This window comes from Corynebacterium minutissimum, assembly GCF_000805675.1.
In the GTDB taxonomy this organism is placed as follows: Bacteria; Actinomycetota; Actinomycetes; order Mycobacteriales; family Mycobacteriaceae; genus Corynebacterium; species Corynebacterium minutissimum.
In genome coordinates this window covers 114,912-169,626 of record NZ_JSEF01000016.1, presented here as the reverse complement: position 1 = coordinate 169,626, position 54,715 = coordinate 114,912, and the positions used below count along the sequence as shown (strand labels likewise).

Here is a 54,715-nt window from a genome sequence, read left to right as displayed (position 1 = left end):
TAATGGAGCGTTATGGGCTTGAGGATGTTCGTCTCGTCTTTAGCCCTCGTGGTGATGAAGACACGCTTACAGAGGGCTTGGGGCGCGTCGGGGCCAAGATGCTCCATGAACTTGTCCATGATGGTATGAGTGTGGGAATTTCCTGGGGGAATACCATGCACTCAGTGGCGCGGCATATGCAGCCAAAAAGCGTGGCTGGAGTCGAGATTGTACAGCTCAAAGGCGGACATTCGCACTCTATCCGCGTGACGAATGACATGGACACGCTCAAGCGCATTAGTGCGGCGTTTGGAGCCGAGACTCTAAGCCTGCCTCTGCCGGTTATTTTCGACTCTGCGGAAGCAAAAGAAATCGTCGAAAAAGATAGACACATTTCTTCCATTTTGAATGCAGGGCGCCACGCTGATCTTGCTGTTTTCACTGTGGGAGCTGTCTCACGCGATAGCCTGTTGATGAACCTTGGATACCTCAGTGAAGAGGAGATCCATGTGCTTGAACGTCAGGCCGTTGGTGATGCATGCTCGCGTTTTTACACGGCCGATGGGGAGGTGGCCTCGCCAGCTATAGATGCGCGCACTATCGGCGTTTCACTTTCAGAGCTAAAGGCGATTCCGCAACGCTTCATGGTGGCCGGTGGGCTTCAAAAGATGGCAGCCATCGATACCGCGCTGCGCATGAAGCTGGCGACGCATGTCGTCATCGACAAAGAAACAGCGAACCGATTGCTTCAGCTTTAGGAGAAACAAACAAAAGAGCCCCTCGTGCTGAGAGGCTCTCCTTGGTGCGGGTTAAAGAACCATGGGGGCGACGATGACGCCCACAATGGCGGCGTTGAGCATATTGGTTAAGAAACCACCGAACAGGGCTTTAGGCCCGAGCTTCGCAATCTCGCCGCGGCGCTCCGGTACGAGGCCGCCGATCGCTCCAATTTGAATACCGATGGAGGAGATGTTGGCAAAGCCCGCCAGGGCAAAGGAAGAGAGCATGATGGCTTTGTCGCTGAGCTGGTCGATGTTTTCACCAAAGGCGGTGTAGCCAACGAACTCATTGAGGATTGTCTTTTGGCCAATGAAGTTGCCAACCTGCATAACGTCATCCCACGGAACACCGATGAGCCATGCCACCGGAGCGAAGAGGAGACCAAAGAGGCCCTCAAGAGACCAGTTGTCTTGGCCGAAGATAGAGCCTACACCGCCGAGGATGGCGGAGAGCATCGCGATCATAGCGATAAAGGCAATGAGGAGGCAGGCCACTGAAATAGCGATCTTGCCGCCGGCCATGGCGCCGTTACTGATGGCATCGATGATGTTCTTGGAATCATTGTCGCGCACGTCCTTGACTGTGGCATCCAAGCTAGATTCCTCGGTCTCTGGCATAAGGCCCTTGGCGATCAGAAGCGAACCTGGGGCGTTCATCAAAGACGCGGCTAGCAGATACTCCAACGGTGCGCCCAATAGGGAATACCCAATGAGCGTGGAGCCAGCGACCGAGGCGAAGCCACCGACCATGCAGGTATAAAGCTCCGAGCGAGTGAGCTTGGGTAGGTAGGGCTTGATGACGAGTGGGGCCTCAGATTGGCCGAGAAAAATAACTGTCGTGGCCCATACAGATTCCACCTTGGATGTGCCCATAAGCCATTTAATGCCCGAACCGACGTACTCGACAAAGTACTGGATGACTCGAAGATAGTAGAGCGCAGCAATAATTGCGCCCAAAAAGATGACCACCGGAAGAACATTGAGGGCGAAAATGAAGTTTTCCCCGAGTAAGCCACCGAATACGAAGGACGTGCCTTCGTTCGTGAAATCAGTGAGCTTGGTTAGGCCGTGGGAGACTGCTGCGAGAGCTTTGAACCCGGGCTCCCACGCCAGCACTAGGTAGCAGAAGGCAATCTGAAGGGCGAGGCCCACACCGATTGTGCGCCACTTAATGTCTTTGCGCGAACTTGAAAGAACATAAATGACCGCGAGGATCGCGAGGATTCCTAAAAGACCTTGTAGGCGTTCCATGTTTATCAAACCATTCTCTTAAAGGGCCTCGGGGCCAAAGGAATAGGGGAGGATTTCGCTGAAGTCGAAGCTGCGGGGTGCACCGTCGACGGACACAATGACTCGTTCGCAGTTGAACTCGCGCAGTACCTGGCGGCACGCGCCACACGGATAGCACGGTTCAGCCTTGAGGCCAACGATGGCAACAGCGCGAATCGTGGGCAGGCTGGGTAGGTGGCCGTCATCAGCGGTGGCCTCACCCGAGGTGATCATGTGAGCAGCGGCGTTGCGCTCGGCGCAGATGCCCAAGGGACTGGATGCATTTTCGACGTTGGAGCCGGTGATGACCCGGCCATCGTCGAGAAGCATGGCGGCGCCGACCGGGAACGAGGAGTACGGCGCCCATGCATGATGTGCGGCTTCCCTCGCCTTCTCCAAAAGCTCAACATCCGTTGGAATTGTTGTCGCATCCATAGCGATGGGTCCTTTCTTGCGGTGCGGGAGGAGGTGTGTTCCAGCGCTTCAGGAACAAAAATAAAACTCCTCATTGACATCTGTTCTATTAGCGATAATAATGGGCTGTGTTGCGATGCACAAGCCCGAATTTTCAGTGAGGTAAAGCACAGCGGGCTGCATTCCGCATCCCGGAGTAGGTAGGCCAAGAGTGAAGGAGTTGTCATGGCCGAAAAATTTGATGCAGTCGACGTTATTCGTACCAAGCGTGACAAAGGGGTGCTGAGCCCCGCCGAGATTGATTGGGTTATTGATGCCTACACGCGCGGAGTGGTGGGCGATGAGCAGATGGCCGCACTCAATATGGCCATTTTCCTCAATGGCATGAACCGTGAAGAGATTTCGCGTTGGACCCAGGCAATGATTGCTTCTGGCGAAACGATGAGCTTTGAATCCTTGTCGAAGAAGACCGCCGATAAACACTCCACCGGTGGCGTCGGTGACAAAATCACCTTGCCCCTCGCGCCGCTTGTTGCGGCCTTTGGTGTCGCAGTACCGCAGCTATCTGGTCGCGGCCTCGGACACACTGGAGGAACGCTGGATAAACTCGAGGCAATTCCGGGTTGGCAAGCCGATGTGAGTAATGAGCGCATGATGGAAATCCTGGAGGATCCAGGCTGCATCATCTGTGCTGCCGGTGCTGGCTTGGCTCCTGCGGATAAAAAGATTTACGCATTGCGTGACATCACCTCCACAGTGGAGGCAATCCCGCTGATTGCCTCCTCTATCATGTCCAAGAAAATCGCGGAAGGCACGTCTTCCTTGGTTCTCGACGTTAAGGTCGGCTCCGGTGCATTCATGAAGAACCAAGAGCAGGCTCGCGAGTTGGCGCAAACCATGGTTGATTTGGGCAAGGATGCTGGCACGAAGACGACTGCTTTGTTGACTGATATGTCGACCCCTCTGGGGCGCAAGGTAGGTAACGCACTTGAAGTTGAGGAATCTGTGGAGGTGCTCGCCGGCGGCGGTCCGGCGGACGTTGTCGAACTCACCGTTGCGCTGGCCCGCGAGATGCTCGAGGCGGCCGGCGTTCACGACGCCGACATTGAGGCAGCCCTCAAGGACGGCCGTGCTATGGACAAGTGGAAGCAAATGATCAAGGCACAGGGCGGTGACCCAGACGCCGCTCTGCCGGTAGCGAGCCACACCCACGATGTCATCGCAGAATCCGATGGCTACCTGACCGAACTAGATGCTCTCGCTGTCGGCGTGAGCTCGTGGCGCTTGGGTGCCGGTCGTGCTCGAAAGGAAGATCCGGTACAGGCCACCGCTGGTATTGAACTGCATGCCACGAAGGGCGAGAAGGTGACCAAGGGACAGAAACTGTTTACTCTCCACACGGAAACCCCAGACCGCTTCGAGCGCTCCTTGGAGGTTCTCAACAGCGGTTTCCAAATTACCGATGAGACGCTATCTGAAGAGCGCAAGATCATTCTTGACCGAATCAGCTAACACATATTCACCTCAATTAAGGAGACATTATGATTTCCCGTACTGACGTTGCTCAGATGATTGATCACACCCTGCTTAAACCGGAAGCGACCCCGGACCAGGTGGCCGCTTTGGCCAAGGAAGCAGGGGAGCTGGGCACCTATTCCATTTGCGTATCGCCGAACCAACTGCCTGTTGAGGTGCCTGCGGGTGTACACGTAGCCACCGTCGTTGGCTTTCCTTCTGGTGCTGTAAAGTCCGAGGTCAAGGCGGCTGAGACTGCACGTGCAGTGAAGGACGGAGCCGAAGAGATTGACATGGTAGTCAATCTTTCCCAGGTTAAGTCCCATGACTACGCCGCAGTGGAGGCTGACATCAAGGCCGTGCGCGATGCAGCACCGGCTCCAGTCATCGTGAAGGTCATCATTGAATCTGCTGCGCTTGACGATGAAGAAATCGTCGCCACGTGCCAAGCCGCCGAGCGCGCAGGCGCCGATTTTGTCAAGACCTCGACTGGCTTCCACCCGGCTGGTGGTGCTTCGGTCCATGCCGTGAAGCTTATGGCAGACACCGTCGAGGGCCGCCTCGGCGTAAAGGCCTCGGGTGGAATCCGTGATGCTGAGGCTGCTCAGGCCATGATTGATGCTGGCGCAACGCGCTTGGGTCTGTCTTCCTCTGCAGCCGTGCTCGAAGGATTCGAGGCTTAAAATGACATCCATACTGGAGACCGCCCGGCAGTGGGCCGACCACGACCCAGAGCCGGCAACGCGCGCCGAGGTAGAGTCCCTTGTCGAGGCGCAGGATGAGGAAACGCTCCGCACTCTGTTTGCAGGCCCGCTGTCTTTCGGCACTGCTGGTCTGCGCGGCACACTAGGCCCAGGTGAGTCGCAGATGAACCGAGCTGTCGTTATCCGGACGACAGCGGGGTTAATGGACGTGTTGAACAAGCAGGTGGACGTGCCGAAGGTTGTTGTCGGTTGCGACGCTCGTCATGGATCTGCCGCTTTCCATCGCGATGTTGCTGATGTGGTTGCCGCTGCGGGTGGACATGCCTTGGTTCTTCCACCGCAAAATCCCACTCCGCTTACTGCATTCACAGTTCGGGAACTAGGAGCTGATGCAGGGGTTATGGTTACGGCCTCACACAACCCGCCTCAGGACAATGGCTACAAGGTGTACTTGGGAGGTCGGGTAGTTGAAGGTGACGGTCAAGGCGTGCAAATCGTGCCGCCGTTCGATTCTGAGATCGCCGCCGCGATTGCTGCAGCTCCCCCTGCTGACCAAGTGCCCCGTGATGCAGCCAACGGCCCAGGGAAAGTAGAAGAGGTTGATACCCGCGAGCGTTACTTATCGCGCATTCAAGAGCGAGCAAGTGAAGGGCCGCGAGATCTTCGCATCACTCTCACACCGATGCACGGCGTGGGTGGTGACTTAGCACTCAAGGCTTTGGAAGCAGTGGGGTTCACTGAAGTTGAACTGGTGGCGGAGCAAGCACAGCCGGATCCCAATTTCCCCACCGTTACTTTTCCCAACCCCGAGGAACCAGGTGCACTCGACTGTGCCTTTGCAGCCGCTCAGGAAACGCGAAGTGACATCATCTTGGCTCTGGACCCCGATGCAGATCGCTGTGCTGTTGCCATCCCTACTGACAGTGGGTGGCGTCAGCTCACCGGTGATGAAACCGGTGCCCTGTTGGGTGACTACTTGGCTCGTGACGGCGGTGTGTTGGCCAATTCGGTGGTGTCGAGCCGCTTCCTCGGGCGCATTGCACAGGCACGCGGCGCCCAGTGGCGCACGACGCTCACTGGGTTTAAGTGGATTGCGCGCACACCTAACCTGACCTTTGGTTACGAAGAGGCCATCGGGTACTGCTGCGACCCCGAAGCCGTTGCGGACAAGGACGGTATTTCGGCCGCAGTGACCGTCGCGTGCTTGGCAGCCGAGTTGAAGTCGGCAGGCAAGAACCTGCAAGATAGACTCGACGAGCTCGCCTCTGAATTAGGCACGTACAAGACGAAGCCATTGACCTTCCGCTTCGACGACATCACGCAGATTGCTCCCACCTTGGAGCAGATCTTGCAATCCCCGCCGGAATCGCTGGCCGGTTCGCCCGTCCTGCGCGCGAGCGATATGTCGAAGGGCTACCAAGGCTTGGACCCGACCCCCGGATTGGTGCTGGAAACCGAGGCCAACGACCGCGTCATTATCCGCCCGTCGGGCACGGAACCGAAGCTCAAGTGTTACCTCGAGGTGGTGCGCGAAGGCGTTGTCGATTGGGCAGACGCCGAAGAACGCCTGGACCGCATCGCTGTGGAACTCAAGCGTGAGTTAGGCCTGTAACCAACACTTGCCACGTACTACCTTCCAAATCAGGTGGCATTATTCAGAAGGCATCTTCACTCCTGAAGATGCCTTTTGTGCTGTTCATATGGCATTTTTACTCGTGAAAACGCCTTCTAGCAGATGCCATACTCGTGTCGAAGCGTTGGCTTTGTACGAAGGAGTGTTCTGGGACGCAGAGCAATATACGCCCACCGTGTGGTGATGAGGCGCGACGCTGGTGTAAGGGGCAAAGGAACCAGATGAGTGGGACCTTTTGGAAGTGGCGCGTGATCGTGAGCTGGGCTTTTGTTGAGCTCGGCGCGCAGATGGTTCCTGTACTTTGGTGCCTTTGCTCGCGCGGTGCCCGGGGGACAAGGGAGCTCGCGCGGTGCCGGGGGACAAGGGAGCTCGCGCGGAGTCGGAAAAGAGACCCGGGCGAATACTGTGCGGTTAGAGCGGGGAACCGAGGGGCGGCGATGGCGCCGCCTGGGGGGGGAGAGCTACCCGTAGAGGCTCGTGGATGCGCCGCCCTCGTCCTCGGTGGAGTAGACGTCCAGGGGCGCTGACTCGGCCTCAAGTTCGGTCTCATTCTGGGAGAGGTAGGACTCGAAACCGATATCGGGGATATTCGCCGTAAGGAAGGCCAGCACGGCATCGACGGCCATGCGGTGTAAACCTTCAGTGTTGTTGTGGGTATGCATGTCGATGTTGAGCAGATTGCTCATCATCGCGTGATTCGTCACGCGATACATCGTCAGCGCCGAAATCAGCGTGAAAATGTCATTGGCTGAAATACCCGGGCGGAAAGCGCCGGAATCTTGGCCCAGCATGAGGAGTCTGTCGAGGTGGAGGGAGATCTCGGAGACGTCGATAATCGCTCGCGAGGACTCCAGCACACTGTGGGAGGATTCCATGGTCATCATCTTGATGGCCTCTGGGTGCTCCACGTGCTGTCGGAACATCCAGTCAACGAGAGTGCGCACGCCTTCCACAGGTACGGCCGAGTCAACGGCCAAGCTGCCCTCCGGTGGGTTCAGGCGTTTGGCGGCGGTGGCTAGGGCCTGCTGGTATAGCCCCTTCTTGTCCCCGAAGTGGTAGTGAATCATGCGCTTGGACATGCCAGAAAGCTTCGACAGAGTGTCGAGCTTGGTCTCGGCATAGCCATGGTCAGAGAACTCCGCGATCGCAACATCGATCACGTGCTCAACAGAGCCGGCGTTGACCGATGTGACCTCAGTGTTCATGAATGTTCCGTCCTTGTACGCGTTGAATTGGTGGCTGGTTATGCCCGCTTCTTACTACTATGCCGAAAAACTGTCTAGACGGAGTTCAAGTACACCAATCTTGGGTATTTCGGGGGTGAAATTGCACCCCATGGGGGAAAGAAACGGGACTAGGCTGGGACAGTGAGTATCGAGTCGAAAGGATGTCACACATGACCGCATCTCAACCCGTCAAAATCACTGTGACCGGCGCTGCCGGCAACATCGCCTACTCGCTGCTGTGGCGCATCGCTGCCGGTGATGTCTATGGCAAGGACACCCCAGTGGAGCTGGCCCTGCTGGAGATTCCGCAGGCCGTCAGCGCCGCTGAAGGCGTGGCCATGGAGCTCAATGACTCCGCCTTCCCGCTGGTGCGCGGCATCACCGTCACCGATGACCCGAACGTGGCCTTCAAGGACACCAAGGCCGCGTTCCTTGTGGGTTCCCGTCCGCGCACGAAAGGCATGGAGCGTGCCGATCTGCTCGAGGCCAACGGTGCCATCTTTACCGAGCAGGGCAAGGCGCTTAACGACGTCGCCGCGCGCGACGTCCGTGTTCTCGTCGTGGGCAACCCGGCCAACACCAACGCCTACATTGCCTCCCAGAGCGCCCCGGATTTGGATCCGAGCCAGTTCACCGCGCTTATGCGCTTGGACCACAACCGCACACAGAGCCAGGTGTCGCTCAAGACCGGTATGCCCACCGCGGAGCTGACCAAGGTGGCCGTGTGGGGTAACCACTCCGCGTCGCAGTTCCCAGACCTGACTTTCTCCAACGCTGAGGTGGATGAGGATTGGTACAAGGAGGAGATGATTCCGAAGGTGGCCAAGCGCGGCGCTGAAATCATCGCTGTGCGTGGTAAGTCCTCGGCAGCATCGGCAGCGTCTGCCGCGGTGGACCACATGCACGATTGGATTCACGGCACCGAGGATTGGCGCACCGCGGCCGTCGTCTCGGATGGCTCCTATGGCGTGGACGAGGGCCTCGTAGCGGGCTTCCCCACTGTGGCCCGCGATGGCAAGTGGGAAATCGTTCAGGGCCTCGAGCTCAACGATTTCCAGAAGGAGCGCATCGAGGCTTCTGTGCAGGAGCTGCGTGAGGAGCGCGAGGCTGTTGCCCATCTGCTGAAGGGCTAATCCTCCAGCACCAAGTTATCGATGAGTCGCACCGGCCCCACCTGCGCTGCCACCAGTGCTAGGGCGGGCCGGTGTTGTGCGTCAACGGGTTCGAGCGTGGCAGGGTCCACCACGGTGAGGTAGTCCACCGTGACCCCGGGGGAGGAAGCGAGCTGAGCGCCTGCCTGCTCGAGGGACGCACCATCACGCAGCGCGAAAAGCGCCTGGGACAGGGCCACGGCCTGCTCGCGCTCGGCAGGGCTCAAGCGAGCGTTGCGGCTGGACTCGGCCACGCCGTCCGCTGCGCGGACGATAGGCGCGCTGATGATGTCCACTGGCAGGTCGAGGTCACTCACCATGCGGCGCAGGATGGCCACCTGCTGGGCGTCTTTCTGGCCGAAATATGCGTGGTCGGGGCGCACTAGGTTCAAGAGTTTAGTGACTACCGTGGCCACACCATCGAAGTGGCCGGGGCGCGAAGCACCTTCGAGAACCGAGCCCATCTCGCCCGTGCGGACCCACACCCGGGGAGTGCCGCCGGGGTACATCTCTTCCACACTGGGAGCGAAGACGGCATCGACTCCGAGCGAATCCAGCAGCCCGGCATCGGCGTCAAGGTCGCGCGGATAGGCGCGGTAATCCTCGCAGTCGCCTAAATCAGTGAACTGCAGCGGGTTCACAAAGACCGAACAAATGACGTGGTCGTTCTCCTCGCGGGCGCGGCGCACGAGGGAACCGTGGCCGTCGTGAAGCGCGCCCATCGTAGGCACGAAACCGACAGATCCGGTAAGAGATGCGCGGAAATCCCGCAGCTCAGCTTTGGTACGAAGAATCTTCATGGCTAAAACCCTAGTCCTCGAAGGATTCCTCGGCGTTGGGGAAGGAGCGCTCGCTCACATCGGCCACGTACTCCTTCGCACCGCTGAGCAGCGCGCCGCGCAGATCCGCGTAGCGCCGTACAAAGCGCGGCACCTTTTGCCCACCTAAACCAAAGGCATCGGTCCACACCAGTATCTGTCCGTCGGTCTGCGCGCCGGCACCAATACCAATGGTGGGGATGGGCAGTTCCGCGGTTACCTGCTCGGCAAGAGCAGCGGGGACCATTTCGAGGACCACGGCGAAGGCGCCGGCGTCGACAAGCGCGCGGGCATCCTCGTGCAGCTTCTCTGCACCGGCGCCGCGGCCCTGGACCACGAAGCCGCCCAAGGCATGGACCTGCTGGGGCGTGAAACCGATGTGGGCGCAGACGGGAATTCCGGCGTCGACAAGCGCGGCAACAATCGGGGCACGCTCGGCGCCGCCCTCCAACTTCACGGCCTGCGCGCCGGTCTCCTTCATGACGCGTACGGCAGACTCCAGCGCCTGGGCAGGGCCGGCCTCATAAGTGCCGAAAGGCAGGTCAACCACCACGAAGGCGCGGGAGGTGGCCGTGACCACCGCGCGGGCCAACGGAATGATCTCATCGAGGGTGAGAGACAACGTGGTCTCGCGGCCCAGCACCACATTGGCCAGGGAATCGCCCACGAGGAGGAGGTCTATGCCTGCTTCATCGAAGATTTCGGCGGTCATGCAGTCATAACTGGTCATGCAGGCAAAAGCCGAAGATTCCTGCTTGGCGCGGGCAAAATGGCGGGTTCGAAGACGTGAAATGTGCGACATGTCTTTACTCTAGCCAGGGGTCAGGTGCCAGTTGACGCACAGGGTAGAGTTGACCAGGTGACTGATCAGAATAAAGAGCAACTCGTTGGCACCAACCGCGCGGACCAGCTTCCCAAGTCCTGGGAGCCGCAGGCAGTAGAGAAGGACCTCTACGAAGGCTGGGTAAGCGCCGGTTATTTCACCCCGGACGCCTCCTCCGAGGCGGAGCCCTACTCGATTGTCCTGCCGCCGCCGAACGTCACCGGCCAGCTGCACATGGGCCACGCCCTGGACCACACTCTGATCGACTCCATCATTCGCCGCAAGCGTATGCAGGGCTATGCCACCCTGTGGCTGCCGGGCGCTGACCACGCCGGTATCGCTACCCAGACCAAGGTGGAGGCCCGCCTGCGTGAGCAGGAAGGTAAGAAGCGCTGGGATTATGAGCGCGAGGACTTCATCAACAAGGTCTGGGAATGGAAGGAAGAGTTCGGCGGCACCATCCAGAACCAGATGCGCGCCATCGGTGACTCGGTGGACTGGTCGCGTGAGCGCTTTACGTTGGATGATGGCCTCTCCCGCGCCGTCCAGACCATCTTCAAAACCCTCTACGACGAGGGCATGATTTATCAGGCCAACCGACTGGTCAACTGGTCCCCGGTGCTGGAGACCGCCGTCTCCGATATTGAGGTCGTGTACAAGGACGTTGAGGGCGAGCTTGTGTCCATTCGCTATGGCTCGCTTAACGACGATGAACCGCACCTCATCGTGGCCACCACTCGTGTGGAAACGATGCTGGGTGACGTCGCCATTGCCGTCCACCCGGACGATGAGCGCTATGCCCACCTGGTGGGCCAAGAGCTGCCGCACCCCTTCCGCGATGATTTGAGCCTGAAGATCATCGCCGATGACTACGTGGACATGGAATTCGGTACCGGTGCGGTGAAGATCACCCCGGCGCACGACCCGAACGACTACGCCATGGGCCAGCGCCACAACCTGGACATGCCTACCATCATGGACACCACCGGGCACATCGCCAACACTGGCACGCAGTTCGATGGCCTTACCCGCGAGGAAGCCCGCGTGGAAATCCGTGAGGCGCTGCGCGAGCAGGGCCGCATTGTCAAGGAGATTCGCCCCTACGTCCACTCCGTGGGCCACTCGGAGCGCTCCGGCGAGCCGATTGAGCCGCGCCTGAGCCTGCAGTGGTTCGTGGCCGTGGAAAAGATGGCGAAGATGTCCGGTGACGCCGTCCGCGAGGGTGATACCACCATCCACCCGAAGGCGTTGGAACCGCGCTACTTCGAGTGGGTCGATGACATGCACGATTGGTGCATCTCCCGCCAGCTGTGGTGGGGCCACCGCATCCCGATTTGGTACGGGCCAGAGCGCACAAATGCGTCTGGCGAAATTGAACGAGACATCATCTGCCTCGGCCCCGACGAAGAGGCCCCGGAGGGCTACGTTCAGGATCCGGACGTCCTCGACACCTGGTTCTCCTCGGCCCTGTGGCCCTTCTCCACCATGGGCTGGCCGGAGAAGACCGCCGATCTGGAGAAGTTCTTCCCCACGAACGTGCTGGTTACCGCCTATGACATCCTCTTTTTCTGGGTGGCACGCATGATGATGTTCGGTACCTTTGCCGGTGCTCACACCCCGGAGCTGCTCGGTGAGGGCAAGGACGGCCGCCCGCAGGTGCCGTTCAAGGACATCTATCTCCACGGCTTGGTCCGCGATGAGCAGGGCCGCAAGATGTCGAAGTCTCTGGGCAACGGCATCGACCCGATGGATTGGGTACGCGACTATGGCGCGGATGCCCTGCGCTTCACCCTGGCCCGCGGCGCGAACCCGGGTGTGGACCTGCCGCTGGCAGTCGACGCCGCTGCCGCTGGCCGCAACTTTGCCACCAAGCTCTTCAACGCTACCAAGTTCGCGCTCATGAACGGCGCAGGCGTGGCGGAGCTTCCGGCACGCGAGGAGCTTTCCGACGCCGACCGCTGGATCCTCGACCGCGCCGAAGAAGTCCGCGTCAAGGTGGATGCCTACCTGGATGACTATCAGTTTGCCAAGGCCAACGAGCTGCTCTACCACTACGTGTGGGATGAGCTGTGTGACTGGTACTTGGAGATTGCCAAGACCCAGATCCCGCGCGACTTCGAAGAAGCGAGCGCCGAGGATCAGGCAACCGGACGCAATACCCAAATCGTCCTGGGCCGCGTGCTCGACCTGGTCCTGCGCCTGCTGCACCCGACCATGCCGTTCGTCACCGAAGTCCTGTGGAAGGCACTTACCGGCGGGGAGACCATCGTCACCGCGCAGTGGCCTACCCAGGAGCACACCAACGGCGGCGCGGAGAAGGATGAGGTAGCCGCGCGCCGTATCGAGGATGCCGACAAGCTCATCACCGAGCTGCGCCGCTTCCGCTCCGACCAGGGCGTGAAGCCTTCCCAGAAGGTTCCGGGTCGCCTCGACTTCGCAGCGGCCGACCTGCAGGAGCAGGAGGGGCTTATCCGCAACCTGGCCAACACCACTGAGCCAGGCGAGGACTTCACGGCTTCTGCTTCTATCGAGGTCCGCCTGTCGCAGGCCACCGTTGAGGTCACCCTGGATACCTCCGGTGCCGTCGACGTGGAAGCCGAGCGCAAGCGTCTAGAGAAGGACCTGGCCAAGGCCCAGAAGGAGCTGGACCAGACCGGCAAGAAGCTGGGTAATGAGGCCTTCCTGTCCAAGGCTCCGGAGGCCGTGGTGGAGAAGATCCGCACCCGCCAACAGGTGGCCCAGGAAGAGGTTGAGCGCATCACCGCACGTCTGGAGGGACTCAAGTAGTGGCGGAGGAGAAAGGCCGCGAGGAGTATGAAATCGTTGATGCCCTCGCGGAGGGCACCGATGGCGGGCCAGTCGAAATCACCGACTCTGGCCTAACACTCAACCTCGGCGGCGAAGAGGAGTATGAAGAGGCTGCGCCCGAGCAGGCTACTCCGGAAGAACTCGCCGAGCTAGCCCAGGTCACCGCGGAGCTCAATGCGCGTGCCCCGGAGACCATCATCGAACCCAGCCTCGAGCGCATCGAGATGCTCATGGATCTCCTGGGCCACCCGGAGCGTTCTTTCCACGTCATCCAGGTGGCCGGGACCAACGGTAAGTCCTCGACCGCGCGCATGATCGATTCTCTCCTGCGTGCCTTCCATCGCCGCGTGGGCCTAGTCACCAGCCCGCACCTGCAGCTGGTCACCGAGCGCATCGGCATCGACGGCCACCCCATCCACCCGCGCGACTTCGTGCGCATCTGGCGCGAAATCAAGCCCTACGTAGAAATGGTGGATTCCCGCTCGGAGATCCCCATGTCCACCTTTGAGGTGCTCGTGGGCATCTCATATGCGGCCTTCGCTGATGCGCCGATCGACGTCGCCGTGGTCGAGGTTGGCCTCGGCGGCACGTGGGATGCCACCAACGTGGTCAACGCCGAAGTTGCCGTGGTCATGCCCGTAGGCATGGACCATACCGACTACCTTGGTGACACCATCACGGAAATCGCCAGCGAGAAGGCCGGAATTATCAAGACCCGTGAGCACGACGTCGACGACGTGCTCACGCCAGGGGAGAACATCGCTATCATCGCCGAACAAGACCCCGAGGCAATGCGCGTCATCCTGCAGCGCACGGTAGACGTCGGCGCCGGCGTGGCCCGCGCCGGTTCGGAGTTCGCCGCGTTGGAATCCCGTATTGCGGTGGGTGGCCAGCAGCTCACCATTCAGGGCCTAGGCGGTCTGTATGAAGACATCTTCCTGCCATTGCACGGCGAGCACCAGGCCAAGAACGCGGCCGTGGCGCTGGCGGCGGTCGAGGCGTTCTTCGGGGCGTCGTCAGGCAACCCCATCGACATTGCGTCCGTGCGCACTGGCTTTGCCAAGGCGATCTCACCCGGCCGCCTCGAGCGCGTGCGCACCAGCCCGACAACCTTCCTCGATGCCTGCCACAACCCGCACGGTGCGAAAGCCCTAGCCGCAGCACTCGACCGCGACTTCGACTTCGCCCGCCTCATTGGCGTGGTGTCCATCTTCACCGACAAGGACGCCACCGGCATCCTGACCGCCTTGGAGACCGTGCTGACGGACGTCATCATCACCCAGAACTCCTCGCCGCGCGCCCGCGATGCCTATGAGCTGGCGGAGATAGCCCGCGACATCTTCGGCGAGGAGCGCGTCTTCGTCGAACCCGACCTGCCCGGCGCCTATACCCAGGCCGTCGAGCTGGCTGAGGATGCTGACGTCCAGTCCGGTTCCGGCATTATCATCACCGGTTCTGTGGTCACCGCCGGCGATGCCCGCGCACTTTTTGGAAAGGAGCCCGCATGAGTTCCCGCAAACCCATCCCCGAGGACGAGATTGGCCCGCTAGGCCTCGGCCAAGCCCCCACGAAGGACCCGCTCAAGCAGTTTGGCGGCATGGTCGTGGCCAGCTCCCTCACGATGGAGCTACTCACCCTGGTTCTTGCACTGCCGATGTTGTACAAGCTCTACGACGGCACCCTGTGGACCCCGTTCAACTACGGCGTAGTCATCGGCTTCATGGTGCTGTTGCTGGCGTCCTTCCCGTTCATGAACAAGCCGTGGATTGTCGGCGCACAGATTGTTCTTCATATCATCGGCATCGTGCTGGGCTTTATGATCCACTGGTCAGTAGCGACCATCTTCATCATCTTTGCCCTGCTCTGGGCGCTGGCGGCCTATATGCGCTCCGTTATCGTGGCTCGTATGGAGCGCGGTTACCTCACCACGCAGCACCTCAACGAGAAGTAAGTAGAGCGAGGGGGAGAGCAGTCTGTGTATATTCGGCCGGAATTGCGCGCGGGTGCGGCAGCCATGTCGCTCTTCGATCCGACGAATCCGCTCATCCGCCGCGCTGGCCGCGTCGTTCCGGCGTTGTGGCCCGCGCCGTACATTTGCGGTGTGCGTACCCGCCGCGTGAAAAACCGCGACATCCGTGCCACCATTTATGAGCCGGATAATCCCCGCGCCGTGGTGTTGTGGATTCATGGCGGCGGCCTGCTCATGGGGCATCCCCGCCAGGACGTTAAGCATCTCAAGGACACCGCCGCGCAGCTGGGGGTGACGGTGGTGGCACCGCACTATCGTTTCGCCCCGGAGCATCCGTACCCGGCAGCGCTTGACGACGTCCACTCGGCCCACCACTGGCTCCTTAACCATGCCGATGAGCTTGGGGTGCGCGCCGACCGCATCGTCATTGGTGGCCAAAGCGCTGGCGGCGGGCTTGCTGCGGCTCTGTGCCAGCGCCTTTATGACGAGGGCGGAACCCAGCCGGTGGGGCAGTGGCTGTTCTGCCCCATGCTCGATGACCGCGCTGCGTCCGACGAGCGCAACGTCATCTGGGACGCAGATTCCAATGCGCGGGCCTGGCGCTACTACGTCCAGGATGACCCGACTGCGCCCTATGCTGTGCCCGGCCGCCGTGCGGACCTCACTGGATTGCCGCCTGCCTGGCTCTATGCCGGTCACAGCGAGCTCTTCTATAACGAAATCCTGGACTATGCCGAGCGCCTTGAGGCAGCTGGCGTACCCACGCAGTGCGAGGTCGTCGAAGGTGGCGTTCACGCTTTTGAACTCTGGGCCCCGCATACAGTCGCAGCAAAGCGCCTGCTTATGAGCTCGCGTATGTGGCTAGACTCCACACTGAACGCGCTAGACTAGCGGGCATGCGCTACTTTCTCTTCGGTCTCTCTGCACTTCTTTGTCTCGCGGCTGTGGTGGCCAAGATTTTCCATGGCGGCTATGCACTCCCGCTCGCGCTGCTCGTCCCCGCCTTCATTTTCCTTGTCGTGGGAATGCTAAAAAGCCGGAGTGAGCAGCGCCCAGTCCAGTTTGAAGATCTTGAGGGCTGGCACCGCGAGGAGCTTCAGGGCTTGCTCGATAACGGCCAGTTCGGCACCGCCGTGCGCCAGGTTCAGATGTGGTTCCGCGGCACCAGCCACGAGCGCGCCGAAGAAATCGTGCGACGCCTCACTTAATAGCCCTCTGCGCGGACGCGAGCACGGCTTACCTGTACTATGTGCCGTATGACTGAACGTACACTCATTCTCATCAAGCCGGACGGCGTGAAGAACGGCCACGTGGGCGAAATCATCTCCCGCATTGAGCGCAAGGGCCTGAAGCTCGTCGCCATGGATCTGCGCGTCGCCGACGAGGAGACCGCCAAGAAGCACTACGCCGAGCACGAGGACAAGCCGTTCTTCGGTGAGCTCGTCGACTTCATCACCTCCGCACCGCTGGTTGCTGGCATCGTCGAGGGCGAGTCCGCCATCGCCGCATGGCGTCAGCTCGCTGGTGGCACCCACCCGGTGGAGAAGGCCACCCCGGGTACCATCCGCGGTGACTTCGCTCTGACCGTTGGCGAGAACGTTGTCCACGGTTCCGATTCCCCGGAGTCCGCTGAGCGTGAGATCTCCATCTGGTTCCCGAACCTCTAAAGAAGTTCACCGCGCCTAGCGCGCAATAAAGCCCGAGCAGTTCACAATGATGAATGAACTGCTCGGGCTTTTGTCATTTCTGTGCTCGAACCCGCCTTGCGTGCTCGAGCGCAGATCCGAACGGGCACCGGTTAGTCGAACGACAGCAGCGTGCGCAAGGCCGCAAAAGCGTCTTTGTTCACCTGGTGGGTGACGGTGCGGCCGCATTGCTGCCTGGATAGTAGGCCGGCCTCCCGCAGGCGCGCTAAGTGGTGGGAGACCGTGGGCTGGCTCAGCGCAGTGAGCTCGGTGAGTTCCGTGACGCTCATCGGACCACAGCCTTCATCGCACAGAATCGACAAAAGACGCAGGCGCGCTGGGTCTGCCAGCACTTTGAATTGCTGCGAAAAATGCGTCGCCTCGGCGTCGCTGAGCGGGCCCGTGCTTAAGGAGCAACACTTAGTGCCGCCTGCGCTGGTTTCGGGCGAGGAAGAGGAAGCCATGCGATCAGTATAGGGGTTATCCTTGCGCCCTACATTATATTGACGCCTATCAATACGTGCTGTACATTGAATGTTCGTATCGTGCTCTGTTTAACGTTGAAGGAGGGAGAGGCATGGCTGTGTCGCAGCGCCCGAAGTTGTCTTTTCTTGACCGATTTTTACCCGTGTGGATTATTCTAGCGATGGCCGCCGGACTGCTCATTGGCCACTTCATTCCCGGAATTGGCCAAGCCCTAGGGGCTGTGGAAGTGGGCGGGATTTCCATCCCGATCGCCATTGGTCTGCTTGTCATGATGTATCCGCCCTTGGCCAAGGTCCGCTATGAGAAAACCCGGGAGATTGCCACCGACGCCCGCCTCATGGCGGTATCGCTCGTCCTCAACTGGCTGGTGGGGCCGGCGTTTATGTTTACCCTGGCGTGGCTGTTCTTGGCGGACCAGCCGGAGCTGCGTACCGGCCTCATCATTGTGGGCCTTGCGCGCTGTATTGCCATGGTGCTTGTGTGGTCGGACCTCTCGTGCGCTGACCGCGAGGCAACGGCTGTGCTTGTCGCCCTCAACTCCATCTTCCAGGTTGCTATGTTTGGTGTTCTGGGCTGGTTCTACCTTCGCATCCTCCCCGGCTGGTTGGGGCTGGATGTTACAAGTGTTGACTTTTCCTTCTGGGCCATTGTTAAGTCCGTGCTCGTCTTCTTGGGCATCCCGCTCCTGTTGGGTGTGCTGTCTCGCTTTTGGGGTGAAAAGGTAAAGGGACGGGAGTGGTTTGAGAACCGCTTCCTCCCGGCCGTATCGCCCCTAGCCATGATTGGTCTGCTGTACACGATTGTTCTGCTCTTTTCCCTGCAGGGCGAGCACATTGTGGAGCAGCCTGCAACGGTAGCGCGAGTGGCGGTGCCGCTGGTTATCTACTTTGTGGGCATGTTTGTGCTGTCGCTGGGCGTGGCAAAGGCCGTTGGTATGAACTACGAGCAGTCTGCCAGCGTGGCGTTTACTGCAGCAGGAAATAACTTTGAGCTTGCTATTGCAGTATCCATCGGCACTTTCGGAGCGACGTCTGCTCAAGCCCTTGCCGGAACAATTGGTCCCCTTGTTGAGATCCCAGTCCTCGTTGGTCTGGTCTATTTCATGCTGTGGATTGGTCCGAAACTCTTCCCGGGAGATGACACCCTTCCGCGCTAGCGCGTGCGTGCGGCGTCCATGCTGCGCACGCCAGCTTCGGTCAGAGTGATGTTAAAGGTTCGCTCACCATTCCACTGGATAAGCCCAGGCAGCTTCACCACGCCGGCGGCTTCTAGTTCACGGAGTTCTTCTTCGAGCCCCTCCTCGTAGCCGATCAGCCGCCCCAGCTCAGAGATGGAGGTGGTATTGCCAGTGACTGCACCGGCGGCGACCAGCCCGCTGAGGACTTCCGGGTGTTTCTCCACCGCGGTTATGCTCTGCTCAGTGACGCCTTCGAGGCTTCCTTGTTCGGTGATGGCTTGGATACGCCGCTTGCCAACGCGAAAAGAGGTCGTGCCGAATGCGCGGCCGCCGATGATGAACGCGGGGATGGAAAAGGCAGTAAGCCCAGTGGCTATAAGGATGGGGTTGGGTGAGATATCGCCGACAATCCCGGTGGACCTAATTCCCTCAACGATGAGAGGGGAGAAGAGAGCAAGGACGGGCAGAAAGTAGGCGAGAACGGGGTAATCGCCCGCCCGGTACTCTTCTTGTGCAGCTTGGACGAACTTCGGCTTGCTACGAATGATGCGAACTGCGCCATAAATGATGGCGATCCACAGCACCGCATAGACGGGGACCGCGTAGGGATACGGAAAGTCCACCACGCGAAGCCCAGAGGCGATACCTGCAGGCACGGCCACCGTGACGATATCCCGCATCGCGATTTCGTTGCGTTCGCGTGCTTGAGCCACAGTGCGCGGCGCTGATTCCGGGTGTGCTGGGACCTGAGACGTGGTCTTAGGCGTGTTTGTGCGCTCAAGCTCGGACATAGCGGTGATACTAACATGTGGCCTAAGCTGAAAACTGTGCCAAAATAAAAGGCACAGAGAAGCACAACTGAATACGGAATTACAAAGAGTTTTTGAAAGTCTCACCACCGTGTGGCGGCAACCTGCGCCCGGGGTGAGCAGACGTCAGGAGATAAGCCACTTATGGCATCCAAGAAAAAAGAAGAAGCACGTACTGAATCGCCGTTGGCAGCGGCAGTAGCTGGGATTGACCGCGAGGCGCTGGCCCCCAAAACGCGTATTTATGCCTTGGCCAAGCAGATTGGGGTGGCCTCTAAAGATCTGGTGGCTCAGTTCGCAGAGTTGGGGATGAAGAAGTCCGCGCAGGCTTCTGTAACACCGGAGGAGATTGGCCAGCTTATCGCCGCCCTCGCGCCCACCACCGACGCCGACGGCAAGGCAGAAGCCGCAGAGACTACCGACGCTGCCCCGGCAGACGACAAGCCAGCAAAGACTACGAAGAAGACGGCAAAGAAAAAGTCGGCGAAGCGCGCCACCAAGCGCACCGCGAAGGCCGATAAGAAGGCGAAGGCAGCCCAAGCGGATAAGCCTGAAAAGGTTGAAGAGGCTGAACCTGAGGAAGCAGAACAGACTGATCAGCCCGAGCAGCCTGCTCAAGCCGAGCAGCCGGAGCAGCTGGAGCAGCTGAGCGAAGAGGAAGAGAAGCTGCGCGATCGCGTACGCAAGAACGTCGACAACGAGATCTCCCAAATCGTGGACAAGGTCGATGCGGAGATGCTGCAGGAAGCCCTCGCTGAGTCCGGAGATGACGAGGACGAGGATGACCTCACCCCACTCATCACGCCGATGCCGGAGGAAGACCCAGAAGTCTACGACTTCGCACCAGTCTTCATGGCTCCGCGGGCAACCCCGAAGCCACAGCGACAGCAGTCAGAGCAGCATGGCGCAGATGACGTCGACGAGGATGCAGCACCATCGCGTGAGTCGCGTGGTCGCCGTCGCGGCAGCCGCGGAACCTCCCGCGGACGTGGGGCACAGGGACGCAGCACCGATAGCCACGGCACAGAGCTGATTACTGAGCCGAAGGCGATTAAGGGCTCGACTCGCATTGAGGCGCAGCGTCGTCGCCGCGCCGAGTTGCGCGAGAAAGGCCGCGAACGCCAGCACATCGTGTCCCAAGCAGAGTTCTTGGCACGCCGCGAGTCGGTCGAGCGCACCATGGTAGTGCGCGATAAGCAGCGCACCGACGGAGCCGGCATTATTACTCAGGTCGGTGTGCTCGAGGATGATCTCCTTGTCGAGCACTTCGTGACGACCGAAGCGCACCCCTCCCAAATCGGCAACATCTACCTGGGCCGTGTGCAAAACGTGCTGCCCTCCATGGAGGCCGCCTTCGTTGACATCGGGCAGGGCCGCAACGGTGTGCTGTATGCGGGAGACGTCGATTGGCGCGCGCTCGGCATTGGTGGGCGCGGCCGTAAGATTGAGAACGCCCTCAAGTCGGGCGATCAGATCCTAGTCCAAGTGGCTAAGGACCCGATTGGCCACAAAGGCGCGCGCTTGACGACGCAAATTTCGCTCGCTGGCCGCTTCCTGGTCTATGTTCCGGGCGGGCGTAGCGCTGGTATTTCTCGCAAGCTGCCAGCCCCGGAGCGCAAACGCCTCAAGGGCATCTTGGAGCGCGTCATCCCCGGCGATGGCGGCGCCATCATCCGCACTGCCGCGGAGAACGTGCCGGAAGAGGACATCGCGACCGATGTGAACCGCCTGCACTCCCTGTGGGAGGACATTAGTGCCCGTGCCGCACACGAGAAGGCCACCAAGGGCGCTAAGCCGGTAACGATGTATGAGGAGCCGGACCTGCTCATCAAGGTGGTGCGGGACCTCTTTAACGAAGACTTCAGCTCCTTGGTGGTTGATGGCCAGCGTTCCTACAACACGGTGAGCGCCTACGTGGATTCTATGGCGCATGACCTGGCGGACCGCGTCGTTCGCTATGACGCCAGCGAGCACGATGGCGAGGATGCCTTCAGCACCTACCGCATCGATGAACAACTGCACAAGGCTCTTAGCCGCAAGGTATGGCTGCCGTCCGGCGGCACGCTCATCATTGAGCGCACCGAGGCTATGACCGTCATCGACGTCAACACCGGCAAGTTCACCGGCTCTGGCGGCAACCTTGAGGAAACCGTTACCCGCAATAACCTGGAGGCGGCCGAGGAGATCGTGCGCCAGATGCGCCTGCGCGATATCGGCGGCATGATCGTCGTCGACTTCATCGACATGGTTCTGCCCGAAAACCAGGACCTCGTCCTGCGCCGCCTCAAGGAGGCGTTGGGCCGCGACCGCACCCGCCACCAAGTCTCCGAGGTGACCTCGCTGGGCCTGGTGCAGATGACTCGTAAGCGCGTAGGAACTGGTCTCATTGAGACCTTCTCCACTGAGTGCGAGGCCTGCAACGGCCGCGGAATCATCATTCACGAGTACCCGGTGGATGAGGAGCCGGACGCGGACTCCAAGCCGCAGCGTCGCGGACGCAACCAGCGCCGCGCGCCGCAGCGCGATCCGAAGCAGCACCCGGCGGTGGTGCGTATGCACCGCCACGACGATGAGGAGGCTGCAGAGGATAAGGACTCCTCGCTTGAGGACCTCGTGGCCAACGTCGTGGTCGTCGACTCAGACGACGAGCCCCACGATCAGCCCGAAACTGATGAGGCGGATGCCGGCACCCCGGATAGCGCCTCCATCGGCTATGCCGTGGCGGAGAGCATGTCACCGAAGAAGTCGAAGCGCTCCCGCAAGCCGCGCCGCGCAACGCGCACCGCACGGAAGTCCGACGTTCATGAGGATGCGCAATCCGCGCACACGGACGTGAAGACGGAACAGAAGGATACGCACAAGGCACCGAGTCAGACGTATGAAGAGGCCGTCGAGGAGTTCGAGAAGTCGCCGCGTCGCAAGCGCCGTACCCGCGGCAATTCACGGTCCGATGTGCGCCCGAAGCGCGAGGACTTCGAGCAGGCACCGCAGCAGGAACAGCAAGAGAAGCAGGAAGAACCACAGTCAGAAACCAAGACTGACTCGACTGCTTCTTCTGAGCGCACCTCAACCCGCAGTTCCCGGGGCCGTGGCCGTCGCCGAGCTGTGCGCCGAACGATGCAGTCCCAGCAGCCGAGCATCGTGGAGAAGGAACAGCAGTCGGGGAAGGGCACGGTGATTAAGGGGGCGTCGGCAAGCCGCAAGGCCGGCCGTGGTAGGCGCCGCGTTACCCGCCGCAGGTCGCGCTAGAAAAGGCGTTTTGCCTTTTCGGCACCTGACGGGGTAGTCTTTGACAGTCGCTGTTTAGACCATGAATGCGCTGGACGGGACGAACGCGGTTTTCGCGCGTCTCTCGCGGCTTATGATCTGAACGCAATTGTCCAATGTCCATTCGTCAGAGGCATCACCCAGCCGCTGGCGAGCCGAGTTTAGATAAGGGGTAGCCCTCTATGTACGCGATCGTCAAGACCGGCGGAAAGCAGTACAAGGTTGCTGAAGGTGACCTCGTCAAGGTCGAGAAGATCGAGGGTGAGCCGGGTTCCTCCGTTGCTCTCACCCCGGTTCTGCTCGTCGATGGCGCAACCGTCAAGTCGAAGGCAGCTGACCTGGAGAAGGTCTCTGTCTCCGCTGAAATTGTCGAGCAGGGCAAGGGCCCGAAGATCGACATCCTCAAGTACAAGAACAAGACTGGTTACAAGCGTCGCCTCGGTCACCGTCAGCCGGTGACCACGCTGAAGATTACCGGTATCAAGTAAGCCTTAACCGGCTCTAATTCATCCCTGAAGGAGGGGAAACCACATGGCACACAAGAAGGGTGCTTCCAGCTCCAGCAACGGTCGAGATTCCGAGTCCAAGCGCCTCGGCGTCAAGCGCTTCGGTGGTCAGCAGGTTAAGGCCGGCGAGATCATCGTGCGTCAGCGCGGCACCAAGTTCCACCCGGGTGAGAACGTTGGTCGCGGCGGCGACGATACCCTGTTCGCTCTCGCAGCCGGCTCCGTTGAGTTCGGCGTTAAGCGCGGCCGCCGCATGGTTAACATCGTGCCGGCCGACGAGGTAGCCGCAGAGGCCACTGCTTAAGATTTTCTAGCATTCGTCCCGAGTATTCTGTTCACGGAACGCTCGGGATTTTTGCTGTTTTACTCCGTATTTACTCTGTGCCCCAGCGGAGGCTGACTAGGCTGGTGTGCACGGAAGCATTACACTATCGGGCATGGCACGATTCATTGACCGAGTGGTATTGCACCTGCAGGCAGGCGACGGCGGCCATGGCTGCGTGTCCGTCCACCGTGAAAAGTTTAAGCCGCTCGGCGGTCCCGATGGCGGCAATGGCGGCCACGGCGGGGACATCCTTCTGGAGGTCTCAAACCAAATCCACACGCTGATGGACTTTCACTACCGCCCGCACATCAAGTCCGAGCGCGGCGGCAACGGTGCCGGTGATATGCGCAACGGTGCGCGCGGCAAGGACCTCATTCTCGAAGTGCCGGTGGGAACGGTGGTCTACACCGAGGACGGCGAGATGCTCGCAGACTTGACGGTGCCGGGCACCCGGTTCGTGGCGGCAGAAGGTGGCTACGGCGGTCTGGGTAACGCGGCGCTGGCCTCCGCTGCCCGCAAGGCCCCAGGTTTCGCGTTGCAGGGCGAGCCAGGCCAGGCCCGTGAACTGGTGCTGGAGCTTAAGTCCATGGCGGATGTCGGCCTCGTCGGTTTCCCCTCCGCGGGCAAGTCTTCGCTGATCTCCGTCCTCTCCGCGGCCAAGCCGAAGATTGGTGATTATCCCTTCACCACCCTCCAGCCCAACCTGGGCGTGGTCGACATGGGACATGAGTCCTTCACCATGGCAGACGTCCCGGGGCTTATCCCGGGCGCGGCCGAAGGCAAGGGGCTCGGCTTGGACTTCCTGCGCCACATCGAGCGCACTGCGGTTCTTGCTCACGTGGTGGATACCGCCTCGATTGAGCCGGGCCGTGACCCTGTCTCCGATATTGAAGCGCTCGAGAATGAGCTGGCCAAGTACCAGGAGCTACTGGAGGAGGATACCGGGCTTGGTGACCTGCGCGAGCGCCCGCGCGTCATCATCCTCAACAAGGCTGATGTGCCGGAAGCAGAAGAACTCGCTGAGTTCGTTAAAGAGGACCTTGAAGAGAAATTCGGCTGGCCTGTCTTTGTCATCTCGGCCGTAGCGCGCAAGGGCTTGGACCCGCTCAAGTACGAACTCATGGAGATGGTCAACGAGCACCGCAAGTCACAACCGAAGGCGAAGGCAGATAAGAACCACACCATCATCCAGCCGAAGTCTGTTGCTAAGAAGAAGGGCCGCTTCGCCGACTTCACCATCACCAAGGACCCCGAGGTCGAAGGTGGCTTCATTGTTGAAGGCGAGAAGATCGACCGCTGGATCCGTCAGACGGACTTTGAGAACGACGAAGCAGTAGGCTACCTCGCGGACCGCTTAGCCAAGGCCGGTGTCGAGGCTGAACTGCACAAGATGGGTGCTGTGGAAGGCTGCCCGGTGACCATTGGGGACATCACTTTCGAGTACGAGCCGATGGCCGGTGGACGCGCTACCGATGCTGGTCGCGGCCAGGATGGCCGCCTCATGGGCACCAACCGCGTGTCCGCCGCTGAGCGTAAGCGTGCTTCCCAAGCGCGCCGCGGTCTGGTGGATGAGTTCGATTATGGCGTGGATGAGGAGGTCACCCGCGAGTCCGCGAACCGCGATCGCTGGCAGGGCTAGCCCGGTATACTGAGCTGGTATGTCATCCGAAAACGACAACCAGCTCGACTATCCTCTCCCTCTCGAACCTTTCGAGGGGCCAACACCGGACATGGAGTATCCGGCAACGCCCGCTCTGTCGGAAAAATCCAGCGGGTTTTCCTCACCATTGCGTGAGCAGATTTCTCAAGCCAAGCGCATCGTCATCAAAATCGGCTCGTCCTCGCTGACCCGTGATGACTTTGTCACGTCAACGGAGAAGATCGACAAGATCGTTGACGCCGTCTGTGCGCGTATGCATGTCTCCGACATCATCATCGTGTCTTCGGGTGCTGTTGCTGCGGGTATGGGCCCGCTTGGCCTGACTACGCGTCCCACAGACTTGGCCACCAAGCAGGCAGCAGCCGCGGTGGGCCAGGTCCACCTGGCCTATGAGTGGGGCGTGTCCTTCGCCCGCTACAACCGTACGATTGGGCAGGTGTTGTTGACCGCGTCGGACGTCGGCAAGCGCGATCGCGCCCGTAATGCCCAGCGCACCATTGACCGCCTGCGTCAGATGCGCACGGTGCCCATCGTGAATGAGAATGACACCGTGGCGACCTCCGAGATGCACTTTGGCGATAATGACCGTCTCTCCGCGCTCGTGGCCAACCTTGTCGGCGCGGACGCGCTCTTTCTTTTCTCCGACGTTGACGGACTCTACGACAAGAACCCGGCGGAGCCGGACGCAAAGTTCGTGGAGGAGGTGCGCACCGGTAAGGACCTCAAGGCGGTTGTTGCTGGTGATGGTGGCAAGGTCGGCACCGGCGGCATGGCCACGAAGGTCTCCGCCGCCCGCCTGGCCACTCGTGGCGGCATCCCGGTGCTGTTGACCTCGACGGACAATATTGGGCAGGCGCTTGACGACGCCTCCGTGGGCACCGTCTTCCACACCCGCGAGGAGCGCCGCCTCTCCGCGTGGAAGTTCTGGGCATTGTATTGCGCAGATACTGGCGGCTCCTTGCGCCTAGATGAGGGCGCCATGGAAGCCGTGGTGAGCGGCGGAAACTCCCTGCTGGCCGTGGGAATCACGGACATCAAGGGTGAGTTCAGTGCCGGCGAGATCGTGGACATCATGGGCCCGAAGGGCCAGGTCATCGGCCGTGGTGAGGTGGGCTATGACTCCGCCACGCTGCGCGACCTGCTGGGCAAGCACACCGAGGAGCTGCCGGAGGATATGCGCCGTCCCGTTGTCCACGCGGATTACCTGTCCAATTTCGCGTCCCGAATTTAATGCGTTATTTCATGGGCCCCGATGTGTGGGCACCAACAGTGCAGGACATCGCCGCCGCGGGGCATAAACGAGTGGAAAGCCTCGACGAGGCCGAGGTCTTTGTCAACACCTCCTCGGACCCAGCGGCGGTGCCGGACCTGCCGGAGAATATCCAGTGGGTGCAATACTGCTTTACGGGAGTCAATCACCTCATTGAAGCCGGAATCATCCGCTCTGATGGGGTGCCATGGTGCAACTCGGCCGGTGCTTTTGCCAAACCGGTGGCGGAATCCGCGCTGGGGCTTCTGCTATCGCAAGCGCACCACCACAAGGCCTTTGCGCTGGCCAAGTCGTGGTCGGTAGCCAAGGAGCTTGATGAATCCCAGGCCTGGCTTTATGACCAGCAGGGGCCTCAGCACGTGGTGATTGTGGGCGCTGGGGGAATCGGTACCCAACTCATTGCCTACCTCAAGCCCTTTGGCGTGCACATCACCGCGGTGAACCGTTCGGGGCGCGCGGTGGGCGGCGCGGATGTCACCATCTCCATCGAACAGGTAGACCAGGTGTGGGGCGAGGCGGACTTTGTGATCAATGTTCTGCCCGCCACGGCGGCGACGGAGCACTTCTTCGATGCTGAGATTTTCCGCGTCATGAAGGATTCTGCGGTGTTCGTCAACGTCGGCCGTGGCAGCACCGTGGTCACTGATGATCTGGTGGAGGCCCTGCGCGAGGGTTCCATCGCCGGCGCGGGCCTGGAAGTAGTGGACCCGGAGCCGCTGCCGGATGGTCACCCACTCTATGACCTGCCTAATGCCACGATGACGCCGCATATGGGGGCGTCATTTCAGGTGGCCGAGCACCACATGGGTGCTATCTTCAACGCCAATGCCGCCGCGTGGGAGCGCGGTGAACCTATGCCCACGCGCGTCGACGCAGACGCCGGATACTAGTGGAGGATATGCATGAAGTACGCTATTGAACCTAAGCCGTGGGAAGAAACCATCGCGGTGCTCGACGCCGCAGGGTTTGAGCGCACCGCGCTTTCCGACGCCTCCTTCCTCATCTACACCGGTGACGGCACCGATTTCCCGGACCCCCTCCCGGAGAACATCGGCTTCGTCCAGATCCCCTCGGCTGGCGTCGACCACGTCCTCGATGCGATGAAGGACAGTGCGGTGCCGTGGTCGAACGCGGCTGGTGTCTACGACAACACGGTGGCCGAATCCACCATCGCGCTGCTCTTGGCGCAGCTGCATGCGCACCGTCGCGTCAACGGGACGTTTGATTCCTATGCCGATATGGAGGCGCACACTTCCTACCTTTATGACGACAAGACCGTGGCCATTATTGGTGCCGGTGGCATTGGCAAGCGGCTGATTAGCATGTTGTCCGGCTTCGGACCGCGCATCATCGCGGTCAACCGCTCGGGCAACCCGGTCGAAGGAGCAGATGAGACCTACCCCATTTCCCAGGTGGAGAAGGTTTGGCCGAAAGCAGACTACTTCGTCCTCATCGCCCCACTGACCCCGGCGACCCGCCACATGGTGGATGCGGAGGCTTTTACGCAGATGCCGAATCACGCGGTGGTGGTCAACGTGGGACGCGGACCGCTCATTAAGACCGAGGACCTCGTCGCGGCACTCGAAGCAGGGGAGATTGCCGGTGCGGCGCTCGACGTCACCGACCCTGAACCGTTGCCGGAGGAGCACCCGCTGTGGCAGGACAAGCGCGTGGTCATCACCCCTCACATTGCTAATACGCAGCGCTCCGTGCGCGAAAAGATCGGTGCGCACACCGTCAAGGTGGCCAAGGCTTTCGCGGCGGGGGAACAGCTGCCTACTCTGGTTGACCCGAAGGCAGGTTATTAATGGAGAACCCAGACATCCGCGTTGGTGATGCGGAGCGTTCCGAGGCCCTGGAGAAGTTGAGCCAGCACTTCGTCAACGGCGCGTTGGGCCCCGATGAATTTGAGCAACGTACTGGTGAAGCTGCCGCGGCGCGCACCCGTGGGGAAGTGGCCAAGCTTTTCGCAGACTTGCCGGAGCTTTCCGCCCCAAACGCCACCGCACCCGCTAGCCGCCACGAGGCGGAACTGCAGGAGATGCTCTCCCGCGGCCGCAAGGTCCAGATAGCGGATTCCGTCATCTGGTCGGTAGCGATGATCGCGCTTTTCCTAGGCCTCTTCGTCTTCGACTGGAGCTATTTCTGGATTTCGCCCGTCATCGCGTTCTTCGCTTCCTGGGCTGCGCGCGGGGTGCTGAACTTTAGCGAGTCGGATGAAGAGCTCTTCGATGAGCTTTCCGAAGGAGAAAAGAAAAAGCGCGCTGAGCGCCTGCGTGCTGCGGCCGAGCGCCGCCGCGAAATTGGGTATTAAACCCCTCGTGCGCTGCACATAGTAAAGAATAGTTGTATATTCCGTTTTATGAATAAAAGAAACGGCAATATCTTCCTCATCGCCAGCATCCTCGCGGTCCTTGCATTCCTCCTACTCCACTTCCTCGTGCACTGGGAGCTGGCGTGGCTCGTCTTCCCTGTCTTCGCGCTGGTGGCGTGCTTGGTCTATTTCACCAGAAAGCCCTGACGGACTCGTGCTTCTTCCGTACGCTGGTAAGGCATGAGCACTACCGAACGTGAAGAAGTTCTGTCCAAAGCCCGCGCCGCCAAGGCGGTGGCGCCGCAGTTCGCGCAGCTGCCCACCCCGCGCAAGAATGAGATCCTCAACCGTGCCGCGGAAAACCTCATCGCGCATACTGAGGACATCCTTGCTGCCAACCAGCTTGATATTAAGGCTGGCCGCGACAACGGCATGTCCGAATCCCTCATCGACCGCCTGTCGCTTGATGCTGCCCGCATTGAGGGCATTGCCGGGGGCTTACGCCAGGTAGCCTCCCTCCAGGACCCGGTAGGGGAGATCCTGCAGGGCCGCACCATGGATAACGGCATCCAGATGAAGCAGGTTCGCGTCCCACTCGGCGTGATGGGCATGGTCTATGAGGCCCGCCCGAACGTTACCGTGGATGCCTTTGGCCTCGCGCTCAAGTCGGGCAACGTGCCGCTGCTGCGCGGTTCCAAGTCCGCGAAGAACTCCAACGCCAAGCTCGTCGAACTTCTCCAGGACACCCTGGCCGAGTTCGATCTGCCGCGCGAGGGCGTGCAGCTTTTGCCCTGTGAGACCCACGATTCCGTGCAGGATCTCATCACCGCTCGTGGCCTAGTGGACTTGGTCATCCCGCGTGGCGGCGCGCGTCTCATTAACGCCGTGGTGGAAAACGCCACCGTCCCCGCAATCGAGACGGGCACCGGCAATTGCCACTTTTACGTCGACGCTTCGGCTGACCTAGACAAGGCCATCGACATGGTGGTCAACGGCAAGACCCGCCGCACGTCCGTCTGCAATGCCACGGAGGGCGTGCTTATCGATGCCGCGCTTTCCGACGCCTCGAAGCTCCGCATCATCACCTCCCTCCAGGAAGCAGGGGTTACCATCCACGGCGATGTCAAGGAACTTGAGGCCTTCGGCGTGAAGGACGCTGTGGAGGCTACTGATGACGAGTGGCGCGAGGAATTCCTTTCCATGGATATCTGCGCCAAGGTGGTCGACGGTGTTGATGGCGCTATCGCGCACATTGCTGAGTACACCACCGGCCACACCGAGGCCATTGCCGCCCAAGACGCTGACGTTCTCTTGACCTTTGCCAACGAGGTCGATGCCGCCGCCGTGATGCTCAATGCCTCCACCGCGTTTACCGATGGCGAGGTCTACGGCATGGGCGCCGAAATCGGCATCTCCACCCAAAAGCTGCATGCGCGCGGCCCCATGGCGCTGCCGGAGCTGACCTCCACCAAGTGGATCCTCCACGGCACCGGACAGACCCGACCCTAGGGGCAGCTAGAAAAGCTACTCGAATGCTACTCGAAAGGAATTTTTCGAGTCTGACCTGCGCAAAACAATCTACTCGAAAACTTTTCGAGTAGATTGTCTGCCTTGCGTGGGGGTTCGTGCTGCACGGCGGTGAAGTCCTGAGTAATCTATAGCGCGGTAATAACAAAGAACTGATTGGTGCCTTCCTCTTATGCTGTCCCGCATTGCTTCCTCCGTGGCCGCCGCCGTCATGGCAGTGTCCGCCCTTGTCATTCCCCAGGCCGTAACCGCGCCCGCCGCCCACGCCGATGAGCACTGCCCCGCAGTGGTCGTCGTGGCCGCTCGTGGCTCCGGTCAAAACAGTCAGATCTACCCGACGCAGTATTCCAACCAGGGAGGCCGCGCCTCCAATGGTTGGGAAGGCGAATCCATCCGCGCCATGCTGCGCAACGCCGAATCGCACTACCAGGCCACCCACGGTGGTAACTCGATGATGAAGGACGTCTACGTCCTCGGTCTGGAACCCAAGTACTACCCAGCGACGTACCCGGAGTACACAGTGCCGAACGTCGGCCTGCCTACCACCGCGGCGCAGGCGCTCGGCGTGGTTCTGCAGTACGCAAAGCCAGTCATGAACACTGCGGTATCGGCCTTGGATCAGTTCTCACACTCCGTGCAGACCGGCAAGCGTGGTGTCATGAGTGCCATCAACGATTACGAAGGTGCCACCGGCTGCCATCCGCAGTACATCCTTTCCGGCTATTCCCAGGGCGCGATGGTGATCGCTAGCCACGAGAAGGAACTGGCGAACCGTGGTCAGCTCGCCGGCGTCGTTACCTTCGGCAACCCGCTGACCCGCAAGAACGATCCATCTGTGGTGGGCAATACCAAGGGCGCCGGCGGCCCGATGGGCTTCATGCCCTACCCGCGCGCTACCGGTAACCGCGTTGATTACTGCCTGCCGCTCGATGCCGTATGCGACCTTTCCGTAGGCACACTGTATGCCGCAGAGCCCACGGGTGGCTCTCACGGCCAGTACTTTTTCACTCCTCACCAGTGGGATGGCCAAGTCTACGATTCCATTGGCCGAATGGTCGATGGCGCTCGGTTCCGCTAGATAAAGTAGGGTGAAGCTTTCTTCTCCTGCCCTGACGTGTAGCGCTGCCGCGTTGGTCACAGCAGCGTCCTTTCTAAACACGCCTACGGCCGCAGCCGTCGGCGACGTAGAAACTTGCCCGAGCACCGTGGTCCTCGTCGCCCGTGGTTCGGATCAAAATGAGGAGCAGGGCGAGTACGTCGGGCCGCAGCGCTACTCCGCGAAGGCCCCAGAGTCCACTGGCTTTGAGGGCCGTAACTTCGCGGCTCTGTTCCACCAGTTAGAGCAGCGCCACCCGGGCGCTATGGATGGCGTCTATGTGCTAGCGCTCGATCCGGACTCTTATCCCGCCGCCATGAACCTTCCTCCCTTGGCGCAGGAAGGTGAGGACTTAGGCCCGCTGCAGCTCGTCCAGCGAGCGTTTGGAGTTCTCCAGCAGCACTCTCTTGGAGAGCTGGCCTATTCAGTGACATTCGGAGCCGTTGATAGTCTGCGCACCGGTGCCCGCAATGCCCCGAAGGTGGTAGACGACTATGAGGCCGCCACCGACTGCCACCCGCGGTGGGTAGCCGCCGGTTATTCGCAGGGAGCGCTGGTCGCGACGAGTGTCGAGGGCTACCTCGCTGACACCGGGCGCCTGCATGCCGTGCTTACCTTTGGCAACCCTCTGCACCAGGTCCCGTGGGCGCAGAACCGTGCCGGGCTGCCGGTAACGCGCTACGTTGATTATTGTCTGGATGGCGATTTTGTTTGTGACTTCTCCCTCGAAGCCGCCAACCGCGCCTTAGCTACCAAGGCTGAGCGTCACGCGTCCTATTTCTTAGGGGAACTCTCCGGGCAGGACGTGCAGGTCATCGACGCCGTGGCCGGTATACTCACCAGCCATGACTAGTCCGCAACGCATCGGAATCATGGGTGGCACTTTTGATCCCATCCACAACGGCCACCTCGTCGCCGCAAGCGAAGTAGCCCACCGCTTCCGCCTCGACACTGTGGTGTTCGTGCCCACCGGCCAGCCCTGGCAGAAGGCGGACAAGAAGGTCACCGCCGCCGAGCACCGCTACCTCATGACCATGGTGGCCACGGCATCCAACCCGCGTTTCACGGTCTCCCGCGTGGACATTGACCGCGAAGGCCCGACCTACACCATCGATACGTTGCGTGACCTGCGCGCTATTTTCCCGGATGCGGAGCTTTTCTTCATTACTGGTGCCGACTCGGTGGCTTCCATTATGAGCTGGCGGAACTGGGAAGAGATGCTGGAAATGGCGCACTTTGTTGGCGTGACCCGCCCCGGCTACGAGCTCAGCAAAGACATGCTGCCGCTCGAGTCCCAAGATGATATCGAACTTATCGAAATCCCCGCCATGGCGATTTCCTCCACCGATTGCCGCGCCCGCGCCCAGCAGGGTCAGCCGGTGTGGTACTTGGTGCCGGATGGGGTGGTGCAGTACATCGCTAAGAACCACCTCTATAGCCCGCATCCGGAAAAGCCACTATAAGAATCGTCGTGGCGTGGGGGTTGGCCACGGCGGTTGACTAGGAAAATAGGTTCTCGGCGTGTAAGACTAGAGGTCTTAGTACTGTACGCGTTGTGTAGGGATAGTCATGTCGATTACTGATGAAGCACGCCTCATGGCGGAAACCGCTGCCCTGGCTGCGGATGAAAAGTTGGCCACCAACATTGCAGCCATTGACGTCTCCGACGTGCTCGCCATCACCGAGGTCTTTGTTTTGGCCTCTGCCGATACCGAGCGCCAGGTGGGTTCCATCGTCGAGGAAGTCGAAGACGAGCTGACCAAGAAGGGCTTTGAGCCCAAGCGCCGCGAGGGCAACCGCGAAAACCGCTGGGTTCTGCTTGATTATGGCCCCATTGTCGTTCACGTTCAGCGCAACGACCAACGCGAGTTCTACGGTCTCGACCGCCTCTACCACGACTGCCCGCTCCTTGAGATCCCCGGTCTCGAGACACCAGAGCGCCCAGGCGAGTGGTCCACCGAAGTCAATCCGCGCGACGTCGAGTCCATCGAAGAGATTCCGCTGGCCCAGCCGGAGCCGGAAGACGACGAATTATGACGCGCCGCCTCCTCCTCATCCGCCACGGTCAAACCACCTACAACGCCACCGGCCGGATGCAGGGGCACTTGGACACCGAGCTTTCTGAGGTCGGCCTCTCCCAAGCCCGCGCCGCCGCCGATCTCCTCGTAGACAAACAGATCACGGCTATCGTCTCCTCCGACCTCATCCGTGCCCGTGATACCGCGGCAGTGATAGGGGAGAAGTTGGGGATCAAGGTGGACGTCGATAAGCGCCTGCGCGAAACCCACCTCGGTGACTGGCAAGGCATGACCTCCGCCGAAGTCGATGAACAGTATCCTGGTGCACGCGCAATCTGGCGCCACGACCCCACCTGGGCCCCGCCGCAGGGAGAAAGCCGCGTTGATGTGGCCACCCGCGCCCGCCCTGTCATCGATGAGCTGATGCGCGCCCACCCCGAATGGGAGAGGGGCGCGGTCCTCGTCGTGGCGCACGGCGGCGCCATTTCCGCGCTGACCTGCCACCTGCTGGGCCTGGATCACCACCAATACGGCATTCTGTCCGGGCTGAAGAATACCCACTGGTCGCAGCTGACCGCCCGCCCCGAATTTGATGCTTCCCAGCCGCTGTCCCCGCTGGAATTTACCCCGGAGAACGTGGACCGCGCGCAGTGGTACTTCGACGGCTGGAACATGGGCGGTGCCGTCGTGGGCGGCGCGGGGGCGGACGTCTAGTGATTCGCGTCGTTACCGACTCCGCTGCAGGGCTCCCCGCGGACATCGTGGAAGAGCTAGGCATCACCGTGGTGGATCTCCACGTCATGGAGAGCCACGGCAAAGACGGTGCTGAGCTGTCTACTTCCGGCCTCACCGCGCTAGAGCTTGCCGCCCTCTACGGCCGCGAGATGGAGCGTTCCGGTGACGACGGCGTGTTAGCCATCCACCTGTCCAAGGAACTGTCCTCCACGTGGTCGGCGGCGGTGACGGCTTCGGGCGTCTTCCCTGATACCGTCCGGGTCATTGACTCTGGAACCGCCGGTATGGCTATGGGCGCGGCGGCTATGACCGCTGCGAAGCTTGCCCAGGAAGGCGCGTCTCTGAAGGAGTGCTACGCCGCGGCCATCAACACGCTGGAGCGCGGCCACACATGGGTCTATCTCGACTCCATCGATGACCTTCGCCGCTCTGGGCGCATGTCGGCGGCGACGGCGATGTTATCCACAGCCCTGCTTGCCACCAAGCCCATCATGGCGGTGCAGGCCGGAAAGCTGGAGATGGTGGGCAAAACCCGCACGCAGACCAAGGCATTTACCAAGCTCGTGGACCTAGTGGCCTCCCGCGCGGAGGGCAAGCCTGCGTTCGTTGCGGTGCAGTACAACGAAGACGAGGCCTCCACGCGCCGCCTCGAGGAGCTGCTGCGTATGGCGCTGCCGGAGTCATCGTTTATGCGCGTTGCGCTTACCGACGTCCTCTCGGTCCACGTCGGCCCCGGAGCCATCGGCGTCTCTGTCGTCTTCAGCTGATAGTTGACGCCTTCAACAAGTTATCCACAGGTTGCGGCCTAAGCTCTCGACTGTGGGGGTAGGAGCTGCGTAGCGTCACGGTCATGAATGCTATCGCTGACCGCCTTCGTGACCTCACCCGGCCCACCGGGGAAGAGGAGCTGCTTTCCGTGGACTACCCGCGCCCGCGCCTGCGGGTGCCGCCGCGGCTTGCCCTGGTTGCGGTGGGGCTGGCGGCGGTAGGGCTGTTGCTGTGGCTGGGTGGCTCGCGCGAGGCAGCTAACCCCTACGAAGTACCTGCGGTGAGCAGCGCGGCACCGGCGGATATCGTGGTGTCCGTGGTGGGGGAGGTGGATTCCCCGGGCCTGGTCACGTTAGCGCCGGGCGCGCGCGTGAACGATGCCCTCGAGGCTGCAGGCCCCAAAGTACCCACGGATAACCTCAACCTGGCGCAGAAGCTTAACGACGGCGAACAGATCACCGTCGGCGCCCTCCCCGGCGCTGAGGACGACGGCGGCGGGGGCGAGACCGGTGACGGCACTGTGTCGCTCAATTCCGCGACCGCTGAGGAGCTCATCACCTTGCCGGGCGTGGGCCCGGCAACGGCCGAGGCCATCATTGCGCACCGTGAGGAGGCTGGCCACTTCACGTCGATAGAACAGCTCATGGATGTATCCGGCATAGGGCCTGCTAAGTTCGCTCAGCTTAAGGACAAGGTGCGTCCATGAGGGAGCTACGGCTCGCACCGGCTGCGGTGGTGGCGTGGCTGGCCACGCTCGCTGTACTCTTCGGCCAGCCGTGGTTGCTACTGGGGCTTGTCGCTTGCTTCGTTTTCCTTCGGCGCGCGCCCGGCCAGGCTATTTTGTGTACGGCCAGCGGCGCGCTCTTTGCCACGCTGGCGGCGGTGCGCATGCGACGAGCAGAAGCTTTCCACTTTGGCTCCGAGGTCACCGGAAAACTCACCGCAGACCCCATCCAGACTGCCTCCGGCTGGATGGGGCGTCTGAGCGTTCCCGGATACCCGACCCAGCTGCCGGTCTTCCTCCCCTCACAACCCGAGGCCTACGCTGGCTCGCTCGTGACCATCCACGGCCGGCCCGGTTCTTCCGATCGTGTTGGGGTGGGCCAGACCGTCTTCAGCGGCCAGCTCACTGCCCACTCACACAGCTGGACAGCTAAAGTGGCGGAGAATTTCCGCGCTATCTGCGATAACGGCCTCATCCCCGGCATGGTGTTGGGCGATACCAGCCTCCAAAGCCCCGAAGACAAGCAGCTCTACATCGATACCGGGCTCTCGCACTTAAGCGCGGTGTCTGGGTCCAACGTTGCCATCGTGTGCACCGCTGCGGCGTTGGTGGTGAAGGGGCAGAGGGTGCGTGTGGGGGCGTCGGCAGGCGCGTTGGCACTGTTTGTCGCACTCGTGGGGTGGGAGCCCTCCGTCCAGCGCGCGACCGTCGCCGGGGTGGCCGGGTTGCTTGCCGTGCTGAACTCTTCCAAGATGGAGCCACTCCACGCGCTTTCCCTCGGTGTGCTTTTCCTGCTCGCTGCCGATAGCGACCTTGCGGTCAGCTTTGGCTTCGCGCTGTCCGTCGCGGCCACCGTCGGCATCGTGGCGCTGACCCCGCTGCTGCTGCGCGTGCTCGGTACTGGCATTATCGCGCGCGCCTTCGCCGTGGCGATTGCCGCAGACATCGTCACCATGCCGCTCATCGCGCTCATGGCGGGCAGGGTATCGGTGGTCTCCGTCATTGCCAACGTGCTCGCAGCCCCCGTCGTACCGATCATCACCGTCGTGGGTCTCATTGCCGCCGTGCTCGCACAGGTAGGGCTCGGCCGCCCGCTCGTCATTCTAATTGAACCGCTCGCGGACTGGATTCACGGCGTTGCTGCCGCCATGCCGCTAACGACCGTCGAGGCCGGTCCCATCGCGGTGCTCTTGCTCGTGGGGTGGCTCATCGCGGCGCTGTTAAGATGACAGGCATGTCCGTGCACCTCATCCTCGGCGACGATGAATTCCTAGCCGAGCGCGCCCGCCTGAGCGTTCAGCAGGGCGATGTCACCAAGCTCAAGGCCTCTGAGGTCAGCGAAGGCGAAATCCTCGAGGCCACCAGCCCCTCCCTTTTTGGGGATGAGCGCTGCATCGTCATCAGTGATGTGGAAAAGGCAGGCAAAGAGGTCACGCGCATTCTTCTCGACGCCTGCGCTAACCCCATGCCCGGCATTACCCTCATCCTCTTGTATTCGGTGACGGCGAAGACACTGAAGAAAAAGAAGAAGCCACCGGAGATCGTCGCTGCCCTGCGCAAGAGCGGTGAGGTCCACGAGGTGTTTTCCTTGTATCCCAACGAGCTGGCTCCGTGGGCCACGCGTGAGTTTGCCTCTCACGGCGTGCGCCCGACCCCGGACGTGGTGCAGGCGCTTCTCGACGGTGTCGGGTCCGACCTCCGCGAACTCGCCTCCGCCATCTCCCAGCTCGTCTTTGATACCGGCGGCAAGGTCACGCGCGAGGCGGTCCACGAGTACTACGTGGGCGTGGCTGAAGTGGCCAACTGGGACATTGCGGATGCGGCTGTGGCCGGGCGTGTGGAGGCGGCCGTGTCGACGTGCCGCCGCGCACTCCAGTTGGGCGCGAGCCCCGTGGCTATCGCTTCGGCGCTGGCGAACAAGGTGGGCAACATCGCGCGCCTCTATTCCGCGCGGGGAGACCAGTACTCGCTGGCCTCCCAGACTGGCATGGCGCCGTATGCCGTTAAAATTACTCAACCGGTGGCGCGCCGCTGGTCTGGAGACAACATCACCAAGGCCGTCATCCTCGTGGCGGAACTTGATGGCGCGGTGAAGGGCCAGGGCGGCGACGAGGAATTCGCCATTGAGGCCGCTGTGCGGCGGGTGGCAGAGTTAGCGCGCTAAACTATCCCACCATGGATGAGATCCAGGACTTTGCAACCAAGCTTTTTGATTTCGCTCGCAGCGGCGACGCCACCTTGCTCGACTACATCGCGCAGGGCGTCAACGTCGACATGGTGAACCAAGACGGCCAGTCCTTCATCATGCTCGCTGCCTACCACGGGCATGCCGAGCTGGTGCGCCAGCTTGTCGCCGCCGGCGCTGACGTCAACCTCCTCAACGATCGCGGTCAGTCCCCGCTGGCCGGGGCCATCTTCAAGAAGGAAGATGCGGTTATTGACGTCCTCCTTGACGCCCACGCTGATCCCACCGCCGGCCAGCCCAATGCTATCGACTCGGCTCGCATGTTCGGCCGCGAGGATCTTCTCGAGCGCCTGTCATGAGCTGGTCCGCGTTCGCGGCCATTGTGCTGATGAACCTGGTGGGAGCCGCCGCACCAGGCCCTGACATCGTGCTGGTCACCCGCTACGCCACGCGCTCGCGCCGCCATGCCATTGCGGCGGCCACCGGTATCCAGGTCGGCGTGCTCTTTTGGAGCTCGCTGACGGTCTTTGGCGCCGCTGCTCTGCTGACGGCATTCCCGGGGGTCTTGTCGCTCATTCAGGTCGTGGGAGGCTGCTTCTTGGTCTTTATGGGCGTGCTCTCCATTCGTTCTGGTGTTGAGCTGCGCAAGCATCCCCCGCAGGATGAGGACGATGCTGCTGCTCGCCTGGGCTCGGTGGGTAAAGTTTTCCGCACCGGGCTTGCTACCAACCTGTCGAACCCGAAAATCGTGCTCTTTTTGGCCGCGCTGGTGGCTCCACTGCTACCACCGCACCCACCCCTGTGGCTCTCGATAGCGCTGGTGTTGAGCATGTCATTGTCGAGCTACCTGCTGTTCGTCTTCCTCTCCACGGTGATTTCGACGCGCGCAATTCGCCGGCGCCTTCTCGCCGCGGGTCCGTGGATTGATATCGGCTCCGGTGCCTTCTTTGTCGTCGCCGGCTGCGCTCTCGTCTGGGCTGGAATCCAAGCCGCCTAACCCAAAAACCAAGCCGCCTAACCCAAAAACCAAGCCGCCTAACTCGGTATGCGGAGCTGACCCATCTCGAGCAGTTCTGCTACCCACTGCGACCACGCCGCCACCGTGGACGAGCGCCGGCGCAGAGTGGATTCTTTAAGCCCCAAGTCCGCGCTACGCATCAAGGCATAGGCCTCGTCCTTGCTCAGCGCCCGGCACGTGTCCACCACGTGCGTAAGCATATCCCGGAACACCGGGCGCGAAGCGAGCGCCTGAATGAGGGCAGCATTGCGCTCATCGCGGGTACCGCGCAGCTCAGTCAAACCAAGGTAGCGAGCCGCGTTGGTGTAGTAGTCCGCCTGGCGCGGGGTAAAACCATACTGTTCCGGCATGTCCGCCTTGGGAACCGGATTCTCCAACAAGCTAATAACGCGCGCAAAGGAGTCCGCCTGGGGGAAAGGCAACCCTGGGCGTTCTATCTGCGTGGCGGCCAGAATGCTGCGTACGGTCTCGGCGGTGACCGTCGAGGGGCCGAGGATATAGCGATGGGCCGCGACCAGCTCGATGCTGCGGAAATCCGCCGGATCCCTAAACGCATATCGGTAGAAATGGAACACGCCGTTGCAATACACCATGTAGACCGGTATGACCTCCTTGTCCAACGCCAGACTGAAGCGGCGGAAAGGGAAATACAGCTGACGGATATTGAAGTCGGGGGAGACGTGGTTCTTCGCCTCCAGCAGGACGAGATGCTCCGCCGATTCAAAACCGGCATCAATCTCCATCTGGGCACGGTCGACGACCACCTCTCGGCCGCCGATAGTCATCGGCAGCTGCAGCGTCGACATGCGCCCGCTGACCGTCGCGATACACTCGGCACCGATGAAATCATCCACCATGCCGCTCAAGCTTGCTGCCGTGAGCGCTGCGGCTTCGGAGCTCAGGTTGTCAAAGTCGATGGACTTAATATGCCGCGGCACCGGCATCGTTGTCAGCGGCCCTGCCTGCTCCGGGAAAGGCTGATACAGATCGAAGCGGCCAATGAGGTACGCATCGCGGCGAATCGGCAACATCGACAGCCCATGCTCTTGGAATACCTTGGGGCGTGCCGCAGAAAAATCGTGCTTGGCCATCAAACGCGGCTCACGCCCCGACAACCGTTTGAGCTCACTCGCCTCCAAGACCGTGAAACCGGATTCGGCAATCTCGGCCTGGATGTGGGGGAAGACGAGGTCCCACGCGGCGTCGTTAAGCATAGTTGCGCACCAACACCTCGTTGACCTTGCCGCGCTTCGACGCCACGGAATTCACCGCGCGCGTGGCCCCTACAATCTCGATGTGATAGTCGGCGTAAAGCTCCTTGATGAAATCCGTCGCGGAATTCGACAGCAGGAACTTCACTCCCCGCGCATCCAGCTCGTCACAGGTCTCCTTGAGACGAATCTGGTCCGCACGGCCGAACCCGCCGGACTGGTAACCGGTGAAATTACTCGTCGGGTTCACCGGGTCATAAGGCGGATCGAAGTAGACAAAATCCCCCTCATGCGCCTCCAAGGCAGCGTAATCACCGTTGGAAAAGACCACGTCATTGGCGGACAAATACGAAGAAACCGCCCGCAGGTTCGGCTCATCACAAATCGTGGGATTGGCGTAGCGGCCAAAAGGGGCGTTGAACTGGCCTGCGTTATTAACGCGGTAAAGCCCGTTGTAGCAGGTCTTGTTGAGATAAATCGTACGTGCTGCACGCTCGACGGCGCTTAAGTGCGCAAACTCCGGCGAACGGTCGCGGGCGCGCATCTCGTAGAAGAAATCCGAATCATTCGGATAGCCCTTGAGCAGGGCGATGAGCTCGTCCACATCATCGCGGACGACCTCGTACACGGTAATAAGCTCAGTGTTGAGGTCATTGACCCGGGCGCGGGAGGGCGCCAAAGAAAAAAGAACCGCTCCGCCGCCCAAGAAAGGCTCGACGTAGGTGTCGAAGCTCTCAGGCAGCATGGAGTGGATGGCGGGAAGTAACTGACGTTTTCCGCCTACCCACTTCAGGAGCGGTTTCATTTAGGCCATCTTGTTGAAGGCGGTGGCCATGCCGGACTTCTTGTTGGCCGCGTTGTTGCGGTGGAAGACGCCCTTGGACACGGACTTGTCCAAGGCGCGGGAAGCAACGCGCAGCTGCTTCTCAGCTGCAGCCTTGTCGCCGGACTCGACGGCCTCGCGGAACTTACGGATCTCGGTGCGGACGGCGGAACGCACGGCCTTGTTGCGCTGACGGGACTTCTCGTTGGTGAGAACGCGCTTCTGCTTAGACTTGATATTTGCCATTGTTATACCTCTTAGAGTCGTAGGAATGTTGACCGAGGAAGGCGGACCCAAGGTCCTGACCGCCACACATGCCTCGGCATCCCACAAAATCTAGCAAGCGAAGCTACGAAAACCCAAATCACGCCCAGTGGTAGCGCGAGCGCAGCCGGTTGGCAATGCGCTCGAAGCGCCTCTCCGGGAAGAGCGTGCCCTGGCGGCGGCATTGCTCCTCAGAGATTTCCAGCACGCGGTCGATGCGTACCCAACACTGCCGGCCGGATTCGTCCCATTCGCCGGTGCCGATGTCGAGCCATTCCTCTTTATTCGCATGCTTCGGGTTGGCCGAAATCAGCAAGCCCAGAACTGTCGTGCGGGTGCGGGAGACAATAAGCACAGCGCGTTCGCGCGGCGGGGACTGTTTGCCTTCGGAAGGCGCCCAGACCCACACCACTTCACCAGAGTCAGCCTGGCCATCCATGTCGGGCGTGAAGAAGACGCTGCGGGGATGGGCGGCGGCAGCCTCGACGCGGATGTCGGCGGCTTTGCGCGGTTCCGTGACGACATCGGGCTGGTTCATTCCGAGGCGTTCGGTGATGCGCTGGAGGCCGTCATCGACCGGCTCGGGGCGTCCGAAGCCTAAAATGCGGGCCAACCTAGTCATGTCGTCTATTCTAAACGCATGTCTAGAAACTTTGCGGCCACGACGTTTACGGATCCGTCCAAGATCCGAAACTTTTGCATCATTGCCCACATCGACCACGGCAAGTCGACGCTGGCTGACCGCATCCTGCAGTTGTCGCAGGTGGTGGAGGAGCGCGATATGCGCGACCAATACCTCGACAACATGGATATCGAGCGCGAGCGCGGCATCACCATTAAGGCGCAGAACGTGCGCCTGCCCTGGATTCCTCAGTCCGGTGCGTGCAAGGGGGAGGAGATTGTCATGCAGATGATCGATACCCCCGGCCACGTGGACTTTACGTATGAGGTTTCCCGTGCGTTGGAGGCGTGTGAGGGCGCCATCCTGCTTGTCGACGCCGCCCAAGGCATCGAAGCCCAAACCCTGGCCAACCTCTACCTGGCTATGGAAAACGATCTGGAGATCATCCCGGTTCTCAACAAGATTGACTTGCCTGCGGCTGACCCGGAGAAGTACTCCCTGGAAATCGCCAACATCATCGGCTGCGAGCCGGAAGAGGTGCTGCGCGTCTCCGGCAAGACCGGCGAGGGCGTGCCTGAGCTGCTGGATAAGGTCGCCGAACTCATCCCCGCTCCGACGTCCGAGTTCGGTGAGGATGCCCCAGCCCGCGCCATGATTTTCGACTCGGTCTACGACACCTACCGCGGCGTGGTGACTTACATCCGCATGATGGACGGCAAGCTCAACCCGCGTCAGAAGGTCACCATGATGTCCACGGGTGCGAACCACGAGCTGCTGGAGGTGGGCATTGTCAGCCCCACCATGCAGAAGTGTGAGGGGTTGGGCCCAGGTGAGGTGGGCTACCTCATTACGGGCGTGAAGAACGTGCGTGAGACGAAGGTGGGCGACACGATTACGTGGGCGTCGAATGGCGCGAGCGAGCCGCTCAAGGGCTACGCCGACCCCAACCCCATGGTGTACTCCGGCTTGTTCCCCATCTCCCAGGCGGACTTCCCGGACCTGCGTGACGCGCTGGAGAAACTGCAGCTTAACGACGCCTCCCTCACCTTCGAACCCGAGACCTCCGTGGCCCTGGGCTTCGGCTTCCGCTGCGGATTCTTGGGCCTGCTGCACATGGAAATCACGCGCGACCGTCTGGAGCGCGAGTTTGGCCTCGACCTGATTTCCACAGCTCCCTCGGTGACCTACCGTGTGGTGGCGGAGGACGGCACGGAGTCTTTTGTGCACAACCCGTCGGACTGGCCCGGTGGCAAGCTGCGTGAGGTCTACGAGCCGATTGTGAAGATGACCATCATCGTGCCGGAAGAGTTCGTGGGCTCGACGATGGAGCTGTGTCAGTCCAAGCGCGGCCAGATGGGTGGCATGGATTACCTGTCCGAAGACCGCGTGGAGCTGCGCTACACCATGCCGCTGGGTGAAATCATCTTCGACTTCTTCGACATGTTGAAGTCCCGTACCAAGGGTTATGCCTCCCTCAATTATGAGGAGGCCGGCGAGCAGCTGGCGGACCTGGTTAAGGTGGATATCCTCCTCAACGGTGATCCGGTGGATGCCTTCTCTGCCATCGTGCACCGCGATTCCGCACAGTGGTACGGCAATAAGATGACCAAGAAGCTCAAGGAGCTCATCCCACGCCAGCAGTTCGAGGTGCCCGTCCAGGCGGCGATTGGTTCGAAGATTATCGCGCGTGAAAACATCCGCGCGATGCGTAAGGACGTGCTGGCCAAGTGCTACGGCGGCGATATCTCGCGTAAGCGCAAGCTGCTGGAGAAGCAGAAGGCCGGTAAGAAGCGCATGAAGTCCATCGGTTCCGTCTCGGTGCCACAGGAGGCCTTCGTCGCGGCGCTGTCCACCGACGCCGACTAAAGCACGCTAACTAACCCGTCAACCTCCTCTGGTTGGCGGGTTTCGCCGTCTCGTCGCTTGCCTCGACTAGCTGTGGGATCGCCGATGTGCCCGCTGACCGTGGTGTGGTTGGCGGGTTTCAGCGTGGGCGCGTGGTTTGGCGTTTCGGCGTGCGCGTTGCTTAATCGCGAGCGTTTAGCCTGCACCCGGTGGGTCGGGTGGTTGGCTTGTTCCTGGCGGCGGGTCGGGGGGTTGCCCTGTGGCTTGTCCTGCTGCCTGCTCAGCGGCGAGTCTGTTAAGGGCTTCTTGGTATTCGGGCATGGCGGTAATCGGTGTGCCCCAGGGCGGGATGTAGCTCACCCCGGTATTCAGCCGGAACATGTAGCCCCTGCCTGTGGGGTGTTTGGGGTCATCGTCGTTAATACCGTTGTGGTAGGCGCACAGGAAGGTGAGGTTTTTGAGGTTGGTAAAACCTCCGGCTTGCCAGGGGATGAGGTGGTGGACTTCGCAGTAGTCGGCTGGTTTGTTGCAGCCGGGCCTAGAGCAGGTTTGGAATTCAGCTGCCAGGCTGATGCGTTGTTTCCAGCTGGCATGCCGCTGAATCCTATAAGAGTTAACCGGTCCCTCTAAAGGGTGGATGAGGGTGGCGTAGCCAATCTCAGCAAACTTGTAGGCTAAGAAGTCTGCGCCTGTCATGCGCGCGCCGTTGGTGAGGTTAAGTTCGATTTCCTCCCCATCCCCGTTAATAATTTGGTCAAATTCATCCAGGGTGACTACGACTTGAGCATGTACGGCAGGTTTGGTGCCAATACCACCGGTGACAATGACGGTGCGGGCAGCCTCAAGGAGGTTTGTTTTATTAACGGATTCTAGGGTGCCTCTGATGTCGGCGATGATGGTGGGGGTGTCGGTGATGGTGATGGAGTTCGGGCCTTTAGAGCGGTAGGTGAAGCGTACTCCGGGTTTAGCGGTGCGCTTGACACGAAGCTCCTTCAAACGCTTGGTGGCGACCTGGCGGACACGGTGGGCAGGGGTGCCGGCAAGCTTGATGCGTAGGTTCCAGGCATCAAGGTCTTTGTTGACTTTGGCGGTGTAGGACTCAATCAGGGTGAGAATGCTAAGGCTATGTTGTTGTGCCACCGCGGCGGCACGGGCTTTGCGTTGTTTGCCGGTGAAGCGGGTGTGCCCGAAGTAGATGCGGTGAAGGTGGGAAAGCTCTGTGGCGTCGGCTGCGTCGGCGCCGAGCGCGCGAAGCTCATCGGGTGAGCTGGATGCTTGTTCCACTAGCGCGATCCCCGAGTTGCGGTAGTGGAAGTAGGTTTCTAATACCCCCATGGCCACGAAGCTTAAAACAGACCCACCAACCTCGCAACCGGAACGCTGTATTACTCGGCGTTAAAGGAATAGCTCCCAGTTAACTCGTTATGGAGGACGACGGTATAGTCCTGGCCGTTGGCATTGGCGCCGTCGATAAGCGCCTGCAGCTCCTGTGAGTTGTAATGGCGGCTTAAGCCGACGTAGAACACTGCGAGGATGACGAGCCCTGCCACGAGGATGGCGGCGGGGATGAAAGCGCTGCGGAAGTGGGACATGTCGTCGACGTTAGTAGAGCGCTGGTTTAATCGCATCCCACGCTGGCTGCAGTTGCTTGCCAAACATCACCCAGTCGTGGGTGCCGTCGGTGAGATAGTCGGTGGTGTGGGGGATTGAGGCGTCGGAAAGCGCGGCGGAAAACTCCTCCGTACAGCGACGCGAGCCGGCCTCCAAAAGGGTGCCCCCGATGCGATCATTGACGGACTTTCCGGGATAAGCCGCCAGCTCCTCGTCCGTCCACGCGCCCGAGGCCGCGGCGAGGTACAGCGCCGTGCCGCGCAGCCCCTCCGGGTGGGACATGACGTCATTGCGCAACCAATCCTCCGAACCGCGCGGGCCCCACATGTTCGTCGGGTCGCCGCCCTTGGTGCGCACCGTCAAGTCCACCGTGCCCTGGCCCACCTTGCTGGTGGTGGAATAGCAACCGGAAATGCCCGCCACGCCATTGAAGAAACCCGGGTTGTTGTTCGCCATCATCACCGCGCCCGATGCTCCCATGGACAACCCAATGAGTCCGCGTTTGGCGTTGTGGTTGAGCTCCGCCTCCACTAGCGGAGCGAGTTCTGAGATGAGGAACGTTTCCCACTTGTGGCGCCCCAGCTTGGGGTCATCCTCTCGCCAGTCCGTCCACATGGATCCGGCTCCCTGCGAGGGGATGACGATGCTGGCGTCGGATTCGCCGAAGACGCGGCGCACGTGGCCTTTGGTGATCCAGTTCGAGGTCTCCGGGGAATCTACGCCCTCGAGAAAGTACACTACGGGCCCGCCGTTGCCCACGATGACGTCGACGGGAATGTCACGACCCATTGATGGAGAGGACACGATCCACTTCTCACGGCCGGGTTCGTCGGTAGCACGCCGCTCCACGAGGGAGACCTCGTCGATTTCCCTAATCGGGTATGGGTACTCTTCCTGCTCCGTGGACCATGCATCGGTGAGTAGATGGGAGGAGGTGCCTAAGCCATCGATGACGTTGAACATGGTGTCAACGGCCCACTGTGAGGAGGCTTCGTCGCGGCTCGACAGTTGGTAGGAGGAGCCGGGTGTGAACATCAGGGAGCTGGCCACCAGCGCGGAAAGGACCTTCATGGCCTAGTACATTAATACAGCCGCAGGTAGGCTCGGGGAAACCACTCTGCGAAAGGATGACACCATGAAGATGGCGCCGCGCCACCGCCAGCAACTACCCCCGCTTCCCATGGTTTCTGCGAAATTGGGGGACCGGCTCGCCAGCGAGGTGTTCCTTGAGGAGGGCCGTGAGCTGCTCCCAGAGCTGCAGGAGTTTAGGCGCGATATGCACCAGAATCCGGAGATTGGCCTGCACCTGCCGCGCACGCAGAAGAAGGTGTTGGAAGCACTCGAGGGCTTGCCTTTGGAGATTCACCGCGGGCATGATTTGAGCTCGGTCGTGGCGGTGCTGCGCGGAGGCAAGCGCGGCGAGCGCCCGGTGTCGGTGCTGCTGCGCGCGGACATGGACGCTTTGCCGCTGCGCGAGCAGACGGGCAGTCCTTTTGCGTCGCGGAATAACAACATGCATGCCTGTGGCCATGACCTGCACACGGCTGGTCTTATCGGCGCGGTGAAGATGCTGTGCCGCCACCGCGAGGAGCTGATGGGGGATGTCACCTTCATGTTCCAGCCGGGTGAGGAGGGCCCTGGTGGTGCGCAGCCCATGATTGAGGAAGGCGTGCTTGACGCTGCTGGACGCCGTCCCATTGCCGCCTACGGTCTCCACGTTGGGCCGCAGGATCGGGGCACGTTCCACCACATTGGCGGCCCGATGATGGCTTCCTCCTCCAACCTGTGGATCACGGTCTACGGCAAAGGCGGGCACGGTTCGCGCCCGCACGACGCCGTGGATCCGGTAGCGGCACTAGCAGAAATCCAGGTGGCGTTGCAGGTGGCTCTGACGCGGCGCTTCGACGCTAACGAACCTATCGTCATCACCGTGACGAACCTGCGCGCGGGCGACGGCGCGGTCAACATTATTCCTGATAAGGCCGAGCTGGGGGCAACGGTGCGCGTGCTTCGCGACGAACACATCGAAGCCGTCCGCCAGATGATCATTGAAGTCTCGAGCTCGGTGGCGGCCTCGCATCGCTGCACGGCCAAGGTGGACTTTGAGGTGCTCTATGCCGCGACGAAAACCTCGCCGAGAGAAGACCAGTTTGCGGCGTCGTTGTGGGCAGGCATGTTTGGGGCCGAGAATGTCCTGCCGATGGAGACGCCGATGATGGCCTCGGAGGACTTTGGTATGGTGCTGGCTCAGGTCCCGGGCACGTTCATGTGGTTTGGTACAGCTAATCCGGAAACCCCGGAGCATATGCGCGAGTGGAATCACTCGCCGTTGGTGACTTTCGACGACTCGGTGCTGGGTGACCAAGCCGCGGCCCTGGCGGCGGTGGCCTTTGAGCGCCTCGCCGCCGAGGATGCCCACCCCTCTCCGGCCACGAAGGCTATGCGAGAGCCCGTTCAGGTAACGAGCACTGAGTAGTAGCCGCCTTCTTCCGCAGCGCGATAGCGCCCCAGATGGTGGCCACCCACAGGGCTACGACGACGGGAAGGCCGGCGAGAACGGGCCAGATGGCGTCGTCGAACGCGGCGCTTAACGACGGGAAGAGGTTCTTCGTCACGTGCACCATGATGGCTGCAATGAGCCAGCGCACCGGCTGTTTCTGGGATAGGCCATAGGCGCTAAGCCCGGTGAATAGCGAGTGGGAGAGCGGGTTGGACACCAGACGGATGACCACCGCCCCGATTACGCCGGCGCTATCTGAGTCGAGGTTATCCACCGTCATGCGCGCGAAGGCGGTGGCGTTTTCGCCCGCAGTGAAGCCGAGGCCCACGGCTACGCCCACGAAGACGTAGTCGAGCCAGCTGCGGGGCCGGATGACGCAGGTACAGATGAGTAGCACGCCGAGGAATTTCAGCACTTCTTCGGTGAGCGGCGCGTACCCGGCAGCGCCCAGCCAGTCCAGGCCCGCGCGGGCAAGGAGATGGGTCATGTTCGTGTTGAGCTCCACGGCGAGCCCGGAGACCGCGAAGCCCCACACCACGCCGTGCGCAATTCCCGGCCGGCGGCGCAGGAGGAACAGCGTGAGGGAGACGAGTACGGCGGCGAAGACAACGGCGGCCAGAGCACTTGCGGGCAGGAAGGGCTCGCCCGCGTAGTGGAAGGCGGACACGGCCAGCGCGCCGAGGGTCAGCAGATAGTACAGGTACTTCATGCGTCCTCCTTCTGCACGCGGTCGGCGAAGTCATCTGCCTTTGGCCCGTCGATGTGGAGGAAGGAGACGGTGTTGTTGTGCGGGTTCGCCAGCGTGATGCCGTCGCCGTCCTCGACGCGGTAGAGCTCGGCAGCCTGGGTGGTGATGGGGGCGTCGGTGAGCGCGCGCGTCCCGGTGAACGAGCGGTGCTGGCGCGGCAGGTAGGTCTCGACCTCGTGGGAAGAGCTGCCCTTTTCGGCGATGATGGTCGCGCCCTCGCAGTTCCAGGTCTGCGAGGAGGCGTACGGATCCTCCGGACATTCGAGCCCTGGGATACCGCGCACGGGCGTGGTGTCGGGAGTGGGGTCGGGGAGGAGGACGTCGGCAAGCGGTACTGCGGCGAGGACGCCGATGCAGGAATAAATCAGTGTATTTCTCATGATTTCGACCCTACGAACTGCGGTTTGACCCCGGTATCCTCCGCAGGGAGGATTTTGCGGAGTTTCACAATGCTGACAATCGTGGCGACCCACAGGCCGATGAGAATGAGGAAGGTAGGGAAGATAGGCCAGAAGGCGTCCTCAAACGCGGTAGAGATAGACGGGCCGAGGTTGGCCGTGAAGTGCACCGCCATGGCGATAAGCAGCCAGCGCACCGGTTGCCGGCGGGAAAGCCCAAAGGCCGCGATTGCGGTGAAGAAGGAATGCATAAGCGGGTTCGCGATGAAGCGGACAAGGAGCGCCAGCAACGTTCCCCTGAGATCAGAATCGAGGTTCTCCAGTGTCATGTTGGCGTAGTAGACGGCGTTCTCGCTCACGCTAAAGCCCATGCCTACGGCCACTCCCACGAAGACGTAGTCCGCCCAGTGACGGGGCCGGATGACGCAGGAGCAGATGAAGAGGACGCCGAGGAATTTAAGGACTTCCTCGTTAAGCGGGGCGATTCCAGCGATGACCAGCCAGTCTGGGACCGTACGGATGAGGAGGTGGTACATGTTCTCGTTGAGCTGGCCGGCGACACTGGAAACCGCAATGCCCCACACCACCCCGTGCGCAATGCCCGGGTGCTTGCGCAAAATCAGCAACGTGAGACCGATTGCGACAGCCGCGTATAACACTGCGGCGAGCGCACTTGTGGGCACGAAAGCGCCGTGGGAGAAATCATAAGCGACGTATACCAGCCCGGCGGCGGTGAGCAGATAATACAAGATTCGTGTTCTTCTCATGCGGTTTAGACTATGAACCGCGCCTGGGGTGCCGGTATCCTCCGCAGGGAGGATTTCCATACCGTGGGGGAGGGCTATCGTGACAACCATGACGAGAAAGACGAGACCGCTGTGGATCACGGTGCTGCTCATCATGCTCTGCGTGGTGGCGGATATGGCCACGTGGATCCTTCAGATCGAGACCTTCGAGGTGACGGACCGGGAAATATACGTCACCTCCTTCATGATTCTATTTGCCGTTGTCACATGGGTTCTGCTGCCCTTCGCCCTGCATCACTCGCGGCGGGAGCGCAACATCCACGAGGAGTACCCCGGCCACCCGGTTGCGCTGATTGCGGCTCTGCTCGTCTTAGCGCTAGGCGGGTTTCGCCCACTGTCGCTGTCAGTGCTGGTGGTGTTGATATCGCTCATCTCGCGCGGCCGTCTGCGGTGGTCCTTGGCGGGGACTGTGGTGTTGGTGGTCTCGTATGTGACCGTCATGGCGGTGCCCTACTTGCACTTGAGCTACCTGTCGGTTTTCGGATACGGGTTCTTTGGAATCATCGTGCTCGTCGTCGCTTGGATTACGGGCTCGGTGCGCGCGCAGCGCCGCCAGCGCGAGGTCACGTTGGTAAGCCTGGCGGAGCTCAACGAGGACCAGCTGCGCTCGCGCGAGGAGCGCGCCCGCCTGGAGGAACGCACCCGTATTGCCCGCGATATCCACGATTCGCTCTCGCATAGGCTCAGCCTCATTTCCGTCTACGCGGGTGGCCTGAGCTATCGCAAGGATGCCGACCCAGAGCGCATCGCCGAGGCGGCAGACACCATCCAGTCGGAGGCCAAGGCTGCTGTGGAGGATCTGCGTGGGGTGATCAAGGCGCTGCGCGTGGATGACCGCGTGGATCCGCGCGCGAGCATCGAGGAACACATCGAGCGCGCACGGGCGGCGGGGACGAAGGTGCGCTATGAGAAGGGGGATGTCGATAAGCTGAGTACGCTTGCCGCCCACACGCTGGGCCGCGCCGTGCAGGAAGGGCTGACGAACGCGCGCAAGTACGCGCCGGGGCAGAAGGTAAGGCTCACCGTGGAGAACGAGGAGGATAAGGTGCGGGTGACCATGCAGAACAAGAAGGTGGCGGACCAGCCAGAGTCCGGCGGCGGGAACGGTTTGCTGGGCTTGGAGGAACGCGCCCGGCTGGCGGGAGGTACGTTTACCGTGCTTGACGACGCCTCCACCTTCACCTGGGTCCTCGAACTACCGGAGGAGGCAAGCGCACAATGATTTCAGTGGTGTTGGTCGATGATGAGCAAGCGCTGCGGCGCGGTATCCGGTTCATCCTGGAAGGCGCGCCAGATATCGAGGTGGTGGCTGAGGCCAGCAATGGGCGCGACGGCGTGGCCCGCGTGCTGGACCTGCGCCCTGATGTGGTCCTCATGGATATCCGCATGCCCGTGATGGACGGCATCGAGGCGGCCGGGCAGCTGCAGGCCAGCGCACCGGATACCCCGGTGGTCATGCTCACCGCTTTTGATACGGATGAGTTCATCGTGGATGCGTTGCATGCCGGTGCGATGGGGTTCTTGCTGAAAACGATTGAGCCAGAAGGGTTGGTCTCGGCGGTGCGGGCCGTGGCCGCGGGGCAGCAGTTGTTAAGCCCCAAGGCCCTGAAGAACCTGCTGGCGCTCAAGCACCCCGAGCCAACTCCGGCAGCGGAGGTGCATGAGCCCCGCCCGCTGGAGGAACTAAGCGAACGTGAAAACGAGGTGGCGCAGTTAGTGGCCCAGGGCTTGGATAACCAGGAGATTGCCGGGCAGCTCTATGTGTCGGTGACGACCGTGAAGACCCATATCAAGCACATCCTGGACAAGCTCGGCGGTACCAACCGCGTGCACATTGCGATTGCCGTGCTGGAATCGCGTTAGCGTCGGCGGAGGAAGGCGGAAATGATGCCGATGATAGCGATGACGACCACGATGATTGAGGCCGCCGGCCAGTACTGGGGGTAGTACTTCAGCGTGTAGCCGAAGACCTGGCTGTCCTCGAACTGGCGGGCCAGCGCGATGGGCATCCACCACAGCTTGGTAAGCGTCAGGATCGCGCCCAGTAGTCCGGCGATGATGCGGACCGGCCTGCGCAGGAAGAAGCTGGCCGCCACGAGGAGAACACCAACAATCGTGAGTGCGAAAAGCAGAGGCGTATCCACGGCGAGCGGCGAGCCATTGATGAGGAACTCGTGGTCAATCTCGTGTTGCTCGATGAGGGTATAGCCGTCTAGGACAACGTCGTCAGGGATTCCCACTATTTCTCCTTATTCTCCGCTGTGGGTTCGGGTTCATAGCCATCAGACCACGTATCTGTGTCGAAATCGTAATCGACATTCTCTCCAGACTCGTTGGTCCTCGACACCGATGCCGGGAACCAAGCCTGGATGCATGTTATGAGGATAGAGACCGACCGCAGGTCCGGTCGCTTTTTGAGAGTTCACGGCCACCTTTGTCGCAGATGAGCGAAATGACAGCGCTGTGAGTTAGGATGAGAGCACCTATTTCTGCGTCGATTGGAATGCCATGTCGCTGCCTAATTTTGATGAGAATGTCCGCGAGCTGGAGGAGGCCTTTGCCGTCTTTGAGCGCGTCGAGGAACATGTGCTGGATCCGAAACTCCTGCTCACGGTGAAATGATCCGCCTGTTCAGCGCGCTTTTCCCCTCTGAGGAAGCGCGCGAGCATCTCGTGCGGGCGGTGCGCCCACTGAAGGACAATGGGCTGCGCTGGGTCGATCCGGATAATTGGCACATCACCTTGGATTTCTTCGGGGAGCAGCCCAACGACGCCGCCGAGGTCCGCGAGATGCTCCGCGGCATCGAGGGCTCGCCGGTGACGCTGAACCTAAGCGGGGCGGGGTCCTTCGATAAACACGTGCTGTGGGCTGGAGTGCAAGGCCGCATCAAGCACCTCATGCTCGAGCCATCCCGCCCGCATCTCACCTTGGCGCGCGAGGGGCGTCGCACGCGCGACCCGTGGCTTATCCCAGATGCTGTCCAGGCACTCAGCGTGTACCGCGGTCCAGAATTTGAGGTGAGCGACATTAGCCTGGTGCAGTCCTTCCTTGGGGAGGGCCGCGGGGGCGGGCCGCGCTACGAGGTCATTGACCAGTTTCCGCTTCGCTAACCTTCTCAATTAGCGTGTTGAGCTCTGCCCGGCTGGGTTGCGAAAGCGGGTTGACCACGCAGAAATCCAACAGATAATAGCCAGCTGTCTGCAGGGCAGTGTGGCGCTGCCAGAAGGGATCGATGGTGGAGTCGTTGGCAGCGAGGGATTGGATACTGCGGCGCTCCGACAGCAACTCGTAGTGCAGGTCGCGGCGCTGTGCCAGTGCTTCCTCAGGAGTCTTGATGAGCAGCGCACCAAGCAGAGCCGCCATGGCCTCGAGGCAGCGCGTTTGCAGGCGATAATGATTGGTCACCTGCGCATGCGGCTTCCACAGCCACAGCACCACCATGGCCACCACTACCGACAATCCAATCTCCGCCATACGCTGGCCAATCGTGTGTGCCAGATGCCCTTGTGAGTTGCCCATCAGCAGCGCCAAAGGAGTAGAGAAAATAACACACAGCGCGTAATTCTTCACCACCAGAATCTCCGCGCAGAACTGGCAGGCGGCCAACGCCAGTAGTAGCGCCCAGCCATGCGGACTAAAGGAGGCGATGAGCGCGAAAACGCACACACCTAAAACCGAGCCCAACATGCGCTGCACGCCGCGAATCGTGCCCGGCACCCGATCTGGTCCCCACTGCAGAAGCAACAGTACCGATACCGCGCCCCAGTCCGGGCGGCTGAGCCCCAGTGCTAAGCCAATGAAAGCCGTCGCCAGGCCGCCCAGCGCAATCTTTTCTGCCGTGACCACCGCATGGGAATTGCCCACGGCAGCACGATAAATGCGATAGCGCATCGTAGGTTTCGTGTGCGGAATCGTGGTGCGGTCAGGGTCGACATAGGTGGGTGCATCTGACAGGTCGTCCGAGTTGCCTCCCACCTGCTGGTGGTGGGCCACGATGCGCTGCTGCGCGGCCAAAGTGCGATGCACCAGTGAGGCCTGGTCGGGGCGGCGGATGCGGCCGCCGCGGATGATGCCGGCGTCGGAAAGCGCTTGCCACGCGGTGGACAAAGCTGACTGCGCCTGGTGGTGCTTGGCCAGGATATCTGAGGCCTCTTCGAAGGCATCCGCGGCCTTTTCCAACGCCGCCACCGCGCGCGTTTCCGGCCCGTGCGGATCCCAGAATCGCGGCAACATGCCCAGCACATAGCCGGCGGCCACACCCGCCAGGCTCCATCCGGCGACCTCCCATGGCGAAATCCCGCGCAACATGGTCGAACCGCCCGCCACCATCACGATGAAGAACGTGCCGGGCGGCGGTAGGCGCAGCGCATTCTGCATGAACGCGCCAACCGTCGCCAGGGTTACTGTGAATAACGCCGTTAAGACTAAGCCATCGATGAGGGAGCCGACCGTGGCCGCGAGCGTGAGCAGCGCGCCGGCGGTGAGAATGATGCGGCGCCGTGTGCGGTAGGGGTGCCCCTCGCCATAGATGACGGAGAATGCGCCGGCGGAGACCAGCAGTACGGCATCGGGATGGCCGATGAGGATGGCGACCGCGCCCGGGATGATGATGGCCAAGGCTGCGCGCAGGGCGCCGGGCCAGCGGCGCGCGGAGGAGTTGTACGCGGTAAAAAGCTGAAGGGCGCTAGGGCGTTGCGGCAGGGGATGTTCCATAACGGGACAACACCTTACCCGTTTCGCCGCGATCCACTATCCGGCCGTCCTGCAGCACGGCCACGGTGGGGCACAAGTGCTTCACGACGTCCATGTCATGCGACACAAACACCAACGTCATGTCCTTCGTCACGCGCTGAAGCAGCTCAAGAACCTGCGCGCGGGAGGTGGCATCAAGGGCGGAGACGGCTTCGTCCGCGAGGAGAATATCGGGCTTGCCCACGACGGCTCGAGCAATGGAGATACGTTGGCGTTGACCGCCGGAGAAGTCGTGGGGGTAGCGCTCGGCGTGGTCGATGCCGACGTCGTGAAGCACGCGTTCGGCTTCCTGGCGCGTACCTCCGCCCTCGGCCACAATTCTCCACACGGGCATGCGCGGGTTGAGTGAGCTTTTGGGATCCTGGAAGACCATGTGGAGGGGCTTGGTGACGGTGACGGTGCCGCTGGTGGGCGAGGTTAAGCCGGTGAGGAGCTTGAGCAGCGTGGATTTGCCGGAGCCGGAGCCTCCGATGATGC

Annotated in this window: 58 protein-coding genes (2 of these 58 only partly in view); 38 read left to right on the top strand and 20 right to left on the bottom strand. The window is 61.2% G+C overall.

Going from position 1 to position 54,715, the window contains the following annotated elements:
* Positions 1 to 737, top strand: the 3' portion of a protein-coding gene (locus NX84_RS10555; RefSeq protein ID WP_039676416.1) for a sugar-binding transcriptional regulator. The gene continues 199 nt to the left of window position 1, outside the view; the window shows 737 of its 936 coding nt (coding positions 200–936); its start codon lies beyond the left edge, outside the window; its stop codon occupies positions 735 to 737.
* 51 nt (positions 738 to 788) lie between these two features.
* On the opposite strand, the gene NX84_RS10550 is transcribed toward NX84_RS10555, so the two are convergent.
* The gene (locus NX84_RS10550) at positions 789 to 2,009 is read right to left on the bottom strand and encodes a NupC/NupG family nucleoside CNT transporter (RefSeq protein WP_039676415.1); all 1,221 of its coding nucleotides are present in this window, start codon (positions 2,007 to 2,009) and stop codon (positions 789 to 791) included.
* Positions 2,010 to 2,027: 18 nt separating this feature from the next.
* Complete coding sequence (locus NX84_RS10545; protein ID WP_039676414.1) at positions 2,028 to 2,462, bottom strand: cytidine deaminase; 435 nt, start codon at positions 2,460 to 2,462, stop codon at positions 2,028 to 2,030.
* Between the two features lie 204 nt (positions 2,463 to 2,666).
* Here NX84_RS10545 and NX84_RS10540 point away from each other — a divergent pair, with 204 nt between their 5' ends.
* Genes NX84_RS10540 through NX84_RS10530 form a run of 3 tightly spaced genes read left to right on the top strand, consistent with a single transcriptional unit; the run spans position 2,667 to position 6,272 of the window.
* Complete coding sequence (locus tag NX84_RS10540; protein WP_039676413.1) at positions 2,667 to 3,953, top strand: thymidine phosphorylase; 1,287 nt, start codon at positions 2,667 to 2,669, stop codon at positions 3,951 to 3,953.
* A gap of 29 nt (positions 3,954 to 3,982) precedes the next feature.
* The gene (gene deoC / locus NX84_RS10535) at positions 3,983 to 4,639 is read left to right on the top strand and encodes a deoxyribose-phosphate aldolase (RefSeq protein WP_039676412.1); all 657 of its coding nucleotides are present in this window, start codon (positions 3,983 to 3,985) and stop codon (positions 4,637 to 4,639) included.
* Between the two features lies 1 nt (position 4,640).
* Entirely contained in the window at positions 4,641 to 6,272 is a 1,632-nt protein-coding gene (locus NX84_RS10530) for a phospho-sugar mutase (RefSeq protein ID WP_039676411.1), read from the top strand.
* A gap of 482 nt (positions 6,273 to 6,754) precedes the next feature.
* Here NX84_RS10530 and NX84_RS10525 read toward each other — a convergent pair whose 3' ends face one another.
* The gene (locus tag NX84_RS10525; protein ID WP_039676410.1) at positions 6,755 to 7,498 is read right to left on the bottom strand and encodes a TetR/AcrR family transcriptional regulator; all 744 of its coding nucleotides are present in this window, start codon (positions 7,496 to 7,498) and stop codon (positions 6,755 to 6,757) included.
* Between the two features lie 191 nt (positions 7,499 to 7,689).
* Here NX84_RS10525 and NX84_RS10520 point away from each other — a divergent pair, with 191 nt between their 5' ends.
* On the top strand, positions 7,690 to 8,652 hold the full coding sequence (locus NX84_RS10520) for a malate dehydrogenase (protein WP_039676409.1): 963 nt from the start codon (positions 7,690 to 7,692) through the stop codon (positions 8,650 to 8,652).
* Here the strand turns inward: NX84_RS10520 and panC are convergent.
* Both panC and panB read right to left on the bottom strand, forming a co-directional pair.
* The gene (panC, locus tag NX84_RS10515) at positions 8,649 to 9,470 is read right to left on the bottom strand and encodes a pantoate--beta-alanine ligase (RefSeq protein ID WP_039676408.1); all 822 of its coding nucleotides are present in this window, start codon (positions 9,468 to 9,470) and stop codon (positions 8,649 to 8,651) included. The two genes, NX84_RS10520 and panC, sit on opposite strands and share 4 nt — an antisense overlap.
* Before the next feature lie 10 nt (positions 9,471 to 9,480).
* Positions 9,481 to 10,290: a 3-methyl-2-oxobutanoate hydroxymethyltransferase gene (gene panB, locus NX84_RS10510; protein WP_039676407.1), complete on the bottom strand. Its 810-nt coding sequence runs from the start codon at positions 10,288 to 10,290 to the stop codon at positions 9,481 to 9,483.
* Between the two features lie 57 nt (positions 10,291 to 10,347).
* On the opposite strand from panB, the gene NX84_RS10505 reads away from it, so the two are divergent.
* From NX84_RS10505 to ndk, 6 genes are all read left to right on the top strand, one after another.
* On the top strand, positions 10,348 to 13,098 hold the full coding sequence (locus tag NX84_RS10505; protein ID WP_039676406.1) for a valine--tRNA ligase: 2,751 nt from the start codon (positions 10,348 to 10,350) through the stop codon (positions 13,096 to 13,098).
* Positions 13,098 to 14,627 (top strand): bifunctional tetrahydrofolate synthase/dihydrofolate synthase, encoded by a 1,530-nt coding sequence (gene folC, locus NX84_RS10500; RefSeq protein WP_039676405.1) that lies wholly within the window; start codon positions 13,098 to 13,100, stop codon positions 14,625 to 14,627. The genes NX84_RS10505 and folC overlap by 1 nt, the downstream gene beginning before the upstream one ends.
* Positions 14,624 to 15,070: a DUF4233 domain-containing protein gene (locus NX84_RS10495; protein WP_039676404.1), complete on the top strand. Its 447-nt coding sequence runs from the start codon at positions 14,624 to 14,626 to the stop codon at positions 15,068 to 15,070. Before folC ends, NX84_RS10495 begins: the two co-directional genes overlap by 4 nt.
* Positions 15,071 to 15,133: 63 nt before the next feature.
* The gene (locus NX84_RS10490) at positions 15,134 to 15,979 is read left to right on the top strand and encodes an alpha/beta hydrolase (RefSeq protein WP_039676475.1); all 846 of its coding nucleotides are present in this window, start codon (positions 15,134 to 15,136) and stop codon (positions 15,977 to 15,979) included.
* 5 nt (positions 15,980 to 15,984) lie between these two features.
* Positions 15,985 to 16,296: a hypothetical protein gene (locus NX84_RS10485; RefSeq protein WP_039676403.1), complete on the top strand. Its 312-nt coding sequence runs from the start codon at positions 15,985 to 15,987 to the stop codon at positions 16,294 to 16,296.
* A 48-nt stretch (positions 16,297 to 16,344) separates the two neighbouring features.
* Entirely contained in the window at positions 16,345 to 16,755 is a 411-nt protein-coding gene (ndk, locus tag NX84_RS10480) for a nucleoside-diphosphate kinase (protein WP_039676402.1), read from the top strand.
* A 131-nt stretch (positions 16,756 to 16,886) separates the two neighbouring features.
* Here ndk and NX84_RS10475 read toward each other — a convergent pair whose 3' ends face one another.
* The gene (locus NX84_RS10475; RefSeq protein ID WP_039676401.1) at positions 16,887 to 17,237 is read right to left on the bottom strand and encodes an ArsR/SmtB family transcription factor; all 351 of its coding nucleotides are present in this window, start codon (positions 17,235 to 17,237) and stop codon (positions 16,887 to 16,889) included.
* Positions 17,238 to 17,350: 113 nt separating this feature from the next.
* On the opposite strand from NX84_RS10475, the gene arsB reads away from it, so the two are divergent.
* Positions 17,351 to 18,415: an ACR3 family arsenite efflux transporter gene (gene arsB, locus NX84_RS10470; RefSeq protein ID WP_039676400.1), complete on the top strand. Its 1,065-nt coding sequence runs from the start codon at positions 17,351 to 17,353 to the stop codon at positions 18,413 to 18,415.
* On the opposite strand, the gene NX84_RS10465 is transcribed toward arsB, so the two are convergent.
* The gene (locus NX84_RS10465; protein ID WP_231913772.1) at positions 18,412 to 19,227 is read right to left on the bottom strand and encodes a hypothetical protein; all 816 of its coding nucleotides are present in this window, start codon (positions 19,225 to 19,227) and stop codon (positions 18,412 to 18,414) included. The genes arsB and NX84_RS10465 overlap by 4 nt on opposite strands.
* Positions 19,228 to 19,389: 162 nt before the next feature.
* On the opposite strand from NX84_RS10465, the gene NX84_RS10460 reads away from it, so the two are divergent.
* The 21 genes from NX84_RS10460 (at position 19,390) to NX84_RS10365 (ending at position 38,637) form a co-directional block, all read left to right on the top strand.
* On the top strand, positions 19,390 to 22,494 hold the full coding sequence (locus NX84_RS10460) for a translation initiation factor IF-2 N-terminal domain-containing protein (RefSeq protein ID WP_039676399.1): 3,105 nt from the start codon (positions 19,390 to 19,392) through the stop codon (positions 22,492 to 22,494).
* 200 nt (positions 22,495 to 22,694) lie between these two features.
* Complete coding sequence (rplU, locus tag NX84_RS10455) at positions 22,695 to 23,000, top strand: 50S ribosomal protein L21 (RefSeq protein ID WP_010190885.1); 306 nt, start codon at positions 22,695 to 22,697, stop codon at positions 22,998 to 23,000.
* Between the two features lie 43 nt (positions 23,001 to 23,043).
* A complete protein-coding gene (gene rpmA / locus NX84_RS10450) occupies positions 23,044 to 23,322 on the top strand; it encodes a 50S ribosomal protein L27 (protein ID WP_039676398.1) in 279 nt (92 codons plus the stop codon).
* 133 nt (positions 23,323 to 23,455) lie between these two features.
* Positions 23,456 to 24,982, top strand: a complete 1,527-nt coding sequence (obgE, locus tag NX84_RS10445; protein ID WP_039676397.1) for a GTPase ObgE — start codon at positions 23,456 to 23,458, stop codon at positions 24,980 to 24,982.
* A gap of 91 nt (positions 24,983 to 25,073) precedes the next feature.
* Positions 25,074 to 26,234: a glutamate 5-kinase gene (proB, locus tag NX84_RS10440; protein ID WP_231913883.1), complete on the top strand. Its 1,161-nt coding sequence runs from the start codon at positions 25,074 to 25,076 to the stop codon at positions 26,232 to 26,234.
* Complete coding sequence (locus NX84_RS10435) at positions 26,234 to 27,163, top strand: D-isomer specific 2-hydroxyacid dehydrogenase family protein (protein WP_039676395.1); 930 nt, start codon at positions 26,234 to 26,236, stop codon at positions 27,161 to 27,163. The genes proB and NX84_RS10435 overlap by 1 nt, the downstream gene beginning before the upstream one ends.
* 12 nt (positions 27,164 to 27,175) lie before the next feature.
* Positions 27,176 to 28,081 (top strand): D-isomer specific 2-hydroxyacid dehydrogenase family protein, encoded by a 906-nt coding sequence (locus NX84_RS10430; protein WP_039676394.1) that lies wholly within the window; start codon positions 27,176 to 27,178, stop codon positions 28,079 to 28,081.
* Entirely contained in the window at positions 28,081 to 28,587 is a 507-nt protein-coding gene (locus NX84_RS10425) for a DUF1707 SHOCT-like domain-containing protein (protein ID WP_039676393.1), read from the top strand. The genes NX84_RS10430 and NX84_RS10425 overlap by 1 nt, the downstream gene beginning before the upstream one ends.
* A 48-nt stretch (positions 28,588 to 28,635) precedes the next feature.
* Complete coding sequence (locus tag NX84_RS12840; RefSeq protein WP_156126963.1) at positions 28,636 to 28,794, top strand: hypothetical protein; 159 nt, start codon at positions 28,636 to 28,638, stop codon at positions 28,792 to 28,794.
* Between the two features lie 33 nt (positions 28,795 to 28,827).
* On the top strand, positions 28,828 to 30,096 hold the full coding sequence (locus tag NX84_RS10420; RefSeq protein ID WP_039676392.1) for a glutamate-5-semialdehyde dehydrogenase: 1,269 nt from the start codon (positions 28,828 to 28,830) through the stop codon (positions 30,094 to 30,096).
* A gap of 190 nt (positions 30,097 to 30,286) precedes the next feature.
* Positions 30,287 to 31,192: a cutinase family protein gene (locus NX84_RS10415; RefSeq protein ID WP_039676391.1), complete on the top strand. Its 906-nt coding sequence runs from the start codon at positions 30,287 to 30,289 to the stop codon at positions 31,190 to 31,192.
* A 10-nt stretch (positions 31,193 to 31,202) separates the two neighbouring features.
* On the top strand, positions 31,203 to 32,063 hold the full coding sequence (locus NX84_RS10410) for a cutinase family protein (protein WP_039676390.1): 861 nt from the start codon (positions 31,203 to 31,205) through the stop codon (positions 32,061 to 32,063).
* The gene (gene nadD, locus NX84_RS10405; RefSeq protein WP_039676389.1) at positions 32,056 to 32,673 is read left to right on the top strand and encodes a nicotinate-nucleotide adenylyltransferase; all 618 of its coding nucleotides are present in this window, start codon (positions 32,056 to 32,058) and stop codon (positions 32,671 to 32,673) included. Before NX84_RS10410 ends, nadD begins: the two co-directional genes overlap by 8 nt.
* A 106-nt stretch (positions 32,674 to 32,779) precedes the next feature.
* Entirely contained in the window at positions 32,780 to 33,247 is a 468-nt protein-coding gene (gene rsfS, locus NX84_RS10400) for a ribosome silencing factor (protein WP_039676388.1), read from the top strand.
* Positions 33,244 to 33,942 (top strand): histidine phosphatase family protein, encoded by a 699-nt coding sequence (locus NX84_RS10395; protein WP_039676387.1) that lies wholly within the window; start codon positions 33,244 to 33,246, stop codon positions 33,940 to 33,942. The genes rsfS and NX84_RS10395 overlap by 4 nt, the downstream gene beginning before the upstream one ends.
* Positions 33,942 to 34,730: a DegV family protein gene (locus NX84_RS10390; RefSeq protein ID WP_039676386.1), complete on the top strand. Its 789-nt coding sequence runs from the start codon at positions 33,942 to 33,944 to the stop codon at positions 34,728 to 34,730. The genes NX84_RS10395 and NX84_RS10390 overlap by 1 nt, the downstream gene beginning before the upstream one ends.
* Positions 34,731 to 34,813: 83 nt before the next feature.
* On the top strand, positions 34,814 to 35,437 hold the full coding sequence (locus NX84_RS10385) for a helix-hairpin-helix domain-containing protein (RefSeq protein ID WP_039676385.1): 624 nt from the start codon (positions 34,814 to 34,816) through the stop codon (positions 35,435 to 35,437).
* On the top strand, positions 35,434 to 36,684 hold the full coding sequence (locus NX84_RS10380) for a ComEC/Rec2 family competence protein (protein WP_039676384.1): 1,251 nt from the start codon (positions 35,434 to 35,436) through the stop codon (positions 36,682 to 36,684). Before NX84_RS10385 ends, NX84_RS10380 begins: the two co-directional genes overlap by 4 nt.
* Positions 36,681 to 37,619 (top strand): DNA polymerase III subunit delta, encoded by a 939-nt coding sequence (gene holA, locus NX84_RS10375; protein ID WP_039676383.1) that lies wholly within the window; start codon positions 36,681 to 36,683, stop codon positions 37,617 to 37,619. Before NX84_RS10380 ends, holA begins: the two co-directional genes overlap by 4 nt.
* 11 nt (positions 37,620 to 37,630) lie before the next feature.
* Positions 37,631 to 37,999 carry an ankyrin repeat domain-containing protein gene (locus tag NX84_RS10370; protein WP_039676382.1) on the top strand — a complete coding sequence of 123 codons (369 nt, stop codon included), beginning with the start codon at positions 37,631 to 37,633 and terminating at the stop codon, positions 37,997 to 37,999.
* Complete coding sequence (locus NX84_RS10365) at positions 37,996 to 38,637, top strand: LysE family translocator (protein WP_039676381.1); 642 nt, start codon at positions 37,996 to 37,998, stop codon at positions 38,635 to 38,637. Before NX84_RS10370 ends, NX84_RS10365 begins: the two co-directional genes overlap by 4 nt.
* 38 nt (positions 38,638 to 38,675) lie before the next feature.
* On the opposite strand, the gene NX84_RS10360 is transcribed toward NX84_RS10365, so the two are convergent.
* The 4 genes from NX84_RS10360 to NX84_RS10345 all read right to left on the bottom strand — a co-directional run bounded on the left by NX84_RS10360 (position 38,676) and on the right by NX84_RS10345 (position 41,578).
* Positions 38,676 to 39,872: a type II restriction enzyme gene (locus NX84_RS10360; protein WP_039676380.1), complete on the bottom strand. Its 1,197-nt coding sequence runs from the start codon at positions 39,870 to 39,872 to the stop codon at positions 38,676 to 38,678.
* Entirely contained in the window at positions 39,865 to 40,674 is an 810-nt protein-coding gene (locus NX84_RS10355; protein ID WP_039676379.1) for a DNA adenine methylase, read from the bottom strand. The genes NX84_RS10360 and NX84_RS10355 overlap by 8 nt, the downstream gene beginning before the upstream one ends.
* Positions 40,675 to 40,938, bottom strand: coding sequence for a 30S ribosomal protein S20 (gene rpsT / locus NX84_RS10350; protein ID WP_039676378.1), 264 nt, complete (start codon positions 40,936 to 40,938; stop codon positions 40,675 to 40,677).
* Positions 40,939 to 41,056: 118 nt separating this feature from the next.
* Positions 41,057 to 41,578, bottom strand: a complete 522-nt coding sequence (locus tag NX84_RS10345; protein WP_039676377.1) for a type II toxin-antitoxin system PemK/MazF family toxin — start codon at positions 41,576 to 41,578, stop codon at positions 41,057 to 41,059.
* An 18-nt stretch (positions 41,579 to 41,596) separates the two neighbouring features.
* On the opposite strand from NX84_RS10345, the gene lepA reads away from it, so the two are divergent.
* The gene (gene lepA, locus NX84_RS10340) at positions 41,597 to 43,444 is read left to right on the top strand and encodes a translation elongation factor 4 (protein WP_039676376.1); all 1,848 of its coding nucleotides are present in this window, start codon (positions 41,597 to 41,599) and stop codon (positions 43,442 to 43,444) included.
* A gap of 174 nt (positions 43,445 to 43,618) precedes the next feature.
* Here the strand turns inward: lepA and NX84_RS10335 are convergent, their stop codons facing one another.
* Genes NX84_RS10335 through NX84_RS10325 form a run of 3 tightly spaced genes read right to left on the bottom strand, consistent with a single transcriptional unit; the run spans position 43,619 to position 46,105 of the window.
* On the bottom strand, positions 43,619 to 44,758 hold the full coding sequence (locus NX84_RS10335) for an HNH endonuclease signature motif containing protein (protein ID WP_039676375.1): 1,140 nt from the start codon (positions 44,756 to 44,758) through the stop codon (positions 43,619 to 43,621).
* 50 nt (positions 44,759 to 44,808) lie between these two features.
* The gene (locus NX84_RS10330) at positions 44,809 to 45,015 is read right to left on the bottom strand and encodes a hypothetical protein (RefSeq protein WP_039676374.1); all 207 of its coding nucleotides are present in this window, start codon (positions 45,013 to 45,015) and stop codon (positions 44,809 to 44,811) included.
* 10 nt (positions 45,016 to 45,025) lie between these two features.
* Entirely contained in the window at positions 45,026 to 46,105 is a 1,080-nt protein-coding gene (locus NX84_RS10325; protein WP_039676373.1) for an alpha/beta hydrolase, read from the bottom strand.
* A 64-nt stretch (positions 46,106 to 46,169) separates the two neighbouring features.
* Between NX84_RS10325 and NX84_RS10320 the strand changes: the two genes are divergently transcribed.
* The gene (locus tag NX84_RS10320) at positions 46,170 to 47,510 is read left to right on the top strand and encodes a M20 metallopeptidase family protein (protein ID WP_039676372.1); all 1,341 of its coding nucleotides are present in this window, start codon (positions 46,170 to 46,172) and stop codon (positions 47,508 to 47,510) included.
* Here NX84_RS10320 and NX84_RS10315 read toward each other — a convergent pair.
* The 3 genes from NX84_RS10315 to NX84_RS10305 are packed head-to-tail and all read right to left on the bottom strand — an operon-like array spanning position 47,473 to position 49,447.
* The gene (locus tag NX84_RS10315) at positions 47,473 to 48,243 is read right to left on the bottom strand and encodes a PrsW family glutamic-type intramembrane protease (protein WP_052319760.1); all 771 of its coding nucleotides are present in this window, start codon (positions 48,241 to 48,243) and stop codon (positions 47,473 to 47,475) included. The two genes, NX84_RS10320 and NX84_RS10315, sit on opposite strands and share 38 nt — an antisense overlap.
* A complete protein-coding gene (locus tag NX84_RS10310; protein ID WP_039676371.1) occupies positions 48,240 to 48,662 on the bottom strand; it encodes a hypothetical protein in 423 nt (140 codons plus the stop codon). The genes NX84_RS10315 and NX84_RS10310 overlap by 4 nt, the downstream gene beginning before the upstream one ends.
* Positions 48,659 to 49,447, bottom strand: coding sequence for a PrsW family glutamic-type intramembrane protease (locus tag NX84_RS10305; protein ID WP_082013967.1), 789 nt, complete (start codon positions 49,445 to 49,447; stop codon positions 48,659 to 48,661). Before NX84_RS10305 ends, NX84_RS10310 begins: the two co-directional genes overlap by 4 nt.
* Positions 49,448 to 49,535: 88 nt before the next feature.
* On the opposite strand from NX84_RS10305, the gene NX84_RS10300 reads away from it, so the two are divergent.
* Both NX84_RS10300 and NX84_RS10295 read left to right on the top strand, forming a co-directional pair.
* Complete coding sequence (locus NX84_RS10300; RefSeq protein WP_231913774.1) at positions 49,536 to 50,708, top strand: sensor histidine kinase; 1,173 nt, start codon at positions 49,536 to 49,538, stop codon at positions 50,706 to 50,708.
* On the top strand, positions 50,705 to 51,349 hold the full coding sequence (locus tag NX84_RS10295) for a response regulator (RefSeq protein ID WP_039676370.1): 645 nt from the start codon (positions 50,705 to 50,707) through the stop codon (positions 51,347 to 51,349). Before NX84_RS10300 ends, NX84_RS10295 begins: the two co-directional genes overlap by 4 nt.
* Here the strand turns inward: NX84_RS10295 and NX84_RS10290 are convergent.
* The gene (locus NX84_RS10290) at positions 51,346 to 51,726 is read right to left on the bottom strand and encodes a hypothetical protein (RefSeq protein ID WP_039676369.1); all 381 of its coding nucleotides are present in this window, start codon (positions 51,724 to 51,726) and stop codon (positions 51,346 to 51,348) included. The two genes, NX84_RS10295 and NX84_RS10290, sit on opposite strands and share 4 nt — an antisense overlap.
* 378 nt (positions 51,727 to 52,104) lie before the next feature.
* Here NX84_RS10290 and thpR point away from each other — a divergent pair, with 378 nt between their 5' ends.
* The gene (thpR, locus tag NX84_RS10285; protein WP_052319759.1) at positions 52,105 to 52,596 is read left to right on the top strand and encodes an RNA 2',3'-cyclic phosphodiesterase; all 492 of its coding nucleotides are present in this window, start codon (positions 52,105 to 52,107) and stop codon (positions 52,594 to 52,596) included.
* Here the strand turns inward: thpR and NX84_RS10280 are convergent.
* Entirely contained in the window at positions 52,571 to 54,199 is a 1,629-nt protein-coding gene (locus NX84_RS10280; protein WP_039676368.1) for an FUSC family protein, read from the bottom strand. The two genes, thpR and NX84_RS10280, sit on opposite strands and share 26 nt — an antisense overlap.
* Positions 54,171 to 54,715, bottom strand: the 3' end of a protein-coding gene (locus NX84_RS10275; protein ID WP_039676367.1) for an ATP-binding cassette domain-containing protein. The gene runs 673 nt beyond the window's last position; the window shows 545 of its 1,218 coding nt (coding positions 674–1,218); the start codon falls outside the window, past its right edge; it ends in the stop codon at positions 54,171 to 54,173. The genes NX84_RS10280 and NX84_RS10275 overlap by 29 nt, the downstream gene beginning before the upstream one ends.

What these genes read in the sequence shown, in the direction of transcription:
- lepA (WP_039676376.1), top strand. Translation starts at nt 41,597, where the DNA reads ATGTCTAGAAACTTTGCGGCCACGACGTTTACGGATCCGTCCAAGATC.
- NX84_RS10320 (WP_039676372.1), top strand. Translation starts at nt 46,170, where the DNA reads ATGAAGATGGCGCCGCGCCACCGCCAGCAACTACCCCCGCTTCCCATG.
- NX84_RS10330 (WP_039676374.1), bottom strand. Translation starts at nt 45,015, where the DNA reads ATGTCCCACTTCCGCAGCGCTTTCATCCCCGCCGCCATCCTCGTGGCA.
- NX84_RS10360 (WP_039676380.1), bottom strand. Translation starts at nt 39,872, where the DNA reads ATGCTTAACGACGCCGCGTGGGACCTCGTCTTCCCCCACATCCAGGCC.
- NX84_RS10335 (WP_039676375.1), bottom strand. Translation starts at nt 44,758, where the DNA reads ATGGGGGTATTAGAAACCTACTTCCACTACCGCAACTCGGGGATCGCG.
- NX84_RS10310 (WP_039676371.1), bottom strand. Translation starts at nt 48,662, where the DNA reads ATGAGAAATACACTGATTTATTCCTGCATCGGCGTCCTCGCCGCAGTA.
- deoC (WP_039676412.1), top strand. Translation starts at nt 3,983, where the DNA reads ATGATTTCCCGTACTGACGTTGCTCAGATGATTGATCACACCCTGCTT.
- thpR (WP_052319759.1), top strand. Translation starts at nt 52,105, where the DNA reads ATGATCCGCCTGTTCAGCGCGCTTTTCCCCTCTGAGGAAGCGCGCGAG.
- NX84_RS10345 (WP_039676377.1), bottom strand. Translation starts at nt 41,578, where the DNA reads ATGACTAGGTTGGCCCGCATTTTAGGCTTCGGACGCCCCGAGCCGGTC.
- proB (WP_231913883.1), top strand. Translation starts at nt 25,074, where the DNA reads ATGGAGTATCCGGCAACGCCCGCTCTGTCGGAAAAATCCAGCGGGTTT.
- nadD (WP_039676389.1), top strand. Translation starts at nt 32,056, where the DNA reads ATGACTAGTCCGCAACGCATCGGAATCATGGGTGGCACTTTTGATCCC.
- NX84_RS10485 (WP_039676403.1), top strand. Translation starts at nt 15,985, where the DNA reads ATGCGCTACTTTCTCTTCGGTCTCTCTGCACTTCTTTGTCTCGCGGCT.
- NX84_RS10280 (WP_039676368.1), bottom strand. Translation starts at nt 54,199, where the DNA reads ATGGAACATCCCCTGCCGCAACGCCCTAGCGCCCTTCAGCTTTTTACC.
- NX84_RS10355 (WP_039676379.1), bottom strand. Translation starts at nt 40,674, where the DNA reads ATGAAACCGCTCCTGAAGTGGGTAGGCGGAAAACGTCAGTTACTTCCC.
- holA (WP_039676383.1), top strand. Translation starts at nt 36,681, where the DNA reads ATGACAGGCATGTCCGTGCACCTCATCCTCGGCGACGATGAATTCCTA.
- NX84_RS10365 (WP_039676381.1), top strand. Translation starts at nt 37,996, where the DNA reads ATGAGCTGGTCCGCGTTCGCGGCCATTGTGCTGATGAACCTGGTGGGA.
- NX84_RS10315 (WP_052319760.1), bottom strand. Translation starts at nt 48,243, where the DNA reads ATGAAGTACCTGTACTATCTGCTGACCCTCGGCGCGCTGGCCGTGTCC.
- obgE (WP_039676397.1), top strand. Translation starts at nt 23,456, where the DNA reads ATGGCACGATTCATTGACCGAGTGGTATTGCACCTGCAGGCAGGCGAC.
- NX84_RS10325 (WP_039676373.1), bottom strand. Translation starts at nt 46,105, where the DNA reads ATGAAGGTCCTTTCCGCGCTGGTGGCCAGCTCCCTGATGTTCACACCC.
- NX84_RS10475 (WP_039676401.1), bottom strand. Translation starts at nt 17,237, where the DNA reads ATGGCTTCCTCTTCCTCGCCCGAAACCAGCGCAGGCGGCACTAAGTGT.
- arsB (WP_039676400.1), top strand. Translation starts at nt 17,351, where the DNA reads ATGGCTGTGTCGCAGCGCCCGAAGTTGTCTTTTCTTGACCGATTTTTA.
- NX84_RS10465 (WP_231913772.1), bottom strand. Translation starts at nt 19,227, where the DNA reads ATGTCCGAGCTTGAGCGCACAAACACGCCTAAGACCACGTCTCAGGTC.
- ndk (WP_039676402.1), top strand. Translation starts at nt 16,345, where the DNA reads ATGACTGAACGTACACTCATTCTCATCAAGCCGGACGGCGTGAAGAAC.
- NX84_RS10540 (WP_039676413.1), top strand. Translation starts at nt 2,667, where the DNA reads ATGGCCGAAAAATTTGATGCAGTCGACGTTATTCGTACCAAGCGTGAC.
- NX84_RS10420 (WP_039676392.1), top strand. Translation starts at nt 28,828, where the DNA reads ATGAGCACTACCGAACGTGAAGAAGTTCTGTCCAAAGCCCGCGCCGCC.
- NX84_RS10395 (WP_039676387.1), top strand. Translation starts at nt 33,244, where the DNA reads ATGACGCGCCGCCTCCTCCTCATCCGCCACGGTCAAACCACCTACAAC.
- NX84_RS10520 (WP_039676409.1), top strand. Translation starts at nt 7,690, where the DNA reads ATGACCGCATCTCAACCCGTCAAAATCACTGTGACCGGCGCTGCCGGC.
- rsfS (WP_039676388.1), top strand. Translation starts at nt 32,780, where the DNA reads ATGTCGATTACTGATGAAGCACGCCTCATGGCGGAAACCGCTGCCCTG.
- NX84_RS10490 (WP_039676475.1), top strand. Translation starts at nt 15,134, where the DNA reads ATGTCGCTCTTCGATCCGACGAATCCGCTCATCCGCCGCGCTGGCCGC.
- NX84_RS10435 (WP_039676395.1), top strand. Translation starts at nt 26,234, where the DNA reads ATGCGTTATTTCATGGGCCCCGATGTGTGGGCACCAACAGTGCAGGAC.
- NX84_RS10305 (WP_082013967.1), bottom strand. Translation starts at nt 49,447, where the DNA reads ATGAGAAGAACACGAATCTTGTATTATCTGCTCACCGCCGCCGGGCTG.
- NX84_RS10430 (WP_039676394.1), top strand. Translation starts at nt 27,176, where the DNA reads ATGAAGTACGCTATTGAACCTAAGCCGTGGGAAGAAACCATCGCGGTG.
- NX84_RS10370 (WP_039676382.1), top strand. Translation starts at nt 37,631, where the DNA reads ATGGATGAGATCCAGGACTTTGCAACCAAGCTTTTTGATTTCGCTCGC.
- NX84_RS10300 (WP_231913774.1), top strand. Translation starts at nt 49,536, where the DNA reads ATGACGAGAAAGACGAGACCGCTGTGGATCACGGTGCTGCTCATCATG.
- NX84_RS10495 (WP_039676404.1), top strand. Translation starts at nt 14,624, where the DNA reads ATGAGTTCCCGCAAACCCATCCCCGAGGACGAGATTGGCCCGCTAGGC.
- NX84_RS10415 (WP_039676391.1), top strand. Translation starts at nt 30,287, where the DNA reads ATGCTGTCCCGCATTGCTTCCTCCGTGGCCGCCGCCGTCATGGCAGTG.
- NX84_RS10545 (WP_039676414.1), bottom strand. Translation starts at nt 2,462, where the DNA reads ATGGATGCGACAACAATTCCAACGGATGTTGAGCTTTTGGAGAAGGCG.
- rpmA (WP_039676398.1), top strand. Translation starts at nt 23,044, where the DNA reads ATGGCACACAAGAAGGGTGCTTCCAGCTCCAGCAACGGTCGAGATTCC.
- panC (WP_039676408.1), bottom strand. Translation starts at nt 9,470, where the DNA reads ATGAAGATTCTTCGTACCAAAGCTGAGCTGCGGGATTTCCGCGCATCT.
- NX84_RS10295 (WP_039676370.1), top strand. Translation starts at nt 50,705, where the DNA reads ATGATTTCAGTGGTGTTGGTCGATGATGAGCAAGCGCTGCGGCGCGGT.
- NX84_RS10380 (WP_039676384.1), top strand. Translation starts at nt 35,434, where the DNA reads ATGAGGGAGCTACGGCTCGCACCGGCTGCGGTGGTGGCGTGGCTGGCC.
- NX84_RS10460 (WP_039676399.1), top strand. Translation starts at nt 19,390, where the DNA reads ATGGCATCCAAGAAAAAAGAAGAAGCACGTACTGAATCGCCGTTGGCA.
- NX84_RS10425 (WP_039676393.1), top strand. Translation starts at nt 28,081, where the DNA reads ATGGAGAACCCAGACATCCGCGTTGGTGATGCGGAGCGTTCCGAGGCC.
- NX84_RS12840 (WP_156126963.1), top strand. Translation starts at nt 28,636, where the DNA reads ATGAATAAAAGAAACGGCAATATCTTCCTCATCGCCAGCATCCTCGCG.
- NX84_RS10550 (WP_039676415.1), bottom strand. Translation starts at nt 2,009, where the DNA reads ATGGAACGCCTACAAGGTCTTTTAGGAATCCTCGCGATCCTCGCGGTC.
- rpsT (WP_039676378.1), bottom strand. Translation starts at nt 40,938, where the DNA reads ATGGCAAATATCAAGTCTAAGCAGAAGCGCGTTCTCACCAACGAGAAG.
- rplU (WP_010190885.1), top strand. Translation starts at nt 22,695, where the DNA reads ATGTACGCGATCGTCAAGACCGGCGGAAAGCAGTACAAGGTTGCTGAA.
- NX84_RS10525 (WP_039676410.1), bottom strand. Translation starts at nt 7,498, where the DNA reads ATGAACACTGAGGTCACATCGGTCAACGCCGGCTCTGTTGAGCACGTG.
- NX84_RS10530 (WP_039676411.1), top strand. Translation starts at nt 4,641, where the DNA reads ATGACATCCATACTGGAGACCGCCCGGCAGTGGGCCGACCACGACCCA.
- NX84_RS10385 (WP_039676385.1), top strand. Translation starts at nt 34,814, where the DNA reads ATGAATGCTATCGCTGACCGCCTTCGTGACCTCACCCGGCCCACCGGG.
- panB (WP_039676407.1), bottom strand. Translation starts at nt 10,290, where the DNA reads ATGTCGCACATTTCACGTCTTCGAACCCGCCATTTTGCCCGCGCCAAG.